Annotated in this window: 46 protein-coding genes (2 of these 46 running past the window's edge); 31 read left to right on the top strand and 15 right to left on the bottom strand. The window is 60.2% G+C overall.

From position 1 onward, the window contains the following. The 17 genes from rsmH to mutT form a co-directional block, all read left to right on the top strand. A protein-coding gene (gene rsmH / locus AB5Y73_RS17435; RefSeq protein ID WP_181497033.1) for a 16S rRNA (cytosine(1402)-N(4))-methyltransferase RsmH crosses the window boundary here: on the top strand, window positions 1–885 show its 3' portion. Its footprint begins 54 nt before the window's first position; the window shows 885 of its 939 coding nt (coding positions 55–939); its start codon lies off the left edge, out of view; it ends in the stop codon at window positions 883–885. Window positions 886–888: 3 nt separating this feature from the next. After that, window positions 889–1,203, top strand: a complete 315-nt coding sequence (gene ftsL / locus AB5Y73_RS17440; protein WP_005336166.1) for a cell division protein FtsL — start codon at window positions 889–891, stop codon at window positions 1,201–1,203. After that, on the top strand, window positions 1,200–2,954 hold the full coding sequence (locus tag AB5Y73_RS17445) for a peptidoglycan glycosyltransferase FtsI (RefSeq protein WP_005336163.1): 1,755 nt from the start codon (window positions 1,200–1,202) through the stop codon (window positions 2,952–2,954). The genes ftsL and AB5Y73_RS17445 overlap by 4 nt, the downstream gene beginning before the upstream one ends. Continuing rightward, window positions 2,887–4,419: a UDP-N-acetylmuramoyl-L-alanyl-D-glutamate--2,6-diaminopimelate ligase gene (gene murE / locus AB5Y73_RS17450; protein WP_181497034.1), complete on the top strand. Its 1,533-nt coding sequence runs from the start codon at window positions 2,887–2,889 to the stop codon at window positions 4,417–4,419. The genes AB5Y73_RS17445 and murE overlap by 68 nt, the downstream gene beginning before the upstream one ends. After that, window positions 4,416–5,771 (top strand): UDP-N-acetylmuramoyl-tripeptide--D-alanyl-D-alanine ligase, encoded by a 1,356-nt coding sequence (gene murF, locus AB5Y73_RS17455; RefSeq protein WP_181497035.1) that lies wholly within the window; start codon window positions 4,416–4,418, stop codon window positions 5,769–5,771. Before murE ends, murF begins: the two co-directional genes overlap by 4 nt. Beyond that, window positions 5,765–6,847: a phospho-N-acetylmuramoyl-pentapeptide-transferase gene (gene mraY / locus AB5Y73_RS17460; RefSeq protein WP_005355120.1), complete on the top strand. Its 1,083-nt coding sequence runs from the start codon at window positions 5,765–5,767 to the stop codon at window positions 6,845–6,847. The genes murF and mraY overlap by 7 nt, the downstream gene beginning before the upstream one ends. Before the next feature lie 4 nt (window positions 6,848–6,851). Continuing rightward, entirely contained in the window at window positions 6,852–8,135 is a 1,284-nt protein-coding gene (murD, locus tag AB5Y73_RS17465) for a UDP-N-acetylmuramoyl-L-alanine--D-glutamate ligase (RefSeq protein WP_005336156.1), read from the top strand. Further along, window positions 8,132–9,313 (top strand): cell division protein FtsW, encoded by a 1,182-nt coding sequence (ftsW, locus tag AB5Y73_RS17470; RefSeq protein WP_005336154.1) that lies wholly within the window; start codon window positions 8,132–8,134, stop codon window positions 9,311–9,313. The genes murD and ftsW overlap by 4 nt, the downstream gene beginning before the upstream one ends. Beyond that, window positions 9,313–10,395 carry an undecaprenyldiphospho-muramoylpentapeptide beta-N-acetylglucosaminyltransferase gene (gene murG / locus AB5Y73_RS17475; protein WP_181497036.1) on the top strand — a complete coding sequence of 361 codons (1,083 nt, stop codon included), beginning with the start codon at window positions 9,313–9,315 and terminating at the stop codon, window positions 10,393–10,395. Before ftsW ends, murG begins: the two co-directional genes overlap by 1 nt. A gap of 103 nt (window positions 10,396–10,498) precedes the next feature. Beyond that, the gene (murC, locus tag AB5Y73_RS17480) at window positions 10,499–11,953 is read left to right on the top strand and encodes a UDP-N-acetylmuramate--L-alanine ligase (RefSeq protein ID WP_005336150.1); all 1,455 of its coding nucleotides are present in this window, start codon (window positions 10,499–10,501) and stop codon (window positions 11,951–11,953) included. Between the two features lie 97 nt (window positions 11,954–12,050). Then, window positions 12,051–12,803 (top strand): cell division protein FtsQ/DivIB, encoded by a 753-nt coding sequence (locus AB5Y73_RS17485; RefSeq protein WP_005336149.1) that lies wholly within the window; start codon window positions 12,051–12,053, stop codon window positions 12,801–12,803. Continuing rightward, window positions 12,784–14,043 (top strand): cell division protein FtsA, encoded by a 1,260-nt coding sequence (gene ftsA / locus AB5Y73_RS17490; RefSeq protein WP_005336148.1) that lies wholly within the window; start codon window positions 12,784–12,786, stop codon window positions 14,041–14,043. The genes AB5Y73_RS17485 and ftsA overlap by 20 nt, the downstream gene beginning before the upstream one ends. A gap of 39 nt (window positions 14,044–14,082) precedes the next feature. After that, window positions 14,083–15,234 (top strand): cell division protein FtsZ, encoded by a 1,152-nt coding sequence (gene ftsZ / locus AB5Y73_RS17495; RefSeq protein WP_005336147.1) that lies wholly within the window; start codon window positions 14,083–14,085, stop codon window positions 15,232–15,234. 99 nt (window positions 15,235–15,333) lie between these two features. Beyond that, window positions 15,334–16,257, top strand: a complete 924-nt coding sequence (lpxC, locus tag AB5Y73_RS17500; protein ID WP_005336146.1) for a UDP-3-O-acyl-N-acetylglucosamine deacetylase — start codon at window positions 15,334–15,336, stop codon at window positions 16,255–16,257. Window positions 16,258–16,397: 140 nt separating this feature from the next. Further along, window positions 16,398–17,303, top strand: coding sequence for a M23 family metallopeptidase (locus tag AB5Y73_RS17505; protein WP_107684323.1), 906 nt, complete (start codon window positions 16,398–16,400; stop codon window positions 17,301–17,303). Window positions 17,304–17,362: 59 nt separating this feature from the next. Continuing rightward, a complete protein-coding gene (secA, locus tag AB5Y73_RS17510) occupies window positions 17,363–20,083 on the top strand; it encodes a preprotein translocase subunit SecA (RefSeq protein WP_107684322.1) in 2,721 nt (906 codons plus the stop codon). 184 nt (window positions 20,084–20,267) lie between these two features. Next, window positions 20,268–20,672: an 8-oxo-dGTP diphosphatase MutT gene (gene mutT / locus AB5Y73_RS17515; protein WP_107684321.1), complete on the top strand. Its 405-nt coding sequence runs from the start codon at window positions 20,268–20,270 to the stop codon at window positions 20,670–20,672. A 77-nt stretch (window positions 20,673–20,749) separates the two neighbouring features. Here mutT and yacG read toward each other — a convergent pair whose 3' ends face one another. The 9 genes from yacG to AB5Y73_RS17560 form a co-directional block, all read right to left on the bottom strand. Continuing rightward, window positions 20,750–20,944: a DNA gyrase inhibitor YacG gene (gene yacG, locus AB5Y73_RS17520; protein WP_107684320.1), complete on the bottom strand. Its 195-nt coding sequence runs from the start codon at window positions 20,942–20,944 to the stop codon at window positions 20,750–20,752. Between the two features lie 9 nt (window positions 20,945–20,953). Continuing rightward, entirely contained in the window at window positions 20,954–21,676 is a 723-nt protein-coding gene (gene zapD / locus AB5Y73_RS17525) for a cell division protein ZapD (RefSeq protein ID WP_005336141.1), read from the bottom strand. 37 nt (window positions 21,677–21,713) lie between these two features. Continuing rightward, the gene (coaE, locus tag AB5Y73_RS17530) at window positions 21,714–22,328 is read right to left on the bottom strand and encodes a dephospho-CoA kinase (RefSeq protein WP_107684319.1); all 615 of its coding nucleotides are present in this window, start codon (window positions 22,326–22,328) and stop codon (window positions 21,714–21,716) included. A 13-nt stretch (window positions 22,329–22,341) separates the two neighbouring features. Beyond that, window positions 22,342–23,214 carry an A24 family peptidase gene (locus AB5Y73_RS17535; RefSeq protein WP_107684318.1) on the bottom strand — a complete coding sequence of 291 codons (873 nt, stop codon included), beginning with the start codon at window positions 23,212–23,214 and terminating at the stop codon, window positions 22,342–22,344. 61 nt (window positions 23,215–23,275) lie between these two features. Beyond that, window positions 23,276–24,517 (bottom strand): type II secretion system F family protein, encoded by a 1,242-nt coding sequence (locus tag AB5Y73_RS17540; RefSeq protein ID WP_005355091.1) that lies wholly within the window; start codon window positions 24,515–24,517, stop codon window positions 23,276–23,278. Between the two features lie 239 nt (window positions 24,518–24,756). Then, window positions 24,757–26,463: a PilB family type IVa pilus assembly ATPase TapB gene (gene tapB, locus AB5Y73_RS17545; protein WP_005336134.1), complete on the bottom strand. Its 1,707-nt coding sequence runs from the start codon at window positions 26,461–26,463 to the stop codon at window positions 24,757–24,759. Window positions 26,464–26,466: 3 nt separating this feature from the next. Continuing rightward, a complete protein-coding gene (locus AB5Y73_RS17550) occupies window positions 26,467–26,931 on the bottom strand; it encodes a prepilin-type N-terminal cleavage/methylation domain-containing protein (RefSeq protein ID WP_107684404.1) in 465 nt (154 codons plus the stop codon). Window positions 26,932–27,260: 329 nt separating this feature from the next. After that, entirely contained in the window at window positions 27,261–28,124 is an 864-nt protein-coding gene (gene nadC, locus AB5Y73_RS17555; protein WP_043821973.1) for a carboxylating nicotinate-nucleotide diphosphorylase, read from the bottom strand. A 3-nt stretch (window positions 28,125–28,127) separates the two neighbouring features. Next, on the bottom strand, window positions 28,128–28,598 hold the full coding sequence (locus tag AB5Y73_RS17560; RefSeq protein ID WP_107684317.1) for a TIGR02281 family clan AA aspartic protease: 471 nt from the start codon (window positions 28,596–28,598) through the stop codon (window positions 28,128–28,130). Window positions 28,599–28,728: 130 nt separating this feature from the next. Here AB5Y73_RS17560 and ampD point away from each other — a divergent pair, with 130 nt between their 5' ends. The 6 genes from ampD (at window position 28,729) to AB5Y73_RS17590 (ending at window position 37,760) form a co-directional block, all read left to right on the top strand. Next, window positions 28,729–29,304, top strand: coding sequence for a 1,6-anhydro-N-acetylmuramyl-L-alanine amidase AmpD (gene ampD / locus AB5Y73_RS17565; RefSeq protein WP_107684316.1), 576 nt, complete (start codon window positions 28,729–28,731; stop codon window positions 29,302–29,304). A 278-nt stretch (window positions 29,305–29,582) separates the two neighbouring features. Then, entirely contained in the window at window positions 29,583–30,347 is a 765-nt protein-coding gene (gene pdhR / locus AB5Y73_RS17570; RefSeq protein ID WP_005336127.1) for a pyruvate dehydrogenase complex transcriptional repressor PdhR, read from the top strand. A 79-nt stretch (window positions 30,348–30,426) separates the two neighbouring features. Further along, on the top strand, window positions 30,427–33,087 hold the full coding sequence (aceE, locus tag AB5Y73_RS17575; RefSeq protein ID WP_107684315.1) for a pyruvate dehydrogenase (acetyl-transferring), homodimeric type: 2,661 nt from the start codon (window positions 30,427–30,429) through the stop codon (window positions 33,085–33,087). Between the two features lie 123 nt (window positions 33,088–33,210). Further along, a complete protein-coding gene (gene aceF, locus AB5Y73_RS17580) occupies window positions 33,211–35,097 on the top strand; it encodes a pyruvate dehydrogenase complex dihydrolipoyllysine-residue acetyltransferase (protein WP_107684314.1) in 1,887 nt (628 codons plus the stop codon). Between the two features lie 148 nt (window positions 35,098–35,245). Beyond that, window positions 35,246–36,673, top strand: coding sequence for a dihydrolipoyl dehydrogenase (lpdA, locus tag AB5Y73_RS17585; RefSeq protein ID WP_107684313.1), 1,428 nt, complete (start codon window positions 35,246–35,248; stop codon window positions 36,671–36,673). Window positions 36,674–36,797: 124 nt separating this feature from the next. Further along, window positions 36,798–37,760, top strand: a complete 963-nt coding sequence (locus tag AB5Y73_RS17590; RefSeq protein ID WP_107684312.1) for a sensor domain-containing diguanylate cyclase — start codon at window positions 36,798–36,800, stop codon at window positions 37,758–37,760. 84 nt (window positions 37,761–37,844) lie between these two features. On the opposite strand, the gene AB5Y73_RS17595 is transcribed toward AB5Y73_RS17590, so the two are convergent. Beyond that, window positions 37,845–39,755 carry a methyl-accepting chemotaxis protein gene (locus tag AB5Y73_RS17595; RefSeq protein WP_181497717.1) on the bottom strand — a complete coding sequence of 637 codons (1,911 nt, stop codon included), beginning with the start codon at window positions 39,753–39,755 and terminating at the stop codon, window positions 37,845–37,847. 235 nt (window positions 39,756–39,990) lie between these two features. On the opposite strand from AB5Y73_RS17595, the gene AB5Y73_RS17600 reads away from it, so the two are divergent. The 5 genes from AB5Y73_RS17600 to AB5Y73_RS17620 all read left to right on the top strand — a co-directional run bounded on the left by AB5Y73_RS17600 (window position 39,991) and on the right by AB5Y73_RS17620 (window position 49,640). Then, a complete protein-coding gene (locus AB5Y73_RS17600; RefSeq protein ID WP_181497718.1) occupies window positions 39,991–42,252 on the top strand; it encodes a patatin-like phospholipase family protein in 2,262 nt (753 codons plus the stop codon). A gap of 229 nt (window positions 42,253–42,481) precedes the next feature. Further along, window positions 42,482–45,079, top strand: coding sequence for a bifunctional aconitate hydratase 2/2-methylisocitrate dehydratase (gene acnB, locus AB5Y73_RS17605; RefSeq protein ID WP_181497038.1), 2,598 nt, complete (start codon window positions 42,482–42,484; stop codon window positions 45,077–45,079). 280 nt (window positions 45,080–45,359) lie between these two features. Beyond that, window positions 45,360–46,946, top strand: coding sequence for an EAL domain-containing protein (locus AB5Y73_RS17610; RefSeq protein WP_107684308.1), 1,587 nt, complete (start codon window positions 45,360–45,362; stop codon window positions 46,944–46,946). A 162-nt stretch (window positions 46,947–47,108) separates the two neighbouring features. After that, window positions 47,109–48,503, top strand: coding sequence for a D-arabinono-1,4-lactone oxidase (locus tag AB5Y73_RS17615; protein WP_181497039.1), 1,395 nt, complete (start codon window positions 47,109–47,111; stop codon window positions 48,501–48,503). 9 nt (window positions 48,504–48,512) lie between these two features. Then, window positions 48,513–49,640, top strand: coding sequence for a GTP-binding protein (locus AB5Y73_RS17620; RefSeq protein ID WP_181497040.1), 1,128 nt, complete (start codon window positions 48,513–48,515; stop codon window positions 49,638–49,640). On the opposite strand, the gene AB5Y73_RS17625 is transcribed toward AB5Y73_RS17620, so the two are convergent. Further along, window positions 49,625–52,732 carry an efflux RND transporter permease subunit gene (locus AB5Y73_RS17625; protein ID WP_368148288.1) on the bottom strand — a complete coding sequence of 1,036 codons (3,108 nt, stop codon included), beginning with the start codon at window positions 52,730–52,732 and terminating at the stop codon, window positions 49,625–49,627. The two genes, AB5Y73_RS17620 and AB5Y73_RS17625, sit on opposite strands and share 16 nt — an antisense overlap. Then, window positions 52,729–53,829, bottom strand: coding sequence for an efflux RND transporter periplasmic adaptor subunit (locus AB5Y73_RS17630; RefSeq protein WP_181497042.1), 1,101 nt, complete (start codon window positions 53,827–53,829; stop codon window positions 52,729–52,731). Before AB5Y73_RS17630 ends, AB5Y73_RS17625 begins: the two co-directional genes overlap by 4 nt. 90 nt (window positions 53,830–53,919) lie before the next feature. On the opposite strand from AB5Y73_RS17630, the gene AB5Y73_RS17635 reads away from it, so the two are divergent. Together AB5Y73_RS17635 and mdtD are read left to right on the top strand one after the other, a co-directional pair. Then, window positions 53,920–54,528 carry a TetR/AcrR family transcriptional regulator gene (locus AB5Y73_RS17635; RefSeq protein ID WP_005336110.1) on the top strand — a complete coding sequence of 203 codons (609 nt, stop codon included), beginning with the start codon at window positions 53,920–53,922 and terminating at the stop codon, window positions 54,526–54,528. 11 nt (window positions 54,529–54,539) lie between these two features. Further along, complete coding sequence (mdtD, locus tag AB5Y73_RS17640; protein WP_181497043.1) at window positions 54,540–55,955, top strand: multidrug transporter subunit MdtD; 1,416 nt, start codon at window positions 54,540–54,542, stop codon at window positions 55,953–55,955. Here mdtD and AB5Y73_RS17645 read toward each other — a convergent pair. The 3 genes from AB5Y73_RS17645 to folB all read right to left on the bottom strand — a co-directional run bounded on the left by AB5Y73_RS17645 (window position 55,927) and on the right by folB (window position 57,422). Next, window positions 55,927–56,415 carry a YbaK/EbsC family protein gene (locus AB5Y73_RS17645; protein WP_005336108.1) on the bottom strand — a complete coding sequence of 163 codons (489 nt, stop codon included), beginning with the start codon at window positions 56,413–56,415 and terminating at the stop codon, window positions 55,927–55,929. The genes mdtD and AB5Y73_RS17645 overlap by 29 nt on opposite strands. A 126-nt stretch (window positions 56,416–56,541) precedes the next feature. Beyond that, window positions 56,542–57,051 carry a 2-amino-4-hydroxy-6-hydroxymethyldihydropteridine diphosphokinase gene (folK, locus tag AB5Y73_RS17650; protein WP_107684303.1) on the bottom strand — a complete coding sequence of 170 codons (510 nt, stop codon included), beginning with the start codon at window positions 57,049–57,051 and terminating at the stop codon, window positions 56,542–56,544. Further along, window positions 57,051–57,422 carry a dihydroneopterin aldolase gene (folB, locus tag AB5Y73_RS17655; protein ID WP_042053564.1) on the bottom strand — a complete coding sequence of 124 codons (372 nt, stop codon included), beginning with the start codon at window positions 57,420–57,422 and terminating at the stop codon, window positions 57,051–57,053. Before folB ends, folK begins: the two co-directional genes overlap by 1 nt. A gap of 157 nt (window positions 57,423–57,579) precedes the next feature. Here folB and plsY point away from each other — a divergent pair, with 157 nt between their 5' ends. Beyond that, on the top strand, window positions 57,580–57,671 hold the 5' portion of the coding sequence (gene plsY / locus AB5Y73_RS17660; protein ID WP_181497044.1) for a glycerol-3-phosphate 1-O-acyltransferase PlsY. It continues 571 nt past the right edge of the window; 92 of the gene's 663 nt are visible here — the first part of the coding sequence; its start codon is at window positions 57,580–57,582; the stop codon falls past the right edge of the window.

Genomic DNA, 57,671 nt, shown 5'->3' on the forward strand with positions numbered 1-57,671 from the left:
CTGGCCATCAAGCCGGACGGTGTCTACGTCGACGGTACTTTTGGCCGTGGTGGTCATTCTCGTCTGATCCTGCAGCACCTTGGCCCCAATGGCCGCCTGATCGCCATCGACCGCGATCCCCAGGCGATCGCCGAAGCGGCCAAGATCCAGGATCCCCGTTTCGAAATTGTGCACGGCCCCTTCTCCGGCATCGCCTCCTATCTCGATGAGCGCGGTTTGCTGGGCAAGGTGGATGGCTTCCTGCTGGATCTGGGGGTCTCTTCACCCCAGCTGGATGATGCCGAGCGCGGCTTCAGCTTTATGAAAGATGGTCCGCTCGATATGCGGATGGACCCCACCTCCGGTCAGAGCGCCGCCGAGTGGCTGGCCAAGGCCGATGTGGATGACATCGCCTGGGTGCTGAAGACCTTCGGTGAGGAGCGTTTTGCCAAGAAGATCGCCCGTGCCATCGTGCACGACCGGGTGACCGAGCCTTATGTGCGTACCCGCCAACTGGCGGAGATGATTGCCCGGGTCAATCCGAGCAAGGAGAAGGGCAAGCATGCGGCAACTCGCAGCTTCCAGGCCATTCGCATCTATATCAACAGCGAGCTGGACGAGATCGAAACCGCGCTCAACGGTGCGCTGGAAGTGCTGGCACCACATGGCCGTCTGTCGGTGATCAGCTTCCATTCGCTGGAAGACCGGTTGGTAAAGCATTTCATCCGCAAGCACGAGAAGGGGCCGGAAGTGCCTTACGGCATTCCGTTGACCGAGGCCCAGTTGGCAGGCGGTCGCAAATTGAAGTCGGTCGGCAAGGCGCTCAAGCCTTCTGATCATGAAATATCTGAAAACAGCCGGTCACGCAGCTCGGTGCTGCGGGTTGCCGAACGGTTGGCGGAGTAAGCGATGAGCGAAGTGCGTGTTCATCTGGCCAAGGAGATCGTTGCCGATCTCTGGCGGCACAAGCTGCAGATTTTTCTGTCGGTCGCCGTGCTGGTGACCGCGTTTGCCGTGATCCTGGTGACCAACATGACCCGTGGTCTGACGGCCAAGCAGAACGATCTGATGGCGGAAGAGGATCGCCTCAATATCGAATGGCGCCACCTGTTGCTGGAACAGGGCACCCTGGCTGAACACTCCCGGGTGGCGAGTCTGGCGATGGACAAGTTGCAGATGGGTCGTCCGCTGGTGACCACCGAGAAGGTAATTACCCAACCATGAAACGCAAGGCTACAGCCAAAGCTGCCAAAGCGAATGTCAAAGCGCCATCGATCTATCCGTGGCGCTTTCGCACGCTTGCGGTGTTTATCGGCATCGCGTTTGTGGGTCTGATCCTGCGTCTGGCCTGGATCCAGGTGATCAATCCGGATCGTCTGCGTCAGGAGGGTGACATGCGCTCCCTGCGTACCACCTCTACCCAGGCGGTGCGCGGCATGATCACCGATCGCAACGGCGAGCAGCTGGCGGTTTCGGTACCGGTCGAGGCGGTCTGGGCCGATCCCAAGACGGTGCATGAATCCGGGGCTATCAATAATGAGCGAGCCTGGCTGGCGCTCTCCGCCGTGCTCAAGCTCGACATCAATACCCTCAAGCATCGCATCGCCAACCCCAGCAAGCGCTTCGTCTATCTGCAGCGTCAGGTTACTCCTGCGGTGGCGGAATATATCAAGGGGCTCAAGCTGGGTGGCGTTTACCTGCGCCCCGAAGCGCGCCGCTTCTATCCGACCGGCGAGATCAGCGCCCATCTGGTGGGGGTGACCAACATTGATGGCAGCGGTATTGAAGGGATTGAGCGCAGCTACAACGAGTGGCTGACGGCGACACCCGGCGAAATGCGGGTACGAAAGGATCGTCAAGGTCGCGTCATCGAGCGGCTTGGCATCGTCAAAGAGGGCAAGAACGCCAACGATCTGCAGCTTAGTATCGATCAGCGGGTGCAGGCACTGGCCTACCGTGCCCTCAAGCGGGCAACCGACGAGAACAAGGCGACCTCCGGCTCCATGGTGATGCTGGATATCAAGACCGGTGAAGTGCTCGCCATGGTCAACACCCCCTCCTATAACCCGAACAACCGCGGCCAGTATCAGAGCTTCCGGGTACGCAACCGGGTGGTGACCGATACCTACGAGCCGGGTTCGACCGTCAAGCCATTGATTTTGCTCAGTGCCTTGCAGGCAGGTGTCACCAGCTGGAAAGATTTCATTCCCGGTGGTCCGCTCTTTATCGGTGCCAAGCAGATCAAGGACGTCAGTATCCACAAGGCGACCAACCTCTACGACATCCTGCGCTACTCCTCCAACATCGGTATGTCGCGTATCGCGCTGCGGATGCCGGCGCAGGAGATGATCAATACCCTCAGCATGTTCGGTTTCGGCATGGATACTGGCAGCGGGCTGATGGGCGAGAGCAGCGGCATGCTGCCCCAGCGTCGTCGCTGGTCCGATATCGAGCGAGCGACCCTCTCGTTCGGTTATGGTCTGCGAGTCACCCCGCTGCAGCTGGCTTCCGCCTACGCCACCCTGGCCAACAAGGGCAAACGGGTGCCGCTCTCCATCGTCAAGGTGACTACGCCGCCCAAGGGTGAGCAGGTGATTGATCACAACAACGCCGCTGCCATGTTGCAGGCGCTGGAGTATGTGGTCGACAACGCCATTCCAAAAGCCAAGATCCCGGGCTATCGGGTTGGTGGCAAGAGTGGTACCGCCAAGGTCGCCGTCGCCGGTGGCTATGGCAAGGATTACATGGCCTGGTTTGCCGGTTTCGCACCCGCCAGTGATCCCCGTTTCGTCATGGTGGTGGTGATCAACGAGCCAAAAGGCAGCGCCTATTATGGCGGCGCTGTGGCGACCCCACCGTTTGCAGAGGCCATGGGCGGGGTGCTGCAGCTCTTCAATATTCGTCCCGATGCGGTGCCGCCAGCGGTGCCCACCAAACTTGCCCGTACGGAGGCTTCTCTTGTCCCGCGCACTTGATGCATTACTGCGCCCCTTCGGTATCCAGGCGCCGGCGCTCACCTTGACCGATATCCAGCTGGATAGTCGGCGGGTTGGCCCCGGCTCGCTTTTCGTGGCCATTCGTGGTCATCAGGTGGATGGCAGACGGTTTATCGAACAGGCGGTGGCTCAGGGAGCGACCGCTGTTGTGTTTGAGGAGGATGGTGAATTTATCCCACCATCGACTCCGGTTCCCTGTATCGGGATGCGGGATCTGCCCGCTCACCTCTCTGCTCTTGCGGGCTATTTCTACGATCAGCCAGCCCAAAAATTGGATCTGGTCGGGATCACCGGCACCAACGGCAAGAGCACTACAGCGCTGCTGGTCGCCAACTGGCGCACCCTGCTGGGTGGCAAGGCGGGTGTGATGGGCACCATCGGCAACGGCCTGTTTGGCAATTTGATCGAAGCGGAAAATACCACCGGCAGTGCCGTGCAGGTGCAAGCCAATCTGGCTGCGCTGCAAGCGCAGGGGGCGGATCTGGTGGCTATGGAGGTCTCCAGCCATGGTCTGGTGCAGCATCGTGTTGCCGCACTGCCGTTTGCCGCTGCCGTTTTCACCAACCTGAGCCGGGATCACCTCGACTACCACGGCACCATGGAAGCCTATGGCGCGGCCAAAGAGCAGTTGCTGCAACTGGTCGATGAGTCGAATGCAGTGATCAACCGCGATGACGAGCTGGGTGCCAAGTGGCTCGAAAAGTACCCGGCAGCTGTGGCGTTCAGCGTTAATGGCCCGATTGAACACCATTCTGGCCGTCAATTAACGGCGCAGCAGCTCGATTTTCACCAGCAAGGTTTTCGCGCGCAGATTAACTCAAGCTGGGGGAATGGTGTATTATCCGCCCCCTTGCTCGGGCGCTTCAACGTCAGCAATGTGCTGGCCGCGATGGGCGTGATGCTGGTGCTTGGTTACGACTTCAACGAGCTGCTGGCAACTGCCCCGAAATTGCAGCCAGTGACCGGTCGCATGGAGTGTTTCGGCGGTGGCGATACGCCGCTGGCGGTGGTCGATTACGCCCACACCCCGGATGCGCTGGAGAAGGCGTTGCAGGCCCTGCGGGTGCACTGCACAGGCCAGCTCTGGTGCCTGGTCGGTTGTGGTGGCGACCGCGATCGCGGCAAGCGCCCCATGATGGCCGCCATGGCCGAGCAGTATGCGGATCGCGTGATCCTGACCGACGACAATCCCCGTACCGAGGAGCCGGCCCGGATCATGGCCGACATGGTGGCGGGTCTTCGCGATCCTGCTGCGGTGCAGGTGGAGCACGACCGGGTCAAGGCGATTGCGCTGGCCATCGGTCAGGCGAGCAAACAGGACATCATCCTGGTGGCCGGTAAGGGTCACGAGGATTATCAGATCATTGGAACCGACAAGCGGCACTACAGCGACCGGGAAACCGTCGCGGCCGCCTTGCACACATTATTGGAGTCATTCAAATGATGACCCTCAGGCTTGCCGAGCTGGCGCAGGTACTCGATGCCCGTCTGATTGGTGACGACGGCGAGATCACCGTCGTCAGTACCGACACCCGCACTTTGGGCGCGGGTGCCCTGTTCGTTGCTCTGCGCGGCGAGCGCTTCGATGCCCACGATTTTTGCGAGCAGGCCGTTCAGGCAGGGGCCTCTGCCCTGCTGGTCGAGCGTGAGCTGCCGCTGGCCATCCCCCAGCTGGTGGTGACCGACACTCTGAAAGGACTGGGCCGTCTCGGCAAACTGGTGCGTGAGCGCATCAACCCGAAAGTGCTGGCCATTACCGGCAGCTGCGGCAAGACCACGGTGAAGGAGATGGCAACCGCCATCCTGCGCAACGAAGGGGAAGTGCTGGCCACCGCTGGCAACTTCAACAACGAGGTGGGCGTGCCGCTCACCCTGCTGCGCCTCGAGCCGCAGCACAAGTTTGCGGTGATGGAGCTGGGTGCCAACCATCCGGGCGAGATCGCCTGGACTACCTCGCTGGCCAAACCCGATGCCGCCATCATCAACAACGTGGCGGCGGCCCATCTGGAGGGCTTCGGCTCGCTGGAAGGGGTGTTCCACGCCAAGAGCGAAATTTTTGAGGGGCTGAGCCAGGCTGGCACCGCCATCGTCAATGCCGACAACGAATTCTGGCCGAAGTGGCGGGAACGCGGCATTCAGTGCGCCTTCTCCATCGAAGATCAGAGCCAGCCGTTCCACGCGCGCAACCTTGTGCTCAACGAACAAGGCTGCGCCGAGTTCGTGATGGTGACCCCGCAGGGTGAGCTGAGCCTGACTCTGGCGATCCCGGGTCGCCACAACGTGGCCAACGCACTGGCTGCCGCCGCGGGCTGTCTGGCCCTCGGCGCATCCCTCGGCTCCGTCAAGGCGGGGCTGGAGCAGATGGCGCCGGTCAAGGGGCGCTTCTGCGTGCAGCGCTGGGGCGGTCTGACCCTGGTGGACGATACCTACAATGCCAGTGTGGAATCCGTGCTGGCGGGCATCGATGCCCTGACCGCCATGGGCGGCTTCAAGGTGCTGGTGTTTGGTGATATGCGGGAACTGGGTGAGGAGTCTGCCGAGCAACACGCCCGGGTTGGCCGTCATGCCCGCGAGCGCGGTCTGGATGCCGTGCTGACAGTGGGGGAAGAGAGTCGCCACACCGCAGATGCCGCGGTTGGCCGACATTTCGATAACAAGGCGTCGTTGTTTGAAGTGCTTGCGCAAATGATAAATACACATCAGGAAATTTCGATTCTGGTCAAGGGGGCACGTGGCTCCCGCATGGAAGATATCGTCGAGATGGTCAAAGACCGTCAGGAGTCAGCCACATGCTAGTCTGGCTGGCCGAACTGCTCACACCGCACTTCACCTTCTTCAACGTCTTCTCCTACCTGACGTTTCGCGCCATCCTGTCGATCATTACCGGACTGGGGGTTGCCCTCTGGATGGGGCCACGCCTGATCCGTCGCCTGCAGATCCTGAAATTCGGTCAAGTGATCCGCAACGACGGTCCCGAGTCCCACCTCAGCAAGCGGGGTACCCCGACCATGGGTGGCCTGATGATCATTGCTGCGATTTTCACGTCTGTGCTGCTCTGGTGCCGCCTCGACAACCCCTATGTCTGGCTGGTGCTGTTTGTGCTGGGTGCCTATGGCGCCATCGGCTTTGCCGACGACTACCTCAAGGTGGTGCGCAAGAATACCGACGGCCTGATCGCGCGCTGGAAGTATTTCTGGCAATCCGCGGTAGCGCTGGCGGTGGCGGTGTTCCTCTATGCGACCGCAACCCATGAGGGCCAAACCCAGCTGGTGGTGCCTTTCCTCAAGGATGTGATGCCGCAGCTTGGCTTGATGTTTATCGTACTGACCTACTTTGTCATCGTCGGCACCTCCAACGCGGTCAACCTGACCGACGGTCTCGACGGTCTGGCCATCATGCCGACCGTGATGGTGGCGGGGGGCTTTGCCCTGATCGCCTGGGCTACCGGTAACGTCAACTTTGCCAACTACCTGCACATTCCCTACGTGCCCTATACCTCCGAGCTGGTGATCGTCTGTACTGCCATCGTCGGCGCAGGTCTGGGTTTCCTCTGGTTCAACACCTATCCGGCGCAGGTCTTCATGGGGGACGTTGGTTCCCTGGCGCTGGGCGGCGCGCTCGGCACCATCGCCGTGCTGGTCCGTCAGGAGTTCCTGCTGGTGATCATGGGCGGCGTCTTCGTGATGGAGACCGTCTCGGTGATCCTGCAGGTGGGTTCCTACAAGCTGCGCGGCGTGCGGATCTTCCGCATGGCGCCGATCCATCACCACTACGAGAAGAAGGGCTGGCCGGAGCCGCGCGTCATTGTGCGCTTCTGGATCATTACCCTCGTGCTGGTGCTGCTGGGTCTTGCCACCCTGAAGGTGAGGTAAGGCCATGGTCATCATCATCGGATTGGGCAAAACTGGGCTCTCCTGTGTCGATTACTTCCTCGGCCGTGGCGTGACGCCACTGGTGATGGATACCCGTGCCAACCCGCCCGGCAAGGATCAACTGCCGCCGGAGGTGGAGCTTATTCACGGTCTCGACGAGGCACTGCTCAAGCAGGCGCACATGATCGTCGCGAGCCCGGGCATCGCGCTGGCGACCCCCGAACTGAAAGCGGCTGCCGAGTGTGGTGTGCAGATCGTCGGTGATATCGAGCTGTTTGTGCGCGAGACCCAGACCCCGGTCATCGCCATCACCGGCTCGAACGGCAAGAGCACCGTCACTACCCTGGTGGGCGAGATGATTGCCGAAGCCGGTCTCAATGTCGGTGTGGGCGGCAATATCGGCACGCCTGCGCTGGAGCTGCTCAAGCAGCCGATGGATCTCTGCGTGCTGGAGCTCTCCAGCTTCCAGCTGGAAACTACTCATAGTTTGCGTGCTGCCGCCTCCGTGGTGCTGAACCTCTCAGAAGATCACATGGATCGCTATCAGGGCATGGCCGACTATCGCGCCGCCAAGATGGAGATCCATCAGCACTCCAAACACATTCTGGTCAATCGTGACGATGCCCAGACCCTGCCCGATGTGGGTCAGGTGTGGCAGAGCTTTGGTCTTGATTGCAATGGCTATGGCCGTTGCCTGCTGGATGGTCGCTACTGGTTGACCCTGCACGGCGAACCGCTGCTGGCGGTGGACGAGATGAAGATCGTCGGTGCCCACAATCAGGCCAACGCCCTTGCGGCCATGGCGCTGTGCGATGCGGTCGGTATTCCCCGTGCGGCTCAGCTTACCGTGCTGCGTCGTTTCGAGGGCTTGCCCCATCGTGCCCGCTTCGTGCGCGAGGTGAACGGGGTGCGCTGGATCAACGACTCCAAAGCCACCAACGTGGGGGCCACGCTGGCTGCCGTTGCCGGTGTGCGCGAGTCGGTCAAGGGGCGCCTGCTGTTGCTGGCCGGTGGTCAGGGCAAGGGGCAGGATTTTGGCCCGATCCAGGCGCTGCTGGGCAACCAGATCGATCACATGTACTGCTTTGGTCAGGATGCCGAGGTGCTGCTGGCACTGGGCGAGCAGACCGAACGGGTGGCCGACCTGGCCGCTGCAGTTGCCAAAGCAGCGGCCGATGCCAAGCCCGGTGACTGGGTGCTGTTGGCGCCGGCCTGTGCCAGCCTCGATCAGTTCAAGTCGTTCGAGGTGCGCGGCGATCGCTTCACCGAGATGGTGCTGGCACTATGAACGCCCTTCGCGCAGCAGCAGGTCTGTTCCAGCGCTGGTTGTTACCGGCGCGTCCTGCCGGTCTCTACGATCGGCAGCTGGTACTGCTGGCGCTCTCCCTGATGGCGGTCGGGGTGGTCATCGTGGCCTCGGCGTCGATCCCCGAAGGGATTGCGCTGGGGGATGACCCCTTCATGTTTGTGAAGCGTCACGCCCTGTTTCTGGTGATGGCGCTCGGTATCTCCTGGTTTGTGTTGCAGGTGCCGATGGCGCGCTGGCAACAGCACAACGGCCCCATGTTGCTGCTGGCGATCTTGATGCTGGTGCTGGTTTTGCTGGTGGGGCGGAACGTCAACGGTGCGGTGCGCTGGTTGCCGCTCGGCCCCTTCAACCTGCAGCCTGCCGAGTTTGGCAAGCTGGCGCTGTTTGTCTATCTGGCCGGCTATCTGGTACGGCGCCAGAGCGAAGTGCGCGAAGCCTGGATCGGCTTTTTGAAACCGCTGGCGGTGTTCGGGGTGCTGGCGGTCTTGCTGCTGTTGCAGCCGGACCTGGGTTCCACCGTAGTGATGTTCGTTACCTCGTTTGGCATGCTGTTTCTGGCCGGTGCCCGACTGGGGCAGTTTTTGACCCTGATCGGCGCGGGCCTCGGTTCGGTGGTGATGCTGATCATCGTCGAGCCCTACCGGATGCGGCGGGTGACCTCCTTTATGGATCCCTGGGCCGATCCGTTTGGCAGTGGCTACCAGTTGACCCAGTCGCTGATGGCGTTTGGTCGTGGCAGCTGGTTTGGCGAAGGGCTTGGCAACTCTATCCAGAAGATGGAGTACCTGCCGGAAGCGCACACCGACTTCGTGTTTGCGATCCTCGGTGAAGAGCTGGGTTACGTCGGGGTGCTGGGCGCCCTGTTCCTGATTTTTGCGCTGGCGGTCAAGGCGCTCAAGCTGGGGCATCGCGCGCTGGTGGCAGAGCGGCTCTATGACGGTTATCTGGCCATCGGCATTGGCATCTGGTTCAGCTTCCAGACCTTCGTCAACGTCGGCGCGGCCAGCGGCATGATGCCGACCAAGGGCTTGACGCTGCCGCTGGTCAGTTACGGTGGTTCCAGTCTCATCATCATGTCGGTGGCGGTGAGCATGTTGATTCGAATCGATTTTGAGTTGCGTCAGGCGACAGCCCAGGCGCGCGTGCGGGAGGTTTAGTGAGCAAGACTCTGTTGGTGATGGCAGGTGGTACCGGTGGGCATGTGTTCCCCGGTCTGGCCGTGGCCGATCGCCTGAAGGCCCAGGGCTGGACTGTCCACTGGCTCGGCACTGCCGACCGGATGGAGGCGGAACTGGTGCCCGCCCACGGTTATCCCATCTCCTTCATCGATATTCAGGGAGTACGTGGCAACGGCATCAAACGACTGTTGGTTGCGCCCTATCGCATCGTCAAATCGATCCTGCAGGCGCGTCAGGTGCTCAAGACCGTTCGTCCTGATGTGGTGCTCGGCATGGGCGGTTTTGCTTCCGGCCCGGGTGGCGTGGCGGCCTGGTTCTCCGGCATCCCGTTGCTGCTCCATGAGCAGAATGCCGCTGCCGGCATGACCAACAAGCTGCTGGCCCGTATCGCCAGGCGGGTGCTGATGGCATTTCCGGGTGCCTTCGCGCCGAGCCGTCGTACCGCTGTGGTGGGTAATCCGGTGCGTCCCGAAGTGGTCGCTCTGCCGGATCCGCAACTGCGCAGCGGAGCCGAGCCACTGCATCTGCTGATCGTGGGTGGCAGTCTGGGTGCGCGGGTGCTCAACGAGCAGGTACCTGCTGCGGTGGCAGCATCCGGCGTGCCCATTGAAGTGCGTCACCAGTGTGGCAAGGGCAATGCCGAGACAGTGTCTGCTGCCTATGCCCAGCACGGCATAAATGCCGAGGTGAGCGAATTTATCAAGGATATGGCCAGCGCCTACGCCTGGGCCGACCTGGTGGTCTGCCGTGCCGGTGCGCTGACTGTTTCCGAAGTGGCTGCCGCCGGTGTGGCCGCCATTTTTGTGCCACTGCCCCATGCGGTGGATGATCACCAGACCCGTAACGCCCTGACCCTGGTCGACGGCGGTGCGGCCGAGTTTCTGCCCCAGTCCGAGCTGAACACTGCCTCACTGGCGGCGCGCCTGACCTGGCTGGCTGGTCGCAGGGAGACCCTGTTTAACATGGCGAAAGCGGCTCGCCGCGTCGCCATCACCGATGCGGCCGAGCGGGTTGCCGATGAGTGCAAACAGCTCGCAACCGGGCAGCGTGGTAAAGATTGATGAGCAAGGTTGCAGCGGTGACACCGTGCAGCCTTGTACCTGTATGTATTGATGCCGCCGTGCTTTGACGGCACATGGCCTGCGGCAGACTAAAGAGATGATTATGACCAAGGTTGAACTGGCAAAACTGCGTACTGTGATCCCCGAAATGCGCCGCGTGCGTCGCATCCACTTTATCGGCATCGGTGGTGCCGGTATGGGCGGGATCGCCGAAGTGCTTGCCAACGAAGGGTATCAGGTAACGGGTTCTGATCTGGCTCGCAACGCCGTGACCGAGCGGTTGGCCGGACTGGGCGCCCACATCTTCGTCGGCCATAGTGCCGAACACGTTGAGGGTGCCAGCGTGGTAGTGGTCTCTACTGCCATCAAGCAGGACAACCCGGAGCTGCTGGCGGCCCGCGAACTGCGGATCCCGGTGGTGCGCCGTGCCGAGATGCTGGCCGAGCTGATGCGTTTCCGTCACGGTATCGCCATTGCCGGTACCCACGGCAAGACCACCACCACCAGTCTGGTGGCGAGCATCTATGCCGAAGCCGACCGCGACCCGACCTTCGTCATCGGTGGCCTGCTCAACAGTGCCGGCACCAATGCCCGACTGGGCAGCAGCCGCTACCTGATTGCCGAGGCGGACGAGAGCGACGCCTCTTTCCTGCATCTGCAGCCGATGGTCTCTATCGTGACCAACATCGAAGCGGATCACATGGATACCTACGGCGGTGATTTCTCCAAGCTGAAGGCCACCTTCATCGAGTTTCTGCACAATCTGCCCTTCTACGGGCTGGCGGTGGTCTGCATCGATGATCCGGTGATCCGTGGCATGTTGCCCGAGATTGCCCGTCCGACCTTGACCTACGGTCTCTCTGACGATGCCGATGTACAGGTGCTGGATTTTGTCCAGACCACCAACCACAGCTGCTTCCGTGTTCGCCGCAAAGAGGCGGGTGAGCTGCAGGTGACCCTCAATTTGCCGGGTATTCACAACGCATTGAACGCCGCAGCGGCGATAGCTGTCGCGACAGAGGACGGGGTCAGCGACGAGGCCATCATCTCTGCACTGGCCAAATTTGAAGGGGTCGGTCGTCGCTTCCAGCAGTATGGCGAGTTTGAAACCGGTCGCGGCAAGGCGATGCTGGTGGACGATTACGGTCACCACCCGAGCGAAGTGAAGGTCACCATCAACGCCGCCCGTGCCGGTTGGCCCGAGAAGCGTCTGGTGATGGTGTTCCAGCCGCACCGTTATACCCGCACCCGCGACCTCTACGAGGACTTCGCCGATGTGCTCTCCAAGGTAGACGTGCTGGTGATGCTGGAGGTTTATGCTGCCGGTGAGGAGCCGATCCCGGGCGCTGATGGACGGGCACTGTGCCGCTCCATTCGCTCGCGTGGCAACCTGGAACCCATCTTCGTCGCCACGCCAGATGACGTGCCAGCCGTGCTGGCCGATCTGATCGGCGAGGGGGATTTGGTGCTGACTCAAGGCGCCGGGAACGTCGGGGCACTGGCCCGTCGTCTCGGAGAGATGAAATTGAGCATAGATAGCATGAAATCTGGCGCCTGAGGGCCCAATGAGTATTTTGACCGCCAAGCCGGGGCCTATATAATGGCGAACCGGTCTGTCAAAGGCCGGTTTAGCGCGTTACACGGGGATCGATCGGGTGGAGGCAAGGGCACAGGGGCGCACCAAGGGTGGCTTCATCGCAGGGGTAGCGTTTTTCCTGCTGGTGATATGGGGCTGCTACCGGACGGCGCTGGATGTTAAAGGTTGGCTGACAGATGCCAACCGGTTGCCCATGAGCGAGCTGTTGCTGCAGGGGCAACACCAGTATTTGCAAACCGAAGAGCTGCGGATGGCCGTGCTGGATGGCGCAGAGCTGCGTAACTTCTTCGAATTGGACGTCAACGAATTGCAGGCAAGGCTCAATGCCTTGCCATGGGTGGCCTCGGTCTCGGTACGAAAGAAGTGGCCGAACAAGATCAAGATCTACCTCACGGAACAAGATGTGGCGGCGCGCTGGAATGGCAACCGCTTCGTCAACACCAAGGGCAAGGTATTCAGTGCCCCGGATCGGGTCAAGACGCCGCTGTTGCAGCTGTCAGGGCCGGATGACCAGGCCGCCCGGGTGTTGAAAGAGAGTCGGCAGTACGAGTCGCAACTGGCTGCCAAGGGATACAAGTTGCTGGGGGTGAATCTGACCCCCCGCCATGCCTGGGAACTGACCCTGGATGGCAATATCAAGCTGTTCCTGGGACGCAATGACATTGCGCTCCGGTTGCAGCGGTTTATCGATGCCTTCCCGGTTATCGAACCCCGTGCGCAAGTCGCCTACGTGGATCTTCGATATGACACCGGAATGGCAGTTGGCTGGAAGAAGAGCGAAGAGAAAGTGCATGACCAACACCGCAGATAGGAATTTGATTGTCGGACTGGATATCGGCACAACCAAGGTGGCGGTTCTGGTCGGGGAAGTATTGCCGGACGGTGAACTGAACGTCATCGGTATGGGCAGTCACGCTTCTCGCGGAATGGAGAAGGGCGGGGTCAATGACCTCGACTCCGTGGTCAAGTCACTGCGCCGCGCGGTGGAAGAGGCCGAGATGATGGCAGATTGCCAGATCAGCTCGGTCTATCTGGGGTTGTCCGGCAAGCATATCGACTGCCGCAACGAGACCGGTATGGTGCCCATCTCCGATGAAGAGGTGACCCAGGAGGATGTGGACAACGTGATCCACACCGCCAAGTCGGTTCGCCTCTCCGACGAGCTGCGGGTGCTGCATGTGCTGCCTCAGGAGTTTGCCATCGATTATCAGGAAGGGATCAAGAATCCGGTTGGCCTCTCCGGTGTGCGGATGGCTGCCAAGGTTCACCTGATCACCTGCCACAACGACATGGCCCGCAACATCGAGAAATGTGTGGAGAAGGTCGGCTTGCGCGTGGATCAACTGATCTTCTCCGCGCTGGCCTCCAGCTATGCCGTGTTGACCGAAGACGAGAAAGAGCTGGGTGTCTGCGTGGTGGACATCGGTGGCGGCACCATGGATATGTCGCTGTTTACCGGCGGTGCCCTGCGCCACACCAAGGTGATCCCGTATGCTGGCAGCACTGTGACCAGCGACATCGCCTACGCCTTTGGCACGCCGCCGCTTGACGCGGAAGCGATCAAGGTGCGCTACGGTTGCGCCCTCGGCCGTCTGGTCAGCAAGGAAGACAATATTGAAGTACCCAGTGTCGGCGGTCGCCCGGCGCGCAGCCTGCAACGGCAGACACTGGCTGAAGTGATTGAGCCCCGTTACACCGAGTTGCTCTCCATGGTGAATGATGAGCTGGTGCGGGTACAAAGCGAGTTGAAAGCGCAGGGGGTCAAGCATCAGCTGGCAGCCGGTGTGGTCTTGACCGGCGGCGCTGCCCAGATTGAAGGCATTGTGGAGTGTGCAGAGCAGATCTTCCAGAGCCAGGTCCGGGTGGGAGAGCCCATGAACATACGTGGTTTGAGTGATTACGTGCAGGCACCGGTGTACTCGACTGCGGTCGGGTTGCTGCAATATGGCCGCACCCATCAAGCCACAGGTAGCAACAAAGAATATGCCGCCAAGGCAAGCGTCGGTGGCCTGGTCAAACGGGTTAGCAACTGGCTGCGTGGCGAGTTCTAAGAATTTTGCTGAGTCAGGCAAATAAAGCGGAGAGACAACATGTTTGAATTTATGGATAGCCACACTGACGAAGCCGTCATTAAAGTGATCGGTGTAGGTGGCGGCGGCGGTAACGCTGTCGAGCACATGGTTCGTCAAAATATTGAGGGTGTTGAGTTCATTACCGTCAACACCGACGCCCAGGCACTGCGTAACTCCAGCGCCAACACTACCCTGCAGATCGGCGGTGGCATCACCAAGGGTCTGGGTGCCGGAGCCAATCCGGAAGTGGGTCGTGATGCGGCCATGGAAGATCGCGAAGCGCTGCGTGAGCTGCTGACCGGTTCCGACATGGTGTTCATCGCCGCTGGTATGGGTGGTGGTACCGGTACCGGTGCTGCGCCGATCGTGGCTGAAGTGGCCCGCGAGATGGGCATCCTGACCGTTGCTGTGGTGACCAAGCCGTTCTCCTTTGAAGGGAAGAAGCGGATGGGCTTTGCCGCCCACGGTATCGAAGAGCTCTCCAAGAACGTCGACTCCCTGATCACCATCCCCAACGACAAGTTGCTGAAGGTGCTGGGTCGCGGTATCTCCCTGCTGGATGCCTTCAAGGCGGCCAACGATGTACTGCTTGGCGCGGTACAGGGCATTGCTGAGCTGATCACCCGTCCGGGCTTGATCAACGTCGACTTCGCGGACGTGCGTACCGTAATGCGCGAAATGGGTACCGCCATGATGGGTACCGGTTCCGCCTCTGGTGATGACCGTGCTGAAGAAGCGGCCGAGAAAGCCATCTCCAGCCCGCTGCTGGAAGACGTGGATCTGGCTGGTGCCCGTGGCATCCTGGTCAACATCACCGCCGGTATGGACATGACCATCGAAGAGTTCGAAACCGTAGGTAACGCGGTCAAGGCCTTCGCTTCCGAAAACGCCACTGTAGTAGTGGGTACCGTAATCGATCCGGAAATGCACGACGAACTGCGTGTGACCGTGGTTGCTACCGGTATCGGTGCCGAGCGCAAGCCGGACATCACTCTGGTTAAGAGCAGCCAGGTGCAAGAGCGCCCGGTGCGTCAGCCGCTGGTTAGCGACATGATGCAAGGCCGCGTGATGGACGAAGCCCCGGCCAAGGTGGTCAACGCCGAGCCGCAAGCTCGTCGTGAACCGGATTACCTGGATATTCCGGCGTTCCTGCGCAAGCAAGCTGACTAAGCCTCTTATGGCTCTTGTTTGTTTGTTGTTCAAGGAATGTGCTAAGATGGTCTGCCAACGACCATCTGGTCCGGATTTTAAGCTGTTTAGGGTACACCCATGATTAGACAAAGAACCTTGAAAACGAGTGTACAGGCGACTGGTGTCGGCCTGCATTCGGGCCGGAAAGTCACCATGACGTTCCGTCCGGCGCCTGTGAACACAGGGATCGTTTACTTGCGTACCGACCTGAATCCTGTGGTGGAGCTGCCAGCCAATGCCGATCAGGTGCGCGATACCGTGCTCTGTACCGCTCTGGTCAACGAAGCCGGTGTCCGTGTCTCTACCATTGAGCACCTCTCTGCCGCGCTGGCAGGGATGGGGATCGACAACCTCTACGTTGAGGTTGACGCGCCCGAGATCCCGGTGATGGATGGCAGTGCGCATCCCTTTATCTACCTGCTGCAGGAAGTCGGGATCCGTGAGCAGAATGCTGCCAAGCAGTTTGTGCGGATCAAGAAGAGCATCCGGGTTGAAGACGGCGACAAGTGGGCGGAATTCCACCCTTATCGCAACGGCTTCAAGATGGATCTCGAGATCGATTTCCAGCATCCGGTTTTTGAAGGGCGCAATCAGCGTTGCGTACTGGACTTCTCCGGTGCCTCCTTCGTGAAAGAGATCAGCCGTGCACGTACCTTCGGTTTCATGCGCGATATCGAGTACCTGCGTTCCCAGAACCTAGCGCTGGGCGGAAGCCTGGAAAACGCCGTGGTCCTGGACGACTATCGGGTACTAAACGAAGACGGTTTGCGTTATGAGGACGAGTTCGTCAAGCACAAGATGCTGGACGCGATCGGTGACCTCTATATGTGTAACCGCAGCATCATCGGTGAGTTTCGTGCCTACAAGACCGGACATGCCCTGAACAACAAGCTGCTGCGTGCCTTGCTGGCCGAGCAGGAGGCTTGGGAACTGGTGACCTTCGAGGGTGAGGGCGACAAAGCGCCTATCGCTTACTACGATAACGGTCTGGTTCTGGCCTGATAGCTGTGCAACGGAACGTCGGTCCTCTCTCCGCACCGACGTTCCGTCATTTGTTTACTCCATCCTTTAATACCGATTATCTCCCGGTTTTATTTCCCGTGCAGGCTCTTGGCCGCACCTGACCGAGCAGACTGATTTCTATGAGCATTACCCTGATCCTCCACGGCAAGCAGCGACGCAAGTTGCACCTGCCCAAACAACGTCTGGCCTGGGTCGGCGGTATTCTCTTCTCCCTGTTGGCCCTTGGTGGTGGTTGGCTCTGGCAGAGCTGGCAGCAGAAAATGGAGGCGCTGGAAGTGGCGCTTGCCGTTGCCGAGCAACACTCCGTCGACCAGAGTGGTGACGAGGCCCGTGAACAGTTGGCAATGCTGGCTGCGCAGGTGGGCACCATGCAGGGTCAGCTTGGCCGTCTCAATGCCCTCGGCGAACGATTGACCGAGCAGGCCGATCTCGATCCCGACGAGTTCAATTTCAAAGAGCTGCCCCCCATGGGCGGTCCTTCTTATGATGAAGAGCTGGAAGTGAGCCTCAACGAGCTGCAAGCCTCGATGAAGCACCTCAGCCAGCAGCTCAGCAGCCGTGAAGAGCAGCTGTCGGTACTTGAATCTTTCATCATGAATCACCATATCACCGATGCCGGTTTTATTTCCGGCACGCCAGTCAAACAGGAGCGAGTTTGGGTCTCGTCCGGGTTTGGTGGACGAGTCGATCCGTTCAACGGGCGTGCCAAGATGCACAAAGGGGTCGATTTCCGTGGCAAACCCGGAACCCCGATTCTGGCCACAGGGCCCGGCATTGTTAGCTGGGCGGGCCGTCATCCGGAATTTGGCAATATGGTGGAGATTAATCACGGCAATGGCCTGGTCACCCGCTATGCCCACAACTCCAAGTTGCTGGTCGAGGTGGGCACCCTGGTTGATCAGGGTCAGAAGATTGCCTTGATGGGACGCACCGGTCGCGCGACCGGGGTCCATCTGCATTACGAAGTGTTGAAAGATGGTCGTCAGGTCAACCCCGCACGCTTTCTCAGTGCCAGACGGGGTTAGGTTTTTTTCTTCAGGTTCCAGTGACGGAACGCTTTTATAACCAGAAATAGTTGGTACCCATGATTAGCACACTGCTTACCAAGATTATCGGCAGCCGGAACGACAGAACGCTCAAGGCTTTGCGCAAAATTGTAAAACAGATCAATGCCATGGAGCCTCAGTTCGAGGCTCTCTCCGATGCCGAGTTGCAGGCCAAAACGGCTGAATATCGTCAGCGTATCGAGCAGGGTGAGACCCTGGAGCAGTTGCTGCCGGAAGCGTTCGCGACCGTGCGTGAAGCCTCCAAGCGGGTGTTTGGCATGCGCCACTTCGACGTGCAGCTGATCGGCGGCATGGTGCTGAACTCCAACCGCATCGCGGAAATGAAAACCGGTGAAGGTAAGACTCTTACTGCGACTCTGCCAGCTTACCTGAATGCCCTGAGTGGCCGCGGCGTCCACGTGGTGACGGTGAACGACTACCTGGCCAAGCGTGATGCGGAAGCTAACCGTCCACTGTTCGCTTTCCTCGGCATGACCGTCGATTGCAACGTGCCCGGTATGGATGCATCCCAGAAGCGTGACGCCTACGCCGCCGACATCACTTACGGTACCAACAACGAATTCGGTTTTGACTACCTGCGCGACAACATGGCGTTCTCGCCCGAGCAGCGCGTACAGCGCCCGCTCAACTACGCGCTGGTGGATGAGGTGGACTCGGTGCTTATCGATGAAGCCCGGACTCCGCTCATCATCTCCGGTCCGGCCGAAGATAGCTCAGAGCTCTATATCCGCGTCAACAAGCTGATCCCGCTGCTGGTCAAGCAGGACAAGGAAGACACCGAAGAGTACACCGGCGACGGTCACTACACGGTGGACGAGAAGAACCGTCAGGCCCTGCTGACCGAAAACGGTCAGATCTTCGTGGAAGAGCTGCTCAAGAAAGAGGGGCTGCTGGACGAGAACGACTCCCTGTTCTCCGCCACCAATATCAGCCTACTGCACCACGTCAACGCAGGTCTGCGCGCCCATACCCTGTTTGAGCGCAACGTGGACTATATCGTGCAGAAGGACGAGATCGTCATCGTTGACGAACATACTGGCCGTACCATGCCGGGTCGTCGCTGGTCAGATGGCCTGCATCAGGCCGTTGAAGCGAAGGAAGGGGTGAAGATCCAGAACGAGAACCAGACGCTGGCATCCATCACCTTCCAGAACTACTTCCGTCTCTACAACAAGCTGGCGGGGATGACAGGTACTGCGGATACCGAAGCCTTTGAATTCCAGCAGATTTATGGCCTGGATACCGTGGTTATCCCGACCAACAAGCCGATGGTGCGCAAGGACATGGGCGATCTGGTCTACCTGACCGCCAATGAGAAGTATGCCGCCATCATCGAAGATATCCGTCAGTGTGTGGCCAAGGGCCAGCCTGTACTGGTTGGTACTGTCTCTATCGAGAACTCCGAGCTGCTCTCCGGCATCCTGACCAAGGAAAAGATCCCGCACAAGGTGCTGAACGCCAAGTTCCACGCCATGGAAGCGGAGATCGTTGCCCAGGCCGGTCAGACAGGTGCGGTCACCATCGCCACCAACATGGCCGGTCGTGGTACCGACATCGTGTTGGGCGGCAACTGGCAGGCAGAGATTGCCAAGCTGGAGAACCCGACCAGCGAGCAGATTGCCGAGCTGAAAGCCGCCTGGCAGGTGCGTCACGATGCGGTGCTGGCCGCTGGTGGTCTGCACATTATCGGCACCGAGCGTCACGAGTCCCGCCGTATCGATAACCAGCTGCGCGGCCGTTCCGGTCGTCAGGGTGACCCGGGCTCCTCCCGTTTCTACCTCTCCATGGAAGATACCCTGATGCGGATCTTCGCCTCCGATCGCGTGACCGGCATGATGAAGAAGCTGGGCATGGAAGAGGGCGAAGCCATCGAGCACCCATGGGTCACCAAGGCGATCGAAAACGCCCAGCGCAAGGTGGAAGGTCGCAACTTCGACATCCGCAAGAGCTTGCTGGAGTTTGATGACGTGGCCAACGACCAGCGCAAGGTGGTCTACGAGCAGCGTAACGAGCTGCTGGATACCAACGACATCTCCGAGACCATCCACGTTATCCGTGACGACGTCTACGGCGCGGTGATCGACGAGTACATCCCGCCCCAGTCTCTGGAAGAGATGTGGGACGTGCCGGGCCTGGAAGCGCGCCTGAAGGCGGACTTCGCGCTGGATCTGCCGCTGCAACAGTGGCTGGCGGAAGATGACAAGCTGTACGAAGAGAAGCTGCGCGAGCGCATTCTGGACGAAGCCACCAAGCTCTATGCCCACAAGGAAGAGCTGGTCGGCAAAGAGGTGCTGCGCAACTTCGAGAAAGCGGTGATGCTGCAAACCCTGGATGGTCTGTGGAAAGAGCATCTGGCTGCCATGGATCACCTGCGTCAGGGCATCCATCTGCGCGGTTATGCCCAGAAGAACCCCAAGCAGGAGTACAAGCGCGAATCCTTCGATCTGTTTACCCAGATGCTGGAAACCCTCAAGCGCGACGTGGTCAGCATCCTGAGCCGTGTTCAGGTGCAGGAGCGCGATGTGGAAGCGATGGAAGAGCAGCAGCGCCAGCAGGCGGAAGCCGCTCCCCGTACCTATACCCACGCCGCTGCCGAGAGCCAGCTGGTCGATGAGCAGGCCGCAGGCGAAGAGGGCCACACCACCTTCGTGCGCGACGAGCAGAAGGTCGGTCGCAACGATCCCTGCCCGTGTGGTTCTGGCAAGAAGTACAAGCACTGCCACGGTCAGTTGACCTGATCGACGCTATGCCATAACAGGCGGGCCAAGTGCCCGCCTTGTTTTTGTCAGAAGGTGGCGAAGTCACTGTAGTGGCGCCACTTTGCAAAGGATTATCGGATATCAGGCATTATCGGTCGTTCACCCAGCCAGAGGTTGGGCGCATCGAACGGCCCGGTCATGTATCGCGTGTAAAGGTACCAAGATGGAACAGAAAAAACGGATCTGGGTGGCGGTTGGCGTCATCGAGAATGAACGGGGCGATATCTTCATCGCCAGACGCTCCTCCGATCGCCATCAGGGGGATCGCTGGGAGTTTCCCGGTGGCAAGGTGGAGTCCGGTGAGGATCTGCTGACTGCGCTGGATCGGGAGCTGTGGGAAGAGATCGGCATCCGGGTATTGGATTGTGCCCCCTTCATGGAACTGCAGCACGACTACCCCGAGAAGCAGGTATTGCTGGATATCTGGAAGGTGACCCGTTTCAGCGGTGAGCCGTTCGGCAAAGAGGGGCAGGGGTGTCTGTGGGTGCCGGTGGCAGAGCTGCATAACTACCACTTCCCCGATGCCAATGGCCCGATTGTAGCGCGGCTTCAAGGCCTGCTGGCATGAGCCGGTAGCAATCAACAAGCATGAAAAAAGGGCCAATCGGCCCTTTTTTCATATTGCGGAGGTGAGTGATCTGAGGCTTATAGCCACTGATCGCCCTCTTCCGGCTCCGGCAGCAGATCCGGGTTGATCTCCCCCGGGATGCACTTCTCTTCATCGGCCCATTCGCCAAGATCGATCAGCTGGCAGCGCTTGCTGCAGAAGGGGCGGAACGGACTCTGTGGGCCCCATTCCACTTCGCTCTGACAGGTCGGGCACTTTACCTTGGTGACCATAAGCCCTCCTTAGCAGCAGGCGAGCTGGAACGGTACGTCGCCAATCGGCTGTTCTGCGGTAGGCAGAAAGCGCAGGGCGAAGCGGTTCTTGTGGCCGCTCAGGGTCGGGTAGCAGAACAGATTGCCGGGCAGCTTGATGCGGATCAGCTCGGCGCTCTCGGCGGTGTCCTGGAAGAAACCGTTGCTGGCAACCTGCTCACTGAAGCTGCCTGATTCACGCCACAGGCGCAGCAGCAGGGTGATAGCATTCATCAGCAGGTTAATGTCGCTCAGCCAGCCTTGCATCTGCTGGTGACGGGTGATGGCCGGGGTGCCGAGCCAGTGGTGTAGCTGCGGCACATCGAAGGCACACAGGCCACCGGGGATGGAGAAACGCTGGCGAATGGAGCCGAGCAGACGATCCTCTTTCAGGCGGGCACCCGGGCGTGGTGAATTGAGCAGGTTGCGGGAGAGCTGGCTGCTCTCTTGCTGCATCAGTTTGATCTGCTCCAGATCGACATCGGGCAGGCTGGCCCAGTGGCTCAGACGCTGGCCGAGACGCTCCAGATCCTTGATGAGATCGGCGCGCAGGTCACCACGCTCCAGCAACTCCTGCAGATCGAACAGCCCCTTGAAGAAGGCGATATGTGCCCAGGATTGTTCACTCTCCAGATTGTCGCGGATCTGGGAAAACAGGGACTCCAGACGAAGATAGGTCCGGCTTTTTTCATTGAGGGGGAAATCGTAAATCATGCCTAATCCTGGCCAGCCATAAACCGGCCTAGTGTACTCACACTTGGCGGCCTTGTTGAGAGGCAATTGCCAGATATGTCTCGTGCAGCGCCAAAATCCGCGTTTTAATCGCCATTTCGCTGCCATTGTGGTTTTCGATGACATCATCCGCCGCAGCGAGGCGTTCCACCCGACTTGCTTGGGCGGCGATGATGGCCCGGGCCTGCTCGGCCGATACCCCATCACGGCGACAGGTGCGTTCAATCTGGGTGGCTTCATCCACATCGATCACCAGCACCCGGTTGGCGAGGCCGGTGAGTTTGTTCTCCACCAGCAGTGGCACCACCAGCAGGCAGTAAGGAGAACTGGCCGCGGCACATTGGCGCAGCATTTCGCTGCGAATCAGCGGGTGGAGCAGGGCATTGAGCCACTCCTTGGCCTGTGGATCGCTGAAGACCCGCTCGCGCAGGGCACGACGGTCGAGTTGACCGCTCGGATCAATCACATTCGGGCCAAAATGGTCGGCGATGGCGGCAAGGGCCGGGGTACCCGGCTCGACCACTTCGCGGGCGATCACATCGGCATCCACCACCTCGATACCCAGCGCGGCAAACTGATTGGCGATAGTGGTCTTGCCGCTGCCGATACCACCTGTGATAGCAACTACATACATGGGGGCCTCTTGCTCAAAGCAGGGTAGAGAGATACCAGCGGGTGATGGTATCGCCCCATAGCAGGGCGATCCAGCCCGCGATGGCGAGGTAGGGGCCGAAGGGGATGGGCTTGCCCTGATGGTGTTTGTGCAAGGCGATCAGACTGATGCCGATCACTGCGCCGATCAGGGATGAGAGCAGCAGAATTATGGGCAGCGCCTGCCAACCGAGCCAGGCGCCCAGCGCCGCCAGCAGCTTGAAGTCGCCATAGCCCATCCCCTCCTTGTCAGTGAGCAGCTTGAAGGCCCAGTAGAGGCTCCAGAGCACCAGATAGCCCGCCATGGCACCGATCACGGCATCCGCCAGCGGCACGAAGCCACCAGCCAGATTGAACAGCAGCCCGCCCCACAGCAGTGGCAGGGTGAGCTGGTCGGGCAGCAACATTTTGTCGAGATCGATGAAGGTGAGGGCGACCAGCACCCAGGTCAGCAGCAGGGCGGCCAGTGTGCTCCAGCCTGGCGTTATGACCATGGCAACGGCCACCGAGAGCAGGGCGGTCAGCAGCTCTACCAGCGGATAGCGGGCCGAGATGGGGGCCTGACAGTCGCGGCAACGCCCTTTGAGCCAGATCCAGCTCAACAGCGGGATGTTCTCCAGCGCAGTGATGGCGTGGCCACAGTGAGGGCATGCGGAGCGCGGCACCATCAGGTTGTAGCACTCTGGCGCAGTGGCCTCCTCATCAGGGGTGAAGTAGCTGCGATATTCGGCCTGCCACTCCCGTTCCAGCATGATGGGCAAGCGGTGGATGACCACGTTAAGGAAGCTGCCGATCATCAGGGAGAAGAGAAAAACCAGCGAGAAGTAGAGCCAGGGCAAGCTGTGAGCCAGCTCGAGAAGAAGTGTCATAACCAACCGTCAGTTATTGAATGAGGGGGAGGGCATGGTTGTGGTGCCATGCCCTGATGAATCAGCCTACCACTTCGCCAAGCTTGAAGATGGGCAGGTACATGGCAATAACCATGCCGCCGACCAGCACCCCGAGCACCACCATGATGAGGGGTTCCAGCAGGCTGGTGAGGCCATCGACCAGATCATCCACCTCCTGTTCGAAGATGGTGGCGACCTTGGAGAGCATATCATCGATGGCACCGGACTCCTCACCGATCATCACCATCTGGATCACCATGTCGGGGAAGAGATCGACGGTGCGCATCGCCACGTTGATCTGCATACCGGCCACCACCTCGTTGCGGATGGCCATTACCGCGGTGCGATAGACATAGTTGCCGGAGGCGCCAGCCGCCGAAATCAGCGCATCTACCAGCGGAATACCGGCGGAGAAGGTGGTCGACAGGGTGCGGGCAAAGCGGGCCATCGCCGCCTTGTGCAGGATCATCCCGACCACCGGAATGGTGAGGACGAACTTGTCGGTATTGTCTTTCACCTTCTGGGAGGCCCGCCAGGCCCGCACATAAAGGAAGATGCCAAGGGCCGTGCCACCAAAGAAGACATACCACCAGTTCTGCATAAAGCGGGAGATGCCGATAACAAACTGGGTGAACACCGGTAGCTCGGCGCCGAAGCTCTTGAAGATATCCTCGAACTGCGGAATGACGAACAGCAGCAGGATGGAGGTCACCACGATAGCGACCAGAATGACCATGGTGGGGTAGAACATCGCCTTCTTGATCTTCGACTTGAGCGCTTCCGACTTTTCCCGATAGGTGGCGATACGGTCGTAGATGGTCTCCAGTGCACCGGATTGCTCACCGGCCTCCACCAGATCGCAATAGAGATCATCAAAGTAGAGGGGATGGCGACGCAGCGCCTCCGACATGGGGGTACCAGTCTCCACATCGGCGGCAATCTGCCCCATCAGCTCTCGCATCGAGGCTTTCTCGTGGCTGCGGGCGATGATCTGCAGGCTCTGCACCAGTGGTACGCCGGCGGAGAGCATGGTGGTGATCTGGCGTGAGACGATGGCGATATCCATCGGTTTGATCTTGGCGCCGCCCTTGGAGAAGAGCCCCTGGGATTTCTTGGCCACCTTGGTGACGTTGACCCCCTGCTTGCGCAGTTCTGTCTTGACGGTGTTGATGCTATCGGCCTGCAGCTCGCCGGAGACCTTCTGCCCCTTGCGGTTTACCCCGTGCCAGCGGAAGGCGAAGACTTTCTTGGGGGCATTGTTCTTTTTCGTTAGGGTTGCCATCTTTGCATCCTGCAATGGGGTTGGTTGTCAGAGCCTAGCTCTGCACGTCACCAGCCTGGTCAAGGTGCCCGACTGGCTTGATGCCTGCGGGGTACTGATAGGGTGGGTGGTACCTTCTTGGCGCCAGCCCGGTCACTTTAATGCCTGATTATTCTGTAATTAGGGCTGTCATCTATTCCGTGTTCGTGAACGACGAATTCGCTCTGCCAACCAAACCGGCGGGTCGTCCCGCACACGGATCAGTTGGTGGTGACCCGGTTGACTTCGGCCAGACTGGTGACCCCGAGCCGGGCCTTCTCCAGTCCCGAGGTGCGCAGGGTACGCATCCCTTCCTTCTGGGCGATCGCGGCGATTTGCAGGGAGTTGGCCCCCTGCATGATCAATTTGGCGATGTTCTCCGACATCAACATGATTTCGTAGATGCCGACCCGCCCCTTGTAGCCGCCGGAACACTCCTTGCAGCCGACTGGTTTGAACAGTCGCAGTCCGGCTGCCAGCTGCTGCGGGGTAAAGCCCAGCTCCAGCAGCTCGGCTTCCGGTACCACTTCCGGCGCTTTGCAGTGGTCGCACAGTTTGCGGGCCAACCGCTGGGCCATGATCAGGGTCACCGAGGAGGCGATGTTGAAGGCCGGTACCCCCATGTTCATCATTCGGGTCAGGGTTTCGGCAGCCGAGTTGGTATGCAGGGTGGAGAGCACCAGGTGGCCGGTTTGTGCTGCCTTGATGGCGATTTCGGCAGTTTCCAGATCGCGAATTTCCCCCACCATCACCACATCCGGGTCTTGCCGCAGGAAGGAGCGCAGGGCGCTGGCGAAGGTTAGCCCCGCCTTGGGGTTGACCTGCACCTGGTTGACGCCGGGCAGGTTGATCTCCACCGGGTCTTCGGCGGTGGAGATGTTTACCTCGGTGGTGTTGAGAATATTGAGGCCGGTATAGAGCGAGACCGTTTTGCCCGAGCCGGTGGGGCCTGTCACCAGGATCATCCCCTGTGGCTTGGAGAGGGCGCGCAGGTACTGCGCCTTCTGCCGGTCATCAAAGCCGAGTTGTTCGATATTGAGGCGTGCCGCCGAGGAGTCGAGCAGACGGATAACGATCTTCTCCCCCCACATGGTGGGCAGGGTGTTGACCCGCATATCCATCGACTTGTTGCGCGACAGCTTCAGCTTGATGCGGCCATCCTGCGGCAGCCGCCGTTCGGCGATATCGAGCCGTGCCATAACCTTGAGGCGGGCGGAGAAGCGGTTGGAGAGATTGACCGGCGGCGTAGCAATTTCATGCAAAATGCCATCGATGCGAAAGCGCACCCGATACTTGAACTCATAGGGCTCGAAGTGCAGGTCGGAGGCACCGCGCTTGATGGCATCCATCAGGATTTTGTTGATGTACTTGACGATGGGTGCATCGTCATCGGCAGTATTGACGCTCTCGTCCAGCCGACTGTTTTCGTCGGAGACTTCGAGATCAGAAATCTCGGACTCGTCGATATCCTCCATGCCGAGGGCGTCATTTTCGCTCTCCAGCAGCTTACCGATGGCGGCGGTGAGTTTGTTCTCCTCCACCAGCAGCGCCTCGGTATGAAGGCCGAAGCTGAAGCCAAAGTCCTCCAACGCCGAGACATTGGTCGGGTCCGACATGGCGATATAGAGGGTGTGGCCCTGGGTGTAGATGGGCAGGACGTGGTGCTTCTCAATCAGCTTCTGATTGAGGTACTTCTGCGGGATCTCGGCCAAGTCGAAGGCGGCAAGATCCAGCAGAGGTACCCCATACTCCAGCTCGCAAAAATCGGCGAGCGCCTTGCTGTCGAGGATCTCGTTCTCTATCAGAAATGTCACAAAGGGTTTGCGCTGAGCCTTGGCCTGGCTCAGATAGCGCTGAGAGTCCTCTTCACTGATCAGTGAAGAGGCGGCCAAGCTTAACGCCAGGCCGCTATTAGGGCTAGAGGTCATATTTTAGCAAAGACTATTTGCAAAACATGTCCCTGTATTACGAGTCCACGTTACTTGTTTTGTTGTGGCATCTACTGTTCCAACAAGAATAAATGTGGGGGCCTCTGGTGTTGTGCCAACTTCTTTAAAATCTGTGCCAGCAGTAGCGGTAATAGTGACACCAGTTGCTGCTGTATGTGTGGCGTCTACAGACGCTACAGTTGTACTACCAGATTTGAATGCATTAGTACCTGCCGTTTCAGCTTGTGTTGCACAGCCTGTATTAGCAGTTTCATCAAATGTTCCAGGTGTTGACTGAACACAAATTTCATAGGCTGTTTTAGCTGGGCCTGTTACAGCAATAACTTCTGAGAATTTAGCTTTTTCAGTGTAGGTCTGGTACGCCGGCAGTGCTACTGCCGCCAGAATGGCCACGATCGCGACCACGATCATCAGTTCAATAAGGGTAAAACCCGATTGTTTCTTCATTTCGCTCTTCATGGAAAATATCCTTTTATCCTTGGTTCCTGGGAAGTGTCGGTAGAAAACTATCCGAACGTCAGTATCTTATCCGAGCTTTCAGGGGTGGCAACAGAGATTGTCGCCCTTGTTAACAACTTTTCTATCATTTACCAAAAACATGATATAAATCATAAAACAAGAGGCTTCTAACGACTCTTTTTTATGGGGAGGGACGCGGGTCCGTCATTACACTCCTTTGCTGAGGGATCCTGCATAAAGAAAAGGCGCCCATGGCGCCTTTTGCAAGTTGTTTATCCGGTTAGGTCGAGTATTTGCTCAGGCCTGCGGGGTGAATCTCACTGCTGGATAAAGCGCATGGAGAGATCGAGCGCCCGTACATGCTTGGTCAGCGCCCCGACAGAGATAAAATCGACACCGGTGGCGGCAAACTCGGCCAAGGTGTCCAGCGTCACATTACCGGAGACTTCGAGCTTGGCGCGGCCCTGATTGATGGCGACGGCTTCACGCATCATGGTCACGTCGAAGTTGTCGAGCATCACGATATCGGCCTTTGCCGCCAGCGCCTGCTCCAGTTCTGCCAGTGATTCCACTTCTACCTCTACCGGTTTGCCCGGATTGAGATGACGAGCCTCATTAATCGCCTCGGCAATACCGCCACAGGCGAGGATGTGGTTCTCCTTGATGAGATAGGCGTCGTAGAGGCCGATGCGGTGATTCTTGCCGCCGCCACAGGTGACCGCGTACTTCTGGGCGGTGCGCAGCCCTGGGATGGTCTTGCGGGTGTCGAGCAGACGGCAGTCGGTGCCCTCCAGCTCTGCCACATAGCGAGCGGTGAGGGTGGCGACGCCGGATAGGGTCTGGACAAAGTTCAGGGCATTGCGTTCGCCGGTCAGCAGCAGGCGGGCAGGGCCATGGAGGCGGAACAGCTCCTGATTGGGGGAGAGCACTTCCCCATCCTGCACCTTCCACTCCACCTTTACGTCGCCGCCGAGTTGTACGAACACTTCATCCACCCAGGGCTGGCCGCAGAACACGCCGGCCTCACGGGTGATGACCCGGGCGCTGGCCATCCGATCCGCCGGGATCAGCTGGGCGGTGATATCGGCGCTGGCGTCCGGTTGGTCCAGTGTGGTGAGGGCATCGCCCAGATCTTCGAGTAGTGCGGCGCGCACGGCGCGGCTGACATCCTGTTGAAACATGCCTTATTCCTGCAAGGGTCTGAGCAGCAGTTGCCGCTCCTTTTGAACCAGCTCCAGCCGACCGAGGGCGTTCATGCCAACCAGCACTTCGTCACCGTCTGCCGCCGGATTGATAAAGATGGCCAGATCGTACAAGGTCAATGGCCCCATCGCCAGCGTTTCGATGGTGCCGTTGCCGACCCGGATCTGCCCCGCGGCGGTATTGACCTGGCTGCTGCCACGAGCGGTCAGGCCGAGCCGCTCGGCAACCTGCTGCGGGATGGTGATCCGGGTGGCGCCGGTATCGAGCAGCAGTTGCACCGGCTGGCCGTTGATGGCACCCTCCAGACGATAGTGGCCGCTCTGGTCGGCCCGCAGCAATAGCTCGCCGCTGGCGGTGACGCTTGGTTGGGTGCGGGAGTGAAAATAGAGGGTCAGCAGGCCCATCAAAGAGAGCCAGGCCAGTAACCACATCCAGCGTGCCGTGTGCTGCATACCCCATCCATATCGAGCGGAAGATGACTCAGCCTAACATACCATTTCCCTTTGATTCAGTGAGTTGGTGTCGGGTTGCCTATCAGGTATCTTCGTTTTCTCGCCATTTATCAGCCAATTCGAGTAGCCGATGACTCAACTCGCTTCGCAACCTTGTTTCTCTATCGATGCCGCTGGCTGGTGCCAGCAGGCGCGTCGGGTGCCTTCTCCCCATCACAACGAACGGGCCGCCCCGGACGATATCTCCCTGCTGGTGGTGCATGGCATCAGCCTGCCGCCGGGGGAGTTCGGCGGCCCCTTTATCGACGATCTCTTTATGGGACGACTCGACCCCGAGGCTCACCCCTATTTTGCCGGTATCCATCAGCTGCGGGTTTCGGCACACTGCCTGATCCGCCGTGATGGCGAGCTGGTGCAGTATGTGCCGTTCGGCGAGCGCGCTTGGCATGCGGGAATATCGAGCTGGCTGGGAAGGGAGGCATGTAATGACTTCTCCATCGGCATCGAGCTGGAAGGGACTGACGAAACCCCCTACACCGAGGCTCAATACCGGGCATTGGCAGGGCTCACTCGAGCTATCTCGGAGCGCTATCCGGCCATCACCCACGAAAAAATTGTCGGCCATTGCGATATCGCACCAGGGCGCAAGACGGATCCCGGAGCCAGTTTCCAGTGGGATTACTACCGTCAGTTACTAAACAGCTAAAGTAAATATTCAAATTTAGTTTGGATTTTAAAATCAATGGCTTGCCTATCTGGCAGGCCATTTTTGTCTCTGGTTGCGCAAATGTTATTTGTGAGCGCGGTCAAGAATATTGGTCAGACCATTTTCTATGAGCTAAATCATGTTTCCCCTGCTTTACCTCTTAAGTGGTGGGGCAGATTCTTGACTCAGATCATCTTTTGAGTGGACTTTTCAAAAGGCCTCTGCTAATTTTCGCCCCATCCATAAAATTGGTAATACCAATTTAACAAAGTAGCCTCATGCCCTATCGCAAGATTACGCAACCCAAGTTGGCCGACTCCATTGTCGCCGAGCTGGAACAGATGATTCTGGAAGGCAGCCTGCAGCCGGGACAGAAATTGCCTCCCGAGCGGGAACTCGCCATCCAGTTTCAGGTATCGCGCCCCTCCTTGCGCGAAGCCATCCAGCGACTGGAAGCGCGCGGATTGCTTTATCGCCGTCAGGGCGGCGGCACTTATGTGCAGAATGCCCTGAGCAAGGGGATCGCCGATCCTCTGTTCGAATTGCTCAGTACCCACCCGGAAGCACAGTATGACCTGCTGGAGTTTCGCCACGCGCTGGAAGGCATCTGTGCCTACTACGCGGCCTTGCGGGGAACCGGGTCTGATTTCGAGCGTATACGTCAGGTGCAAACCACCATCGAAGAGGCGGGCCAGCTGGGCTCGCTGGTGGCCGAATCGGCAGCCGTAACCCAGTTCTATCTGGCGGTGGCCGAGGCGTCCCACAACGTGGTGCTGCTGCACCTGCTGCGGGCCATGAGCCCGATGCTCGAACAGAACATTCTGCAGAATAACGAGATTTTGAATCGCCGCCCGGGAGTGGTAGCCAAGATACGTCGCCATCGCGCGAATCTGATCGAGGCTATTCTTTCGGGGGCTCCGGAGCGGGCCAGAACAGCTTGTCATGAGCATCTGGCCTTTATCGAGGACACCTTGTTGGATATGCAGAGGGAAGACAGCCGGATCCAGCGATCCATGCGTCGGATCCGTCAGCAGGAAAACTAATCCCACAAGGCTCTATTGTCGAATGCTTGCGCCCTTCGCCGTGCAATGCCGTGCAATCACAACAACATAGGAACCAGCCATGTCTGATATCCTGAAGAACGATGTGGACCCGATAGAAACGCTGGAGTGGCTTGCCTCTCTGGAATCCCTGCTGCGTGAAGAGGGTCCGCAACGCGCTCAGTTCATCCTTGAACAGTTGGCCGAGAAAGCCCGCGTAAGCGGTGTGGACGTGGCTGCCAAGGCAAATCGCGATTACATCAACACCATCCCGTCCAGCGATGAGCCGGACTACCCGGGTGACCTGGAGATGGAACGCCGCATTCGCGCCATCATCCGCTGGAACGCCATGATGATCGTGCTGCGCGCGTCCAAGAAAGACCTGGACCTGGGTGGTCACATGTCTTCCTTCGCTTCTTCTGCGACCATCTATGATGTCTGCTTCAACCACTTCTTCCGTGCTCGCAACGAGAAGGATGGTGGCGATCTGGTTTACTTCCAGGGTCACATCTCCCCGGGCATCTATGCTCGTGCCTTTGCTGAAGGTCGTCTGACCGAAGAGCAGCTGGACAACTTCCGTCAGGAAGTGGACGGCAAGGGTATCCCTTCCTATCCGCACCCGAAACTGATGCCGGACTTCTGGCAGTTCCCGACCGTCTCCATGGGGCTGGGCCCCATCGCCGCCATCTATCAGGCTCGCTTCCTGAAGTACCTGACCGACCGTGGCATCAAGGATTGCTCCGAGCAGACCGTTTACGCCTTCCTGGGTGACGGCGAGATGGACGAGCCGGAAGCCAAGGGCGCCCTGACCGTTGCCGTGCGTGAAAAGCTCGACAACCTGGTGTTCGTGGTTAACTGCAACCTGCAGCGTCTGGATGGTCCGGTTGTCGGTAACGGCAAGGTCATCAACGAGCTGGAAGGCCTGTTCGCCGGCGCCGGTTGGGATGTCACCAAGGTTATCTGGGGTCGCAAGTGGGATGAGCTGCTGAAGAAAGACACTTCAGGCAAGCTGATCCAGCTGATGAACGAGACCGTAGACGGTGACTACCAGACCATGAAGTCCCGCGACGGTGGCTACATCCGCGAGCACTTCTTCAACCGTTATCCGGAAACTGCCGCGCTGGTCAAAGACATGACCGACGAGGAGATCTTCGCTCTGAACCGCGGTGGTCACGATCCTCGCAAATTGTTCGCCGCATTCAACAAGGCGACCCAGACCAAGGGCAAGCCGACCGTTATTCTGGCCAAGACCATCAAGGGTTACGGCATGGGTGAAGCGGCCGAAGGCAAGAACATCGCCCACCAGGTCAAGAAGATGGAGCTGGACTCCGTGCGTCACCTGCGTGACCGCTTCAACCTGCCTGTGGCCGACGAGCAGCTGGCCGATCTGCCGTACCTGAAGATCGAAGCAGGTTCTGCCGAGCACAAATACCTGCACGACCGTCGCACCGCACTGAAAGGCTATGTGCCGACCCGTCTGCGTGAAAGCACCACCAAACTGGAAATCCCGGCACTGGATGCTTTCGGCCCGCTGCTGGGTGAGCAGGCGCGCGAAATCTCTACCACCATGGCGTTCGTGCGTTCCCTGAACGTGATGCTGAAAGACAAGTCCATCGGCAAGCGCATCGTTCCGATCCTAGCTGACGAAGCCCGTACCTTCGGTATGGAAGGTCTGTTCCGCCAGATCGGTATCTACAGCCCGCACGGTCAGCAGTACACCCCGCAAGACCGCGACATCGTCTCCTACTACAAGGAAGACAAGCAGGGTCAGGTTCTGCAAGACGGTATCAACGAGCTGGGCGCCATGTCCTCCTGGCTGGCTGCTGCGACCTCTTACAGCACCAACGATTGCCCGATGATCCCGTTCTACATCTACTACTCCATGTTCGGCTTCCAGCGGATCGGCGACATGGCGTGGGCAGCCGGTGACCAGCAAGCCCGTGGCTTCCTGCTGGGTGCAACCTCCGGTCGTACTACCCTGAACGGCGAAGGTCTGCAGCACGAAGATGGTCACAGCCACATCCTGGCGAACACCATCCCGAACTGCATCTCCTACGACCCGTCCTACGCCTATGAAGTGGCGGTGATCGTACAGGACGGCCTGCGCCGCATGTACGGTGAGAACCCGGAGAACGTGTTCTACTACATCACCACCCTGAACGAGAACTATGCCATGCCGGCCATGCCGGAAGGCGCCGAGGAAGGCATCCGCAAGGGTATCTACAAGCTGGAATCCGTCGCCGGTGCCAAGGCGAAAGTTCAGCTGTTGGGTTGTGGTTCCATCCTGGGTCACGTGCGCAAGGCTGCCCAGATCCTGGCCAGCGAGTACGGCATCGGTTCCGATGTGTTCAGCGTCACCTCCTTCAACGAGCTGGCTCGTGACGGTCAGGACGCGGATCGCTGGAACATGCTGCACCCGATCTCTGAAGCGCGTGTTCCCTACATCGCTCAGATACTGGGTTCCGAAGCCACCATCGCTGCGACCGACTACATGAAGTCCTTCGCCGATCAGGTTCGCGCCTTCGTTCCGACCGAGAACTACCGCGTGCTGGGTACCGACGGTTACGGCCGTTCCGACAGCCGTGCCAACCTGCGTCGTCACTTCGAAGTGAACGAGTTCTACGTGGTGGTTGCTGCTCTGACCGAACTGGCCAAGCGCGGCGAGGTAGACAAGCAGGTTGTGGCCGACGCCATCGCCAAGTACGGCATCGATGCCGACAAGGTCAACCCGCTGTACGCGTAAGTGGATCAAGGGTCGCGCCGTATGACGGCNGGCGCGACCCTGCCAGGATTTAAAACGGTTAACGCGAGATGTGCGTGGCGGCATCAGCCAGTCACGCGGATCGACGCAAGAGGATAAAGCACAATGTCCAAACAGATTATGGTGCCGGATATCGGCGCCGATGAAGTTGAAGTCACCGAGATCATGGTGGCCGTGGGTGACAAGGTCGAGCTGGACCAGTCCATCATCGCGGTAGAAGGCGACAAGGCCTCCATGGAAGTTCCGGCCCCGTCCGCCGGTATCGTCAAAGAGATCCTGATCAAGGTGGGCGACAAGGTTGCCACCGGTTCCCAGATCATGATCTTTGAAGCCGAAGGTGCTGCCGCCCCTGCTGAAGTGGCTGCACCGGTTGCTGCTCCGGCCGCCGCACCTGCCGCTGCCGTGCGCAAAGATGTGCACGTGCCGGACATCGGTGATGACGAAGTGGACGTGACTGAAATCATGGTTGCCGTGGGCGACATGGTTGAAGCCGACCAATCCATCATCGCCGTGGAAGGTGACAAGGCCTCCATGGAAGTGCCGGCTCCGTTCGCAGGTCGCGTGGTCGAGATCAAGGTTGCCGCTGGCGCCAAGGTTTCTACCGGTTCTCTGGTGATGGTATTTGAAGTGGCTGGCGCTGCGCCTGCTGCCGTTGCTGCTCCGGCTCAAGCTGCCGCGCCCGTGGCTGCAGCCCCGGTTGCCGCCGCTGCCAAAGAGGTCAACGTACCGGATATCGGTGGCGACGAAGTGGAAGTCACCGAGATCATGGTTGCCGTGGGTGACAAGGTTGAAGCTGACCAGTCCCTGATCGCCGTGGAAGGTGACAAGGCCTCCATGGAAGTGCCTGCGCCGTTCGCCGGTGTGGTCAAAGAGATCAAGGTGAAGGCGGGTGACAAGGTCTCCACCGGTTCCCTGATCATGGTCTTCGAAGTGGCTGGCGCTGCTCCTGCCGCCGCGCCGGTTGCTCAAGCTGCCGCCCCGGTCGCTGCAGCCCCTGTTGCCGCTGCTCCGGCTCCGGTTGCCCAGGCTGCTGCCGCTGCGACCGATTTCGTTGCCAACGACGCCTACGTGCACGCTTCTCCGGCGGTACGCCGTCTGGCACGCGAGTTCGGTGTCAACCTGGCCAAGGTGAAAGCCTCCGGTCGCAAGGGCCGCATCGTCAAAGAAGACGTGCAAGCCTACGTGAAGGATGCCATCAAGCGTGCCGAGTCCGCTCCTGCCTCTGCCGGCGTAGCCGGTGGCAACGGTCTGGGCGTTCTGCCGTGGCCGAAAGTAGACTTCAGCAAGTTCGGTGATGTGGAAGAGGTCGATCTGACCCGCATCCAGAAGATCTCCGGTCCGAACCTGCACCGCAACTGGGTCATGATCCCTCATGTCACCCAGTTCGACGAAGCCGATACCACCGAGCTGGAAGCGTTCCGCAAAGAGCAGAACGCGATGCTCGAGAAGCAGAAGGCCGACGTGAAGATCACCCCGCTGGTGTTCATCCTGAAAGCCGCCGCCAAGGCGCTGGAAGCTCACCCGCGCTTCTGCAGCTCCCTGTCCGAAGATGGCAGCAAGCTGATCATGAAGAAGTACATCCACATCGGTGTGGCGGTAGATACCCCCAACGGTCTGGTTGTGCCCGTGGTGCGCGATGTTAACAAGAAGGGCATCATGGAGCTCTCTCGCGATCTGGCCGAGATCTCCAAGAAGGCCCGTGCCGGCAAGCTGACCGCTGCCGACATGCAGGGCGGTTGCTTCACCATCTCCAGCCTGGGTGGCATCGGCGGTACCAGCTTTACCCCGATCGTCAACGCGCCGGAAGTGGCCATCCTCGGTGTTTCCAAGTCCGAGATGAAGCCGAAGTGGAACGGTAAAGAGTTTGCGCCGCGCCTGATGCTGCCGCTTGCTCTGAGCTACGACCACCGCGTGATCGATGGTGCCGATGGGGCTCGCTTCATCACCACCATGAACGGCGTGCTGTCCGACATTCGTCGACTGGTCCTGTAAGTGAGAGGGCGGGCCCAGAGCCTGCCCTTTTTACTTCTCATTTCATTAACATGATCGTAAACTTGCCCCGTTTTTTTCACGGCTGCAGCCACCCGTTTCGGTATAAGACTGCGCTGTCCGGGGATATAAGAACGACAAAGAGGTCATGATGAGTAAAGAAATCAAAACCCAGGTCGTAGTACTGGGTGCTGGCCCTGCCGGTTATTCCGCTGCTTTCCGTGCAGCCGATCTGGGTCTGGATACTATTATCGTCGAGCGTTACTCCACCCTGGGTGGCGTCTGCCTGAACGTGGGCTGCATCCCCTCCAAGGCGCTGCTGCACGTTGCCAAAGTGATTGAAGAAGCCAAGGCGCTGGCCGAGCACGGCATCGTCTTCGGTGCACCGCAGACTGACATCGACAAGATCCGTCTGTGGAAAGAGAAGGTTATCAACCAGCTGACCGGCGGTCTGGCTGGCATGGCCAAGATGCGTAAAGTTCAGGTTGTTAACGGCTTGGGTAAATTTACCGGCCCGAACACCCTCGAAGTGGAAGGTGCCGACGGCAAGACTACCGTGACCTTCGACAACGCCATCATCGCGGCCGGTTCCCGTCCGGTGAAGCTGCCGTTCATCCCCCACGATGACCCCCGCGTATGGGACTCTACCGATGCGCTGGAGCTGAAAACCGTTCCCGGCAAACTGCTGGTTATCGGTGGCGGCATCATCGGTCTGGAGATGGGTACCGTTTACTCCTCTCTGGGTTCCGAGATCGACGTGGTGGAATTTGCCGACCAGCTGGTTCCGGCTGCCGACAAAGACATCGTCAAGATCTATACCAAGCGCGTCGCCAAGAAATTCAACATCATGCTGGAGACCAAGGTCACCGCAGTTGAAGCTCGCGAAGACGGCCTGTACGTCTCCTATGAAGGCAAGCACGCTCCGGCCGAGCCGGTTCGTTACGACAACGTGCTGGTTGCCGTAGGTCGTGTGCCGAACGGCAAGATGCTGGATGCCGAGAAGGCAGGCGTTGCCGTGACCGAGCGCGGTTTCATCGAGGTGGACAAGCAGCTGCGTACCAACGTGGCGCACATCCACGCCATCGGTGACATCGTTGGCCAGCCGATGCTGGCACACAAAGGTGTTCACGAAGGTCACGTTGCCGCCGAAGTTATCGCCGGCAAGAAGCACTACTTCGACCCGAAAGTGATCCCGTCCATCGCCTACACCGAGCCAGAGATGGCATGGGTTGGTCTGACCGAGAAGGAAGCCAAGCAACAGGGCCTTAACTTCGAAGTCGCTACCTTCCCGTGGGCTGCTTCCGGTCGCGCCATTGCGTCCGACTGTTCCGACGGTATGACCAAGCTGATCTTCGACAAGGAGAGCGGCCGAGTCATCGGTGGTGCCATCGTCGGTACCAACGGTGGTGAACTGCTGGGTGAAATCGGTCTGGCCATCGAGATGGGTGCGGACGCCGAAGATATCGCGCTGACCATCCACGCTCACCCGACTCTGCACGAGTCCGTGGGTCTGGCTGCCGAAGTGTTCGAAGGCTCCATCACCGACCTGCCGAACTCCAAGGCCAAGAAGAAAAAGTAATTTTCTTCCCCGCTTGTCTAAAAAGCCGCTCGAATGAGCGGCTTTTTGTTTTCTCCTTGCTGCCCCGACTTCGACAAAGCCCAATATGCTAAAGATAGGTTTTGGCACTGACGAGAGAGGCACGATGCTAGAAGCACCCATTCCACCCGATGAGGCATTGCGGTTGGAGACCCTGCGGCGGCTATCTTTGCTGGATTCCGAGGCCGAGGAGCGGTTTGACCGGCTGACCCGCATGGCCCGACGGGTGTTCAATGTCCCCATCGCGCTGGTGAGTCTGGTGGATGAAGATCGCCAGTGGTTCAAATCCTGTATTGGTCTGGAGGTCCGTGAGACCGCCCGGGACATCTCGTTTTGTGGTCACGCCATCATGGGCAATGAGACCTTTATAGTGCCGGATGCTTCGCAGGATCCCCGCTTTGCCGACAATCCGCTGGTGGTGGGTGGGCCCGGCATCCGCTTCTATGCCGGACAGCCACTGCGGATCGCCAACGGTTGCAAACTGGGGACGCTCTGCATCATCGATACGGTGCCACGGGAATTGAGCGACGAGGATGTGGGACTGCTCAAGGATCTGGCTGCGATGGTGGTGCGCGAGCTAGAAGCAGTGCAGCTGGCCACCATTGATGAGTTGACCCTGATCTCCAATCGGCGCGGGTTCGTGATGCTGACGGAGAAGAGCCTCTCGCTGGCCAGTCGCTTGCAGATGCCACTGGCACTGCTCTATCTGGATCTCAATGGCTTCAAGGGGATCAACGATAGGTGGGGGCATTCAGAAGGGGATCGGGCCCTGATCGCCTTTGCCACTCTGCTCAAGCAGGCTTTTCGTGGCGCCGACGTGTTTGCCCGCATGGGCGGCGATGAGTTCGCCGTCCTGCTGCCCAATGTGGTGGAGGCGCAGGCGCAACTGGCTTATGAGCGTTTCAATGTCATGTTGGCCGAGCACAATCAGCACAGTGGTTGCGGTTATGCACTGACCTGCAGCACCGGAATTGTCTGCTATGACGGGCGCGGTTGTGCCTCTCTGGCCGAGCTGCTCACCCGCGCGGATGAGCTGATGTATCAGCGCAAACGGGATGGCAAGGGCTGACGGCTATGCCGGATTAGCCGCCACCAAAACAACAGAGAGCGCTACGGCGCTCTCTGTTGTTGATGACTCAGGTCAAGGTCGGGGTCAGAGCCGGAAGTTGCCAACCAGCTTGTCCAGCTGACCGGAGAGCTGCTGCAGGCTGCGGCTCGACTCGGTCAGCTGGTGGGCGATATCGGCGGTCTCCATGGTGAGCTGGTTGATATCTTCCACGTTGCGGTTGATCTCGCCGACCACGCTGGACTGCTCCTCGGTGGCGGTGGCGACCTGGATGTTCATGTCGTTGATCTGGGTGATGTGGGCGGTGATCTGGCCGAGGGCGGCGTTGGCCTCATCGGCCTGGCTCACCACCTCCAGACTCTGGTCGCGCCCCTGTGCCATGGCGCTGACAGCGCGGGCACTCTGCTCCTGCAAGCGGTTGATCATCCCCTGGATCTCGGCGGTCGAGGCGGCGGAGCGGTTGGCCAGATTGCGCACCTCATCTGCCACCACGGCGAAACCTCGACCCTGTTCACCGGCGCGAGCGGCCTCGATGGCGGCGTTCAGTGCCAGCAGGTTGGTCTGCTCCGAGATGCTGCGGATGGTTTCGAGGATACTGCCGATGGAGTCGGTCTGGCTCGCCAGCGACTCGATGACCCCAGCCACCTGCTCAATCTCGCCGGAGAGGTCGACGATGCCGTGGCGCGCCTGCGCTACCACTACTGCCCCTGCATCGGCCTGATCGTTGGCCTGTCTGGCTACTTCGGCTGCCAGCGAAGCGTTACCGGCGATCTCGCTCACCGTGGCCCCCATTTCGTGGATGGCGGTGGCCACCTGCACAGTACGGTCACGCTGGGCAGTACAGTTGTGCTGGGTCAGCTGCGCCTTGTTGGCCACCTCGTTGGCGGTGGCCGCGAGCTGGCGGGAGTTCTCCGCCACCTGCTCGATGGAGCCGTGGATCTTAGCGACGAAGTTGTTGAAGCCGGTGGCGACCTGACTCAGCTCGTCGCGTCCTTCCACTTTCAGGCGCTGGGTAAGATCCCCATCGCCGCTGCCCAGCTCCTTGAACAGGCGGGCCAACTCGTTGAGCGGGCGGCTGACCGAGCCTGCCAACAGCATCCCCATCAGCCCCATGGCCAGCGCAATCACCAGCGAGATCATCAGGATCTCGTTGCGGGTCTGATCCAGCTCGGCATAGATCTCGGCTTGCGGCACCTGGGCCACCAGATACCAGTCGAGCAGCGGGATATAGCTGCTGGCCAGTACCATGGGCTCGCCATTGACTGCGGCGTTGATGACGGCAAAGGGGCGTTTGGCCAGCAGGCTGCCGGTATCACCGCTGGCAATGTTGCCAAGTGTGTCACGCTCGATGCGATTAGCCTCGGGGTGCAGCTTCACCTTGCCGCTGCCATCGACCATAAAGACGATGCCGCTCTCTTCCAGCCGGAAGTTGGAGACCATGGTCACCATGGTGTCGAGGGATTTGGCAAAGCCTGCCAGCCCGCGCCCGTTGAGTTGCTGGAAGTTGACGAACAGCTTCACCTCGCCGTTGCTCTCGCGGAAGATGCTGAGGGTCATCTCCTTCTGGCTCTTGGTGTAGTCATAGAACCAGGCGTCTTGCGTGGGGGTCAGGTTGCGCAGAAAGCCATCCTGGTTGTAGTAGGCAGCGGTCTGGCGATCGGCGAAGGAGGCGGTCACCAGTCCATACTGATTGGCCACATCCTTGAGCTGGTTGATGAGGATTGGCTCCTGCTCTTTGGGCATGCCCCGATCCACCCAGTCGAGAATGAAGCGGTCGGTGGCCAGTTGGCGGGCAGCCTGGGCGATGCCGTGGAGATCCTGTTCAATCTCCTTGCTGATCCGCTGGGTCAGGTTGGGGAGCTCCTGCTCGAACATCCGGTTTTCGATCAGTTGCTGGGCCGAGCGTTGGCTGAAGTAGCCTACCAGCAGGCAGGAGACGACCACGGCCAGGGTGACCGTGGCCAGTATTTTCTGTTTAAGAGTGAGGGTTGCCAGCATAAAGGTGCTCAAAAGGTTGAGATTGACGACGCTCATATTAGCGGCCGTACTCTGCCACTCATGAGCCCGGGGATGCCTTTATTTGCGGATTACGTTTGCGCTCACAGGGGCGGCGGCTTGCCCCATCGGCATGCTGCACAGGCGGGATGCGGATTGACGGTTGCGCTAACTGCCGGGCCCCTTATAGTAGAGGCCATCCTTGGTGACTGACCCTCTGAATAATATGGAAAATATGATGCGCAGCTTAGGTGCGGGATGGACCCGTCTGCTTTTGGTGATGCTGGCGGCGATGCCGCTGCTGGCTGTGGCGGCACAGGGGGATCGCCCAAAAATTGCGGTAGTGCTCAGCGGCGGCGGCGCCAAGGGTTCTGCCCATATCGGCATCCTCAAGGTGCTGGAGCAGAAACGGATTCCGGTCGACATCATAGTCGGCACCAGCATGGGCTCTTATGTGGCGGGGATGTACGCCATGGGGCTCAGTGCCGAGGAGGTAGAGCGCACCACTTTGGCCATCGACTGGAACAAGGGGTATCAGGACAAGGTGGGCCGCGACGAGCTGTCGCTGCGCAAAAAGCAGCAGAACGAGCAGTATCAGCTGCGCACCGACATCGGGGTGAATGGCGACACCACCCAGCTGCCGGACGGTTTCTTCCAGGGCCAATCCATGGCCAGCCTGCTGCGGGGGGCCACCTCCAACCTGCCGGTGCAGGCGAGCTTCGATGATCTCCCCATTCCCTACCGCGCTATGGCGACCGACATGGAGACGGTCACCCCCTTTGTGCTGGATCACGGCAGCCTGGCCAAGGCGATGCAGGCCTCTATGTCCATTCCCGGCGCCCTCAAGCCGGTGGAGTGGGAGGGGCACATCCTGGCGGATGGCGGCAGCGTCAACAACATGCCGGTGGATGTCGCCAAGGCGATGGGGGCCGATGTGGTGATCGCGGTGGATATCGGTGCCAAGCTGCGTACCCGGGAGTCCCTCAAGTCAGGGTTGGCGATGATCGACCAGCTCACCACCTACATGACCCAGGTGGGCACCGACAAGCAGAAGGCGCTGATGGGACCGAAGGATATTCTGATCGCCCCCGAGTTTGGCGATATGGGGATCGCCGACTTTGCCCGGATGCCCGAGGGGATCAAGATCGGTGAGACAGCGGCTGACAAGGTGTCGCTGCAACTCGATAAGCTGTCGCTCACCAAGGCGCAGTACAACGCCTATCGCAACCAGAAGCTGAGCCGCCGTGCCGAGCGTAGCGGTCAGCCCGCCTACTTCATCGACAAGGTGGAGATCATCAACAAGTCGCGCCTCTCCGACGAGACGGTGCGCGCCATGCTGAAAGTGCGGCCGGACAAGGTGCAGACCAACGAGAGTCTGGAAGCGGGCATTCGCCGCCTCTACGCGCTGGAGTCCTTCGATCGCATCACCTACGAGGTGGAGGAGCGTGACGGGGAAAACGTGCTGCTGGTGGACGCCAGCGAGAAGAACTGGGGGCCGGGCTACCTCAACTTCCAGTTCGGTTTCACCGATGACTTCGAGAACACCTCCAACTACAACGTCGGCATGTCCTATACCCTCACCAACGTCAACGAGTGGGGTGCCGAGTGGCTGACCGAGGCGTCGCTGGGCACGGCCAAACATATCAAGACCGACTTCTATACCCCGCTCGAACCCTCCCAGACCTTCTATGGTGAGGCGAGTCTGGCCTATGACCAGACCCTGCGCCGCCTGTTTTTCCCCAATCCTGATCCCGAGATAGTTTCGATAAGCTATCTCGACTCCGAATACTCCTTCTTCAGCGGCGATCTGGCGGTGGGCTGGAACCGCCAGCCCTGGAGCAGGTTGTCGATGGGGCTGGAGGGACAACTGGGCACGATTGATGTGAAGAACTTCAAGGGGCTGGAGATGGATGCCACGGCGTGGGGCCCCTATGTCCGCTTTGAACACGACAATCTGGATAGCCTCTATTTCCCCTATCAGGGGGTGAAATGGGACATGAAACTGGGCCACTCCCATGTCAGTGTGGATGGACTTGAGTCAGCAGATGGGCGCAGTGAAGGCTGGAATTATCAGCTCTCGATGATCAAGCCCTGGTCATGGGACAGGCACAGCCTCAACTTGATCCTCGAAGGGGGTGGCTCGGGCAGTGAAGAGGTGGTGCCGCTGCATATTCAGGATCTGGGCGGGCTGTTCCGCCTCTCCGGTTTCCAGCGCTACCAGCTGAGCGGTCGCTACAGCCTGTTTGGTGGCCTGCGTTACATCTATCGGGTGGCAGACAATGACTTCGGTGCCCTCAAGATGCCGCTCTATCTGGGTGGATCTCTGGAGCAGGGCGGGGTCTGGAACAAGGGTGAGGATATCAGTCTGGAGAGCTCGTTTACCGCCGGGTCGGTTTATGTCGGGGTGGAGAGCTTCCTCGGCCCTGTGTTCCTCGGCTACGGCATGGCGGAGGGGGGCAATGACGTCTTCTATCTGCAATTGGGCAGTACGTTCGAATAATGCTGAAATGATGCCAATTTGTTAACTCTGGTTGAGGGCGTTCAATTAATTTTCAAAAAATACCAGCCTGTTTAATTGGTTACGATTTTGTGGTGAATAAGTAAACAGGGTTTGGATTTTAATTAGTCGTTAAAACTTATATAGTGGGGAGCACCCTACGGGGTGTCCCGCAAGGACGATCGCCGCGAGCGTGGGCGAACCCCAAAAAAAGACCAAAGAGGAATTAGTCGTGCTTGAAACATACCGTAAACACGTCGCAGAACGTGCCGCCGAGGGCGTGGTTGCCAAACCTCTGGATGCAGAGCAGGTCGCCGCCCTGGTTGAGCTGCTCAAGAACCCGCCCGCTGGCGAAGAAGACTTTCTGAAAGAGCTGTTGTCCTCCCGTATTCCCCCCGGTGTTGATGAAGCGGCCTATGTCAAAGCCGGTTTCCTCACCGCCGTCGCCAAAGGCGAAGCCCACTCTCCCATCCTGACTGCCGCCGAAGCTGTCGAGCTGCTGGGCACCATGCAGGGTGGTTACAACATTCAGCCGCTGATCGACCTGCTGGATCACGCCACTCTGGCGCCGCTTGCCGCCAAGGGGCTCTCCCACACCCTGCTGATGTTCGACTCCTTCCACGACGTGGAGGAGAAGGCCAAGGCGGGCAATGTCCACGCCAAACAGGTGATGCAATCCTGGGCTGATGCCGAGTGGTTCCTCTCCCGCCCGGAGCTGGCCGAGAAGATCACCGTCACCGTGTTCAAGGTGACCGGCGAAACCAACACCGACGACCTCTCTCCGGCACCGGACGCTTGGTCCCGCCCGGATATTCCGCTGCACGCGCTGGCGATGCTGAAGAACACCCGTCCCGGCATTACCCCGGACAAGGATGGCGCCGTCGGCCCCATCAAGACCATCGATGCCCTGAAAGAGAAGGGCTTCCCGCTGGCCTATGTGGGTGACGTGGTCGGTACCGGCTCTTCCCGCAAATCTGCCACCAACTCGGTGCTCTGGTTTATGGGCGACGACATTCCGTTCGTGCCGAACAAGCGCGCTGGCGGTGTCTGTCTGGGTGGCAAGATTGCCCCGATCTTCTTCAACACCATGGAAGATGCCGGCGCCCTGCCCATCGAAGTGGATGTCTCCAAGCTGGAAATGGGCGATGTGATCGACATCTACCCCTATGCCGGCAAGATCTGCAAACACGGCACCGAACAGGTGCTGGCGCAGTTTGAACTGAAAACCGACGTACTGATCGACGAAGTACGCGCCGGTGGCCGTATTCCGCTGATCATCGGCCGCGGCCTGACCGACAAGGCCCGCGAAGCGCTGGGGCTGCCGTTCTCCACCGTATTCCGTCGCCCGCAGCCGGTGGCCGATACCGGCAAAGGCTTCACTCTGGCTCAGAAGATGGTGGGCAAGGCGTGCGGCGTGAAGGGAATTCGCCCAGGTACCTACTGCGAACCCAAGATGACCACGGTCGGCTCCCAGGACACCACGGGCCCGATGACCCGCGACGAGCTCAAAGATCTGGCCTGCCTCGGCTTCTCCGCCGATCTGACCATGCAGTCCTTCTGCCACACTGCCGCCTATCCGAAGCCCATCGACGTACAGACCCACCACACCCTGCCGGACTTCATCATGAACCGCGGCGGTGTGAGCTTGCGTCCGGGGGACGGCGTCATCCACTCCTGGCTGAACCGCATGCTGCTGCCGGATACCGTGGGTACCGGTGGTGACTCCCACACCCGTTTCCCCATCGGTATCTCCTTCCCGGCGGGCTCCGGTCTGGTGGCTTTCGCCGCCGCTACTGGCGTGATGCCACTGGACATGCCGGAGTCCGTGCTGGTGCGCTTCAAGGGTGAACTGCAACCGGGCATCACCCTGCGTGACCTGGTCCATGCCATCCCCTACGCCGCCATCCAGAAAGGGCTGCTGACCGTCGAGAAAGCGGGCAAGAAGAACATCTTCTCCGGCCGTATCCTCGAGATCGAAGGCCTGCCGACCCTGAAAGTGGAACAAGCCTTCGAACTGGCCGATGCCAGCGCCGAGCGTTCCGCTGCCGGTTGCACCATCAAGTTGGATAAAGAGCCGATCATCGAGTACCTGAAGTCCAACATCGTGATGCTGAAATGGATGCTCTCCGAAGGTTACGGTGACCCGCGCACCATCACCCGTCGCATCAAGGGGATGGAAGAGTGGCTGGCCAACCCGACCCTGATGGAAGCGGACAAGGATGCCGAGTATGCCGAGATCATCGAGATTGATCTGGCCACCATCAAGGAGCCGATCCTGTGTGCGCCGAACGATCCGGACGATGCCCGTCTGCTGAGCGACGTGGCTGGCGACAAGATCGACGAAGTGTTCATCGGTTCCTGCATGACCAACATCGGTCACTTCCGTGCCGCCGGCAAACTGCTCGAGAAGTATCAGGGCGAGCTGCCGACCCGCATGTGGATTGCGCCGCCCACCAAGATGGACAAGGATCAGCTGACCGAAGAGGGCTACTACGGCATCTTTGGTCGCGTCGGTGCCCGCATCGAGATCCCAGGCTGCTCCCTGTGCATGGGCAACCAGGCGCGGGTAGCGGAAGGGGCCTCGGTGGTCTCCACTTCCACCCGTAACTTCCCGAACCGTCTGGGTAAAGGTGCCAACGTCTATCTGGCCTCTGCGGAGCTGGCCGCTGTTGCCGCCATCCTCGGCAAGATCCCGACTGTGGCGGAGTACCTGCAGTATGCCAAGGCGCTGGATGCCACTGCGGGAGACACTTACCGCTACCTCAACTTCAACGAGATCGCCTCCTACACCAAGAAGGCCGATGCGGTGATCCTGCAGCAAGCCGTTTAACGGAGTTCTTGCGCGATTTGCGCGATAAGAAGCCAATAATGCCGCGTATTTACGCGGCATTATTTATTTGTGTGTTATTCACCGTCTTTTTTGAAGATTGTTTGCACGATCCTTGCTAGAGAGATCCAACCACCTGTTTGGTGGTTCGTTTTATAAACGCTTTGGGTTATGTTGTTCGGTTATGTGCGGTAATGATGAGGCATCGTTATCGAGGGAAAGTGGATATCTGTTCACTGGGTGCTTGCGTTGGCAGGCCTGACGAATTGCGGCGTGGTTCTTTATGTTTCTGTTCAGGATCGATCTCTCCCGAACCGGGTTACGCTTCGGCGGTGCCTTGCTGGTCTTTACCCTGCCGCTGCTGGTGGGATCTTGGCTCATCCACAGCAATTATGTGCAGGAGCTGAAAGCGGAATCTAGCGCCTCGGCCCACAAGGCCAGAACCCTGATGGAGTCGATGCTGGATCATGCGGAGCAGGCCAATCGCTCCGTGCTGCCTCTGGTGAATGCTCCCTGTCGCGACAACCTGCTGGTGCTGCGCAAGAAGGTCGCCATCGAGCCTTTCCTGCGTTCGGTCAATCTGGTACGAAACGGCATCATCAATTGCACCTCGCTGTTTGGTGAGGCCAATGATGCCGATGATGGCTCCATCTACACCGGCCGCAAGCTGCTGCTGATGAGTGGCAACCGGGTGCGGCAAAATCACCCGCTGCTGGTAGTGCGCACCGAGCAGGGCAAGGATGCCGCCTTGAGCGCCATCGACAGTACCCAGCTCAGCTTCATGCTCTCCATGAGCGGAAAATCCAGTGCGCTCTATCTGCAGGTGGGGTCTGCCTGGCTCAATGAGTCGGGCCGCTATCTGAGCGAGGCGCCCACCCTCCATCGCGGGATCAGCCAGGCCCTCACCTCATCCCATTATCCTTTCACCATCCATGCCGGTTATGCCATGCCGGTCTACTGGAAGTCGCTGTGGGCCGCGCGGCATGTGGCGCTGTCGTGGCTGGCGGTTTCCTCGCTTTTGCTGGCCTGGCTGGTGTGGTGGGTGCTGGGGCGGCCCGGCTCGCCAACAGATGAGTTGCGACGAGCCCTGCGGGCCAGGGAGTTTGTTCCCTATCTGCAGCCGCTGATTGCCAGCCACGACGGCAAGATGATGGGCGCCGAGGTGCTGATGCGCTGGGAACATGTCAATGAAGGAGTGATCCGGCCCGATCTCTTTATTCCGCAAGCGGAGGAGTCGGGACTGATCGTCCCCATGACCACCCATATCATGAAGCAGGTGGCGACACGGTTGAACCGCTCTCAGGAGCAGTTGCCCGATGGGTTTCATATCAGCTTCAACATCAGTGCCGCCCATTGCCACGATTTTGCCCTGCTGGCCGAGTGCCGCGCCTTCCTCGGGCATTTCCTCCCCGGCAAGGTGGTACTGGTGCTGGAGCTGACCGAGCGGGAGCTGTTGATGTCAGATCCCCAGACCCTCTCCCTGTTCCGCCAGCTGGACGAGATGGGGGTCAAACTTGCTATCGACGACTTTGGCACCGGCCACTCCAGCCTGGCTTACCTGCAGCAGTTTCATGTGGATTACCTCAAGATCGACAAATCCTTTATCGCCCGCATCGGTACCGAGTCGCTCTCGGAACATATCGTGGACAACGTGATCGATCTGGCGACTCGGCTGGGTCTGGCGCTGGTTGCGGAAGGGGTGGAGAGCGAGCGTCAGGCTGACTACCTCAGGGCCAAAGGGGTCGATTATTTACAGGGATACCTGTTTGCCCGCCCCATGCCGCTGCGCCAGTTCTGCGAGGAGCTGCTGCCGGAAGAGGCACAAACCCGCCAGCCAGATGGGGTGCGAGGCATCCCGAACGCCACCTGATCTATCGGTGACAGACGGGCGGCTACGCTCCCGTCTGGCAGGGTAGGTGAGTGCTATATCCCTATCCCCCCTCGAGTGCAGGGGCTTGTTTTCCATGCCTTGTGGCTCACTTTTCGGTAGAATCGGCGCTCATTTTGACGTCAGTAAAAGATGAGGCGCGGTATGACGGTTCAGTTCCAGGCATTTCACAGCATCAAGGCGATCGGTAATCGGGAGGTGCTGTTCAACTGGTCGAGAACCAATCCCCTCGGAGCGCTGGATCAGGTGTGGCGCCCGAAAACCCGTGACGAGCTGCAAGCGCTGCTGCGGGAACACCCCGAGCGCAAGCTGCGCCTTATCGGCTCCGGCCTCTCCTTCGAACCCATCCACAGCGTCTATGCCGAGGGCAGTCAGGCGCTGCTGGTGGACTTGCACCACCTGCGCGGCCAGCTGGCGAAAACTGCCGATACCGTGACCTATCAGGCGGGGACGCCCCTCGATACCGTCTATGCCGAGCTGATCGCCATGGAGCGGATGCTGCCCGCATCCCCGGGCGTTATCGGCATCCAGACCCTGGGCGGCGCCCTCAGCACCGGCACCCACGGTCAGGGGCTGCACCAGTCTGCCCTCTGCGATGCGGTGGAGGCCCTGACCGTGATGCTGGCCAATAGCGACATCATCCGGGTGGATCGCAGTGACCCGCGCTTCGGCGCCTTCGTGATGGGGATGGGGATGCTCGGCATCCTGCTCGACGTCACCCTGCGCACCGTGTCCAACCGCATTATGCGCTGCACCAAGTTCACCACCGACTACCCCTTCCTCCTGGAGCACAACGAACGGCTCAACCGCGAGCACGGCTTTGTGAAGAGCTGGTGGTTTGCCTGGACCGGCGAGAGCCACATCTGGCTGGTGGATCCCGCCTCCGAGGAGGAGGTTGCCCGTTATCGTGCCGGTGGCAGCGAGCCGCTGCTGCTGGATGGCGATATCGACGCCCGCATGAACGCCACCATAGATGCCACCCTGCAGAAGATGGCGAAAGATACCAAGGATGAGGCGCTGGCCGGTGAGCACTTCGAGACGGTGCGCCGCTTCAAGGATGCCTCCGATCTGGTGGGCAACGTCTACCAGATCCTCTGCAAAGGGATCCCAGCGCCCCAGATCAATTGCGAAGTGGCGGTGCCGCTGCATCGCATGAACGAGGCGCTGGAGACCCTGCAAGCGTGGCAGCAGGCCAATCCCGGCGTGTTGCACTACCCATTTATCCTGCGCTGCACTGGCCCTTCCGAGGCCTGGCTCAGTGCTGCTTACGGCCAGCCGGTCTGCTGGATCGGTTTTCTGGTCTATCTGGCGGCGGACGGCACCTTCGTCAACGGCTCCATGGAGCAGATGCGCGAGCTGCAGCAACTGCTGGCGCCCCTTGGCGGCATCCCCCACTTCGGCAAGCATCTGGCGATGGATCTCTACGATTTCCCGGCCCTGCTGCCGCGCTGGAACGACTTCGTGGCGTTGAAAGCTGAGCTCGACCCCCACGGCCGCTTTGAAAACCGCTGGCTCAGCGACCTGTTTGCCAACCGGTAAGGATCTGACATGACCGATATGCAAGATACCCGTATCCCAGTGACCCTGCTGACCGGCTTTCTCGGCAGCGGCAAGACCACCTTGCTCAACCACTGGGTCAAGCAGCCGGAGCTCGGTGAGTGCGCCGTGCTGATCAACGAGTTCGGCTCGGTGGGGCTGGATCACCATCTGGTGCAACAGGTGGATGAGCAGGTGATGCTGCTCGATTCCGGCTGCATCTGCTGCTCGGTGCAGGGCTCTCTGGTGGAGGCGCTGCAGGGGCTCTTTATGAAGGCCATCCAGCGCAAGATCAAACCGTTCAAGCGGCTGATTATCGAGACCACCGGTCTGGCAGATCCGGCCCCCGTGCTATTTACCCTGCGCGAAGAGGGCTTTATCGCCCAGCGCTACCGCTTCGATGGCACTGTCACCGTGGTGGATGCCGGCCATATCGAGCAGCAGTTGGCGGCTCAATATGAAGCGGTGAAACAGGTGGCGCTGGCGGATCTGCTGGTGGTGAGCAAGGGGGATCTGGTGGAGGACGAGCAGCTGGCGCGGGTCGAAGCCCAATTGGCGGCCCTCAATCCAGCGGCCCCGATCCAGCAGGTGACCAATGGCGAACTGTCGCCAGCGGTGCTGGAGAAGCTCGGCGCCTACAACGAAGCGGCGGGGCGCGATGTGCGCCAGCTGCTGGCCTGGCTGCGCACCGAATCCCCCAAGCAGGGGCTGGCGTCACCGATGCAGCCGAAGATGCAACCGTTCGCCGCCAAGGTGGGCACAGCTGCGCCCACCCACTTCGAGCACGGCAACATCGAGAGTTTCTCTTTGCGTATCGGCGAGCCGCTCAAACCCTCTCGCCTGCTGGCTGCCATCGATGCGGTGCAGGCCCAATATGGCGATGCCCTGCTGCGCCTCAAGGGGATCTTGCAGCTGGAAGGGGAGAGCCAGCCGGTGGTGATCCACGGCGTCCACGGCCAGCTCTATCCGCTGCAGGCACTGGGTGAGTGGCCGGAGGGCAAGGCCCAGTCCCGACTGGTGTTTATCGTGAAAAGTCAGGACAAGGCCGGTATCGAGCAGCTCTTTATGGCGACCCTCAAGGCCCCCGAGCCCACTCTGGAAGAGCGGCTCAAAGCCATGCTGGGTCAGCCCGACAACTGATCTTGCGCGTTGCAGCTCTCCTGTACCGGGTCAGGGCGGCGGCGGTTGAACAACACAAAGGCCACCGGCACAAAGTAGAACGAGAGCAGGGTCGCCAGCGCTGTGCCACCGGCGATGGCGATGGCAAAGGGGGGCCAGAAGCCGCCGCCCCCCAGCAATAGCGGGATGAAGCCGCCCACCGTGGTGATGGTGGTCGAGACGATGTGGCGGCTGCAACCGGCCACCAAATCGCGGATCTGCGGCAGATTGCCCTGCTGTGCCAGCGGGTCTGCCTTCAGCTCAGCCAGAATGACGATGGCGGCGTTGATGGCCAGCCCCATCAGCCCCAGCAGGGCGATGATCACCGTAAACCCGAAGGGGTACCCCAGCAGCCAGACCCACAGCAGCCCGAGCCCCGCCGACTGGATCGCCACCAGGGTGACGATGCCTGCCAGCCGGAACGAGTTGAAGCTGAGCACCAGCACGGCCACCAGCAGCACGGCGACCAGGCTGACATGGGCCATCAGATTACCCACCGATTCATCCCGCTTGGCGGCTTCCCCGCCAAACTCCAGTCGATAGCCCGGCGGCAACGCCAGCGCCTTGGCGGCCAGCCTCTCTTTGACCTGCTCCAGCACGGTTTGCGGCAGTACGCCGACCGCCAGATAGGCCTCCAGCACATTGACCCGCTCCCCATCCCGACGGCTGATCTCCCCCCAGCTTGGCAGCAGCTCGGGAGTGGCCAGCGCCCGCAAGGTGAGATTGGCTGCCCCTTGCTGGCCGGTGCCGGTGAGCGACAGCGGCACATTGAGCAGCGCATCCGGATCCTGACGCAAGGGCTCGGCCAGTCGCACCCGAACCGGGATTGACTCGGTGCCTTCCAGCACAGTGCCGCCCAACCTGCCATCCAGTGCACCCGCCAGCCGGGAGGCAACATCTGTCAGGCTCATGCCTGCCAGTCGGGCGGCCTCCTCATCGACCTGCAACCAGAGTTTGGGTGCCCCTGCCTGCAAGGTGGCGCGGGTCTGCACCACGGCCGGGGTATTGGCGAGCAGACTGCGCAGCTCCTCTCCCAGACGGTGTAGTTGTTCAAGGTCGGGGCCAAACATCCGCAGCTCGACCGGGGCATTGAAGGGCGGCCCCTGTTCCAGCTTGCGCACCAGGATCTGCGCTTCGGGAAATTTTGCATCGAGCCGCTGCTGCAGTTGTGGAATGAGCCGCTCGGCAGCATCGGCATCCTGCAGGGTGATCATCCCCTGGGCGTAATCGGCCCGCCCCTGTTTTCTGGGCACCAGGTTGTAGTAGAAGCTGGGTGCGTTGTCGCCCACCACCCAGTCCTGGCGAACCAGCTCGGGGAGGTTGTCCAGCTCGGCGGAGATCCCCAGTGCCAGCTCGCGGGTGCGCGCCAGGCTCGCCTGTGGGGAGAGGCTGGCCTCGATGTGGATCATGTCCCGGTCGGCAGGGGGAAAGAACTGTTCGGTGAGGCGGCCCGCCACCCAGAAACCGAGCAGGGGCAGCAGACTGACCAACAGCAGGATTCGCCAGGGGTGAGCCAGCGCCATGGCGAGGCTCTGCTGGAAACGTGCGCTCACCCGGGGCAGGTGCAAGCCATCCTGATACCAGCGTCCCCCTTGGTCACTGCCAATCCAGCGGGCTGCGAGGCCAGCCACCAGGGTGTGGGCGATGAGGTAGGATCCCAGCAGCGAGCAGATCACCGCCCAGGCGATGCCGCCGACAAACTCGCCCGCCGGGCCCGGCATCAGAATGATCGGCATAAAGGCGAGCATGGTGGTGAGGGTGGAGCCCAGTAGTGGCAGCCAGAGGTGGCCGATGGCTTCCAGTGCGGCGGCACTCATGGCCATGCCGTGGCGGCGCTGATACTGCACCCGATCCGCCATGACGATGGCGTTGTCCACCATGATCCCGAGCGCCACCACCAGACCGGTGACCGACATCTGGTGAATGGGCAGATTGATCAGGTTCATGCAGGCGAAAGAGAACGCCACGGTAAGCGGCAGCGACAGGGCCACGATAATGGCGGCCTTGACCCCCAAGGTCACCAGCAGCACTGCCACTATGATGAGGAAGCCCTGCACAATGTTGATGAGCAGGGTGTCGAGCCGCTGATCGGTATACCGCTGCTGATCGAAGCTGGTGACGAGGCCGATATTATCCGGCAAGTCCTGTTGCAGCTGGGCCAGCATGGTATCGACCTGTGCCGACCAGAGGTCGATGCGGTGATCCTGTGCCATGCGCAGGCCGACCACCACGGCCCGTTCACCATTGGCAAAGGCCAGCTGGCTCTCCGGTTGGTGCAGGGTACGTCTTACCTCGGCCAGATCGCCAAGGCGCAGGGTCTGGCCCTGCTCGCCGGTACGCAGCGGGATCTGGCGGATCCGCTCCAGGGTATCGAGGGCGCCACGGATCTCCACCTGAAAGCGATTGTGGCTGCCCTGCAACTCCCCGGCGGCCACTTTGGCATCGGCACCGCTCAGCGCCTGGGCAAGCTGTTCGCCACTCATGCCGCTGGCACTGAGGGCGAGGGGATCGAATCGCACCTCGATCTCCTCCTGCGGTGCCCCGACCCGCTCGACGTATTCGGTACCCGGCAGCTGGCGAGCCCGGCGTTCCAGCTCGACGCTGTAGCGGGCGAGGCGATCCAGCTGCGGCTGGCCCGGCCCGCGCCAGACCACATTGACCAGCCGGGTGAAGGGGTAGCCCTTCTCGTCATCCAGCTTGGGGGCACTGGCGCCGGCTGGCAGTTCGGCGGCAAGATCTGCCAGCCGGTCACGGACTCTGGACCAGACGGGCTCGACATCGCTGACCTCATCCTTGAGCTCCAGATTGATGATGGAGAGACCGGGGCGAGAGCTCGACTCGATCAGCTTGATCTCGCTCTGGGCCCGCAGCCGGTTCTCGATGGGCTCGCTCACCAGCGCCTCCACCCGCTCGGCACTGGCCCCGGGGAAGTGGGTAACCACGCTGGCAAAGCGGCTGGTGAGCTGGGGATCTTCGGTTCTGGGCAGGGTCTGCAATGCCGCAAGGGCGGCTGTCAGCAGCAGCGCGACCGTCAACAGCAGCAGGCGGCCATTCTCGATAAACGGGCGGATCATGACTGTGGCTCCGGATGGCCTGCCTGATGATCCACGCTAGTGGTCAGGGTGACCTGCTGGCCCGGCACCAGTTTATGCAGGCCATCGGTCACCAGCTGTTCTTGTCCATTCAGGGCACCACTGATCCAGGCCCGCTCACCATCTTGCTGCAGCAGAGTGACGTCCCGACTGACCACCCGGGGTGGCGTTTCGTCGTTGAGCAGATAGAGGGTCCAGCTGCCGCGCAACCCCTGGGTCAGCGCGGTGAGCGGCACTTCGTAGGCGCGGGTGGGCTCGCGGGTCTGATGCAACAGGGTGATCAGTTGCCCCTCTGCCAGTTGTTCGCCGCCCCGGGTCAGCTGGAAGCGGGCGGTGCGGGTATGGGTCTGCCCGTCCACTTGTACCCCCAGATTAAGCAGGCGCGCCTCCACTGATTGCTCCCCGCTTTGCAGGGGGTAGTGTTGGCCGACGATCAGGGTCTCGGCCTGTTTCACCGGCACGCCGATATCGGCCTCCCACTGGCCGTTGCGGGTCAGGGAGAAGAGAGGCTGGCCTGCGGCCACCACGGCCCCCAATGCCTGCTCGCGGCTGACCACAATCCCGTTGAAGGGGGCGCGCAGCTGTGATTTCTCCTGTTTGACCCGGTTGGCTTCGAGGGCGGCGGCCAGCTGGTTGGCGCTTGCCTCCAGCATGCGGACTTTGCCTTGCTGTTCATCCAGCGCCTGACGGGAGCTGAACTGCTGCTGGCGCAGGGCGGTGAGTCGTTCGAGCGTCTGCCGGGCAAGGGTCAGCTCGGCCTCGTTCTGGGCGGCCCGGGCGGCCAGCTCTTTGGCTTCCACTGCCAGCAGCCGGGTATCCAGGGTGGCGAGCAGCTCGCCGGCCGCTACCGGCTCTCCGCGTCCTTTGTGCAGGGTAGCAATCCGCCCTGCAAGCTCGAAGCCTATCTGGCTGTGCTCGGGGGCGATCACCCGGCCATTGAAGCGGTGCAGCACCGGGTAGTGATCGCTGGCTTGCAGCGGCTGGGCGATCACCCGGGTCAGGGCGGGTGTTTCTTCTGACTCTGTGACCGGGCTGCAGCCACTCAGTAACAGCGCCAGCAGGATTAAGCAAAGTGTCATGACATCATCCTCTGGTTGACATAACATCAAATCACACCGGTGAGTCTAGTTTTTCGAAACTAGACTGTCCAGTTTGATTGTGGAGGAAAAATGAACATTTCACCCCGTAGTCAGCAGAAGCGGGCTGCGATCCTCGATGCTGCCGGGCGGCTCTTCTGTCAGCACGGTCTGCATCTGGTCAGCATGGACATGGTGGCCAGTGAAGCGGGCGTTTCCAAGCAGACGGTCTACAGCCATTTTGCCAACAAGGAGTCGCTGTTTGCCGAAGCGGTGGGCAGCAAGTGCGTCAGCAGCGAGCTGATGCCGGAGGTGTTGCTGCGTGGCAACAACGTACGGGAGAGCCTGATTGCCTTTGGTCGCAGCTTTCGCAAGTTGATCCTGAGCGATGATGCCATCAATATCTTTCGCACCTGCATCAGCTGCAACGATGCCCAGCTGGCCACCCTTTTTTTCGAGGCGGGCCCGCTCTATGTGACCAAGATGCTGTCCAACTGGCTGGAGCAGCAGAAGCAGCAAGGCCTGCTGTGCCATCAAGACAGCGAACAGGCCGCCTTGCAGCTGTTGCTGATGTGGCAGGGCAAGGAGCGAATGCTCCGTGAGCTGGGTCTGCCGTTGACCCAGAGCGCTGCCGAGCAGGATGCCTGGACCCTGAGTTGTGTCGATCTCTTCCTGACCGCCGCCGCTCCCCCGCAAAAATAATGGAGGTGGCTATGAGCCACACAGTGACAGATGCCCAGCGCAAGTGGCTGCCCCTGCTGGCGGCGGTCGGTTTCTTTATGCAGGCGCTGGATGGCACCATTCTCAACACCGCCTTGCCCAGCATGGCCGAGACCTTGGGAGAGAGCCCGCTGCAGATGCAGTCGGTGATCATTGCCTACATGTTGACGGTGGCGTTGCTGATCCCGGCTTCCGGCTGGCTGGCTGACAGGTTCGGCACCCGCCGCATCTATCTGGCTGCCATCTCGCTCTTTACCCTCGGTTCGCTGGCTTGCGCCGCCTCCAATTCGCTCTCCATGCTGGTGGCCGCCCGGGTGCTTCAGGGGATTGGCGGTGCGCTGCTGATGCCGGTGGGACGGTTGGCGGTGCTGCGGGTCTATGACAAGCACGAGCTGCTGCGGGTGATGTCGTTTGTTACCATTCCGGGGCTGCTCGGCCCGTTGATGGGGCCGGCGCTCGGTGGCTGGCTGGTGGAAGTGGCGAGCTGGCACTGGGTATTTCTCATCAACCTGCCGGTGGGGTTGCTCGGCTTTATCGCCAGTTGGCACTTTATGCCGGAGCTGCGGCAGCAGACCGCCCGGTTCGACTGGCAGGGCTTTGTGATGTTCAGCGTCGGCATGGTGCTGGTGTCGGTCGGCTTGCAAGGGCTGGGGGAGCACAGCATCTCCACCGGTTGGGCGCTGTTTGCACTGATCTTCGGCTTGGCGGCGATGGCGAGTTACTGGCTCTATGCCGCCAATGCACTGCAGCCGCTCTTTAGCCTGAGTCTGTTCAAGACCGCCACCTTTGCCATCGGCATCTGGGGCAACCTGTTTGCCCGCCTTGGCAGCGGCGCCATGCCCTTCCTCACCCCGCTGTTTCTGCAGCTGGGGCTCGGCTTCTCCCCGAGCAAGGCGGGGATGACCATGATCCCCACCGTGATTGGCGCCATGCTGACCAAGACGCTGGTGAACAAGCTTATTCCGAAGGTGGGCTATCGCCGCATCCTGATCGGCAACACCCTGCTACTGGGGGCGATGATCGCCAGCTTCTATTTCATCGACAATCAGCTCCCTTACGGAGTCTTGCTGGGCTGGCTGGCGATCTTCGGCGCCATCAACTCGCTGCAGTTCTCCGCCATGAACACTCTCACGCTGCAAGATCTCAGCCCGACCCTGGCCAGCAGTGGCAACGGTCTGCTCTCGGTAGTGATGCAACTCTCCATGAGTTTGGGGGTGGCGATTGCCGCCAGCCTGCTCGGGCTCTTCTCGGCGGGCACCTCAGCGGGCACCTTAGTGGCCGAGGGTCAGTGGCTGGCCGGGTTCCACCTAACCTACCTCTGTGTCGGGTTGCTCTCCATGCTGGCGGCGCTGATCTTCGCCCAGCTGGCGCGCGATGGGGCTACGCCGTCGGCGCGGGCAGATAGCTGACCTCGCAGGGGAGCTGCGCCAGTACCTCGGCCAGATGCTCGGTCGCCAGCAGAAAGGTCTGCTCCGGGTGGCCCGGAGTCCAGGTGAAGGCGGTGTGGTTGAGCAGTTGTGGGTCTACCAGTAGCGGAATATCGGCACGGGGCAGGAAGGGGCAGACCGCTCCCGGCAGGCAGCCGATCTCCGCCTGCATCTCTTCGGCGGTGCAGATGGAGGGCTTGGCACCGAGTGCGGCCTTGACCGCCTTGTTGTCGAGCCGTCCGTCCCTGTGGGTCAGCAGCAGGGCGAAGCGGCCATCCTTGAACTTGAGAAACAGGGTCTTGCTGAACTCCGCCTGCCAGCCGAGGCGGGCCTTGACCTTTTCATCGGTGGCGTAGTCGAGGATGGGTTCATGCTCATAGCGCTGGTGGGGCAGTTCGGCCAGCAGCTGGCAGTTGAAGTGGTGAATGGTATCGAGTGGCATGGGGTTCTCCTGTAGTGGGCGCTATCCTGCCAGCCTCGCAGGGTCAGGCCCAATGACACTTTCTTATCCGTGATAAGCAACCCTGTCCGTGCAAACAACAAGGGCGCCGTGAGGCGCCCTTGCGGATCAGTGATGCTGCAATTCGCACGCTTCCCAGTGAAAGGGAATGGGGCACAGCTGCTGGGAGGCCTTGTCATAGGCTTGCCACAGCTCGCCCATGGTGCGGCCATCGACGGGGTGGCGCAGTTTGGGGGCCAGCTCGGCCAGCGGCCAGAGCACGAAGGCGTTGGTGAGCACTTCACCGCGCGGCAGCACCAGCGGGGTGTCGCAGACCAGATCGCCATAGAGCAGCAGGTCGAGATCCAGGGTGCGCGGGGCGAACTTCTTGGCATCCGGCTCGCGGCCGTGGGCGAACTCCATGGCCCGCAGTCGCTGGCAGACGGTGGTCAGCGGCAGATCGGTCTCGGCAGCCGCCACCAGGTTGTAGAAGGGGCGGCCGTTGAAGCCGACCGCCTCGCTCTCGAATACCCGGGAGACCCGCAGCTCGCCAAACTCGGCGTGCAGGGCATCGAGCCCGGCGCGAATATGGCGCTCTCGCTCGATGTTGGAGCCCAGGCTGATATAGATGGTGGTCATCAGTTGCTGCTCGCAGTTGGTGTGCGATGGCGCAGGATTTCGACGCCGACCCCGGCGGCATTGGGCACGGCGCCCGGCTTGGTGAGGGTCACCTTGACCCACTGTACCCGCTCGTCGGCGAGCACCAGCATGGCAACCTGCTCGGCCATGGTCTCGACCAGCTCAACGACTTTGCCGGTGACATGCTCGCAAATCTTGTTGGAGAGGTCGGCATAATCCAGTGCCAGATTGATGTCGTCGGTTGCTGCCGCGGGGCGGTTGTCGAACCCCATCTCGAGGTCAAAACGGAGCTTTTGGCGAATGCCCTTCTCCCACTCATATACACCTATGGTGGTCAAAACTTCGAGTCCGCGAATAAACACCTTGTCCATGACTGTACTTCTTCTTTACTCTTGATGGGCTGTGATGACAGCGCAGGGATGCTGGCCGGGCAACAGGCTTGCCGAGGCGCTCTGGGTGGGCATGGGCCCATGCCAGCGTATGTGGCCCGCATCATACCCCATTCATATCGTGGTAAAAACGACCAAGATGACGGCCCTGACGATTTTGATGATTATTCTGGCCTACCTGGGTGGTTCACTATCCAGTGCTGTGCTGGTCTCCCGCTGCACAGGTCTGCC

The organism is Aeromonas sp. s7(2024) (assembly GCF_040907825.1).
Lineage (GTDB): Bacteria > Pseudomonadota > Gammaproteobacteria > Enterobacterales > Aeromonadaceae > Aeromonas > Aeromonas veronii.

Coding starts and splice junctions, on each gene's coding strand:
- ftsL (WP_005336166.1), top strand. CDS start 889: ATGAGCGAAGTGCGTGTTCATCTGGCCAAGGAGATCGTTGCCGATCTC.
- AB5Y73_RS17445 (WP_005336163.1), top strand. CDS start 1,200: ATGAAACGCAAGGCTACAGCCAAAGCTGCCAAAGCGAATGTCAAAGCG.
- murE (WP_181497034.1), top strand. CDS start 2,887: ATGCGGTGCCGCCAGCGGTGCCCACCAAACTTGCCCGTACGGAGGCTT.
- murF (WP_181497035.1), top strand. CDS start 4,416: ATGATGACCCTCAGGCTTGCCGAGCTGGCGCAGGTACTCGATGCCCGT.
- mraY (WP_005355120.1), top strand. CDS start 5,765: ATGCTAGTCTGGCTGGCCGAACTGCTCACACCGCACTTCACCTTCTTC.
- murD (WP_005336156.1), top strand. CDS start 6,852: ATGGTCATCATCATCGGATTGGGCAAAACTGGGCTCTCCTGTGTCGAT.
- ftsW (WP_005336154.1), top strand. CDS start 8,132: ATGAACGCCCTTCGCGCAGCAGCAGGTCTGTTCCAGCGCTGGTTGTTA.
- murC (WP_005336150.1), top strand. CDS start 10,499: ATGACCAAGGTTGAACTGGCAAAACTGCGTACTGTGATCCCCGAAATG.
- ftsA (WP_005336148.1), top strand. CDS start 12,784: ATGACCAACACCGCAGATAGGAATTTGATTGTCGGACTGGATATCGGC.
- ftsZ (WP_005336147.1), top strand. CDS start 14,083: ATGTTTGAATTTATGGATAGCCACACTGACGAAGCCGTCATTAAAGTG.
- lpxC (WP_005336146.1), top strand. CDS start 15,334: ATGATTAGACAAAGAACCTTGAAAACGAGTGTACAGGCGACTGGTGTC.
- AB5Y73_RS17505 (WP_107684323.1), top strand. CDS start 16,398: ATGAGCATTACCCTGATCCTCCACGGCAAGCAGCGACGCAAGTTGCAC.
- secA (WP_107684322.1), top strand. CDS start 17,363: ATGATTAGCACACTGCTTACCAAGATTATCGGCAGCCGGAACGACAGA.
- mutT (WP_107684321.1), top strand. CDS start 20,268: ATGGAACAGAAAAAACGGATCTGGGTGGCGGTTGGCGTCATCGAGAAT.
- yacG (WP_107684320.1), bottom strand. CDS start 20,944: ATGGTCACCAAGGTAAAGTGCCCGACCTGTCAGAGCGAAGTGGAATGG.
- zapD (WP_005336141.1), bottom strand. CDS start 21,676: ATGATTTACGATTTCCCCCTCAATGAAAAAAGCCGGACCTATCTTCGT.
- coaE (WP_107684319.1), bottom strand. CDS start 22,328: ATGTATGTAGTTGCTATCACAGGTGGTATCGGCAGCGGCAAGACCACT.
- AB5Y73_RS17535 (WP_107684318.1), bottom strand. CDS start 23,214: ATGACACTTCTTCTCGAGCTGGCTCACAGCTTGCCCTGGCTCTACTTC.
- AB5Y73_RS17540 (WP_005355091.1), bottom strand. CDS start 24,517: ATGGCAACCCTAACGAAAAAGAACAATGCCCCCAAGAAAGTCTTCGCC.
- tapB (WP_005336134.1), bottom strand. CDS start 26,463: ATGACCTCTAGCCCTAATAGCGGCCTGGCGTTAAGCTTGGCCGCCTCT.
- AB5Y73_RS17550 (WP_107684404.1), bottom strand. CDS start 26,931: ATGAAGAAACAATCGGGTTTTACCCTTATTGAACTGATGATCGTGGTC.
- nadC (WP_043821973.1), bottom strand. CDS start 28,124: ATGTTTCAACAGGATGTCAGCCGCGCCGTGCGCGCCGCACTACTCGAA.
- AB5Y73_RS17560 (WP_107684317.1), bottom strand. CDS start 28,598: ATGCAGCACACGGCACGCTGGATGTGGTTACTGGCCTGGCTCTCTTTG.
- ampD (WP_107684316.1), top strand. CDS start 28,729: ATGACTCAACTCGCTTCGCAACCTTGTTTCTCTATCGATGCCGCTGGC.
- pdhR (WP_005336127.1), top strand. CDS start 29,583: ATGCCCTATCGCAAGATTACGCAACCCAAGTTGGCCGACTCCATTGTC.
- aceE (WP_107684315.1), top strand. CDS start 30,427: ATGTCTGATATCCTGAAGAACGATGTGGACCCGATAGAAACGCTGGAG.
- aceF (WP_107684314.1), top strand. CDS start 33,211: ATGTCCAAACAGATTATGGTGCCGGATATCGGCGCCGATGAAGTTGAA.
- lpdA (WP_107684313.1), top strand. CDS start 35,246: ATGAGTAAAGAAATCAAAACCCAGGTCGTAGTACTGGGTGCTGGCCCT.
- AB5Y73_RS17590 (WP_107684312.1), top strand. CDS start 36,798: ATGCTAGAAGCACCCATTCCACCCGATGAGGCATTGCGGTTGGAGACC.
- AB5Y73_RS17595 (WP_181497717.1), bottom strand. CDS start 39,755: ATGCTGGCAACCCTCACTCTTAAACAGAAAATACTGGCCACGGTCACC.
- AB5Y73_RS17600 (WP_181497718.1), top strand. CDS start 39,991: ATGCGCAGCTTAGGTGCGGGATGGACCCGTCTGCTTTTGGTGATGCTG.
- AB5Y73_RS17610 (WP_107684308.1), top strand. CDS start 45,360: ATGTTTCTGTTCAGGATCGATCTCTCCCGAACCGGGTTACGCTTCGGC.
- AB5Y73_RS17615 (WP_181497039.1), top strand. CDS start 47,109: ATGACGGTTCAGTTCCAGGCATTTCACAGCATCAAGGCGATCGGTAAT.
- AB5Y73_RS17620 (WP_181497040.1), top strand. CDS start 48,513: ATGACCGATATGCAAGATACCCGTATCCCAGTGACCCTGCTGACCGGC.
- AB5Y73_RS17625 (WP_368148288.1), bottom strand. CDS start 52,732: ATGATCCGCCCGTTTATCGAGAATGGCCGCCTGCTGCTGTTGACGGTC.
- AB5Y73_RS17630 (WP_181497042.1), bottom strand. CDS start 53,829: ATGACACTTTGCTTAATCCTGCTGGCGCTGTTACTGAGTGGCTGCAGC.
- AB5Y73_RS17635 (WP_005336110.1), top strand. CDS start 53,920: ATGAACATTTCACCCCGTAGTCAGCAGAAGCGGGCTGCGATCCTCGAT.
- mdtD (WP_181497043.1), top strand. CDS start 54,540: ATGAGCCACACAGTGACAGATGCCCAGCGCAAGTGGCTGCCCCTGCTG.
- AB5Y73_RS17645 (WP_005336108.1), bottom strand. CDS start 56,415: ATGCCACTCGATACCATTCACCACTTCAACTGCCAGCTGCTGGCCGAA.
- folK (WP_107684303.1), bottom strand. CDS start 57,051: ATGACCACCATCTATATCAGCCTGGGCTCCAACATCGAGCGAGAGCGC.
- folB (WP_042053564.1), bottom strand. CDS start 57,422: ATGGACAAGGTGTTTATTCGCGGACTCGAAGTTTTGACCACCATAGGT.